Source organism: Streptomyces dryopteridis (genome assembly GCF_049606955.1).
Taxonomy (GTDB): Bacteria; Actinomycetota; Actinomycetes; order Streptomycetales; family Streptomycetaceae; genus Streptomyces.
In genome coordinates, this window is the sequence record NZ_CP187113.1 from 1 (window position 1) to 56,451 (window position 56,451).

Sequence of the window (56,451 nt, forward strand, 5' to 3'; positions counted from 1 at the left end):
CGGAGTCCCCTTCGGGGCCTCTGGTCGCGCCGCTTCGCTCTGCTCCCCCAGCCCTTCGGGCTGGTCCCGCTTCGCGGGGCCGGCAACGGCGGGAGCGGGGTGGCCGGTGACCTGTCGTCAAGCGGTCTCGGTTGGTGCCGGGTTGGGTCCGGCCGGTTCGTCACCCACACGAGGGGCTGTGTCCCGAACCGGCTGTGCATCACATGATGCACGTGTATTATCACGGATACAAGCCTCCCACCTCTGGAGCAGACGGCCGGCCGGGGAATCCGCATTCTGTGTCGTGTGGATTTTTTGCCGGTGTTCACCTCTTGCGTGTTTCGGATTCGGATCGGCTTTTCGGGGTGGGTGAATCCGTCTATTGATGCTTGCGTATTCTCACGGATTCGGCCTGCTGTCCTTTCTCGGGAAGGTGGAGTTCGTGGGGATGAGCTTGCGGCCGCATCAGGTCGAGGCGGTGGACGCGATTCTGCGGGGCATGGACGTGCCTCGGGGCGGGATCCCGTGGAACGGGGTGCGGGGGCAGGTGATCGCCGCGTGCGGGACGGGGAAGACCCTGATCGCGGCGGAGTCCGCGCGGCGCCTGGTGCCGCACGGGCGGGTCCTGGTCCTGGTGCCGACGCTGGAGTTGCTGACCCAGACCGCGGCCGCGTGGCGGGCGGCCGGGCACGAGGGCACGGCGGTCGCGGTGTGCTCGTTGGACGACGACCCGGTGCTCTGGGAGCTGGGGATCCGGTCGACGACCTCGCCGCCGCAGCTGGCGCTGTGGCACCGCACGGGCCCGGTGCTGATGTTCGCCACCTACAGCTCGATGGGGGTCGTCATCGAGGCGTGCGCCGGCACCTACGGGCAGCGGCTCGGTCGGTTCGACTTGGTGGTCGCGGACGAGGCGCACCGGACCTCGGGGAGCCTGGCGAAGTCGTGGGCGGACGTCCACGACCAGGAGCTGCTGCCCGCCGACCGCCGGCTCTACTTCACGGCGACGCCCCGGGTGTGGGTGGACCGGCCGCCGTCGGAGCGGGTGCGGGAGCAGCACGCCGAGAACGAGCGGAAGGCCGGGAAGGCCCTGCTGCCGCCGTGGTTGGCGGCGAGCATGGACGACGAGGCGGTCTACGGCCCGCGCATCTTCGAGCTCTCCCTGCCCTCAAGTGTCGCCAGAGGGCTCCTGGCCGAGTACCGCGTCATCGTGGTCGAGGTCACCGACCCGGTCCTCCCGCCCCGCCGGCTGTTCGGGCAGGAACGGCGCGAGGAGGACGTACGCGGCGACCGGCTCGCCGTGCTCCAGGCCGCCGTGCTCAAGACGATGACGGAGTACGGGCTGAAGACCTCGATCACGTTCCACCACCGCACCGTCGAGGCCCGCGCCTTCGCCGAGGGCCTGCCCGGGACGCTGAAGAAGCTGCGGAAGGCCGACCCGGAGGCCCACGGGGATCCGGTGTGGGTGGACTGGCTGTCCGGGGAGCACTCCGCCGAGCGGCGCCAGGAGGTGCTGCACGGGTTCTCCCACACCGCGCACCGCGCGATCATCGCCCAGTGCAAAGTCCTCGGGGAAGGCGTCGACATTCGCGCCGTGGACTCCGTGGTTTTTGCCGATCCGAAGGGTGCACCGCACGACATCGTCCAGGCCATCGGCCGGGCCCTGCGGCAGCACCCCGGGGAAAGGAAGACGGCCTCCCTGATCGTGCCGATCTTCCTGCCCGAGGGCGAGAAATCGGATCTCTCCTCGCGGGCGTACCGGCCGCTTGTCCAGGTGTTGCGTGGTCTGAGGAGCCACGACGAGGACGCCCTGGAACACCTCGCGATGCCGCAGGAGGGGCGCGGGTACGTGGCCCCGATCGAGCTCGGGGAGGCGCCGGAGGAGGGTGCGGAGGACGAGCGGTACCTGTTGCGGTTCTCCACCCGGCGGGACCCCGTGGAGATCGCGGAGTTCATTCGGTACGAGGTCATCGACACCGAGCGTCTCGACTGGCGGCGCGGGCACGCGGCCGCGCGCCTGTTCCGCATGCGCGAAGGGCACGTGCGGATCCCCTACCTCCACCGGGAGGGCACGTTCCCGCTGGGCAGGTGGTGGAGCGAGCAGCGAACGGCGTTCGCGGCCGGGCGCATGCGCGGCGACCGGGCGGCGAAGCTGGAGGAGCTCGGGATCGAGTGGGACCGGGCCCAGGCCGACATCGCCGAGCACCTCGACGCCGCGCGGGTGTACTACGCGGAGCACGGGACGCTGTGTGTCCCGCGGGATGCGGTGGTGGTGGAGAAGCCGCTCGGGCAGTGGATCTCCAACCACCGCCGGCCCCACATCGCGGCGCGGCGGCCCGAGGTCGTGGCCGCCCTGGCCGTCATCGACCCGGACTGGAACCCGAGCTGGAATCCGGACTGGCAGCGCCACTGGGCGGCCCTGACGCTCCTTGCCGAGAACAGGACCAGAGTCCTGGAAGACAACGATGCGGCATCGGACGGCAAGCCCGGACACGACAGACCCGAGACCACGGTGAACGGACTCGACATCCCACCCGGGACCACCGTCAACGGCCTCGACGTCGGCGCGTGGCTCGCCCGACAACGCCAGGCCGCCGTGTGGGCGCGGCTCGTCGAGGGGCAGCGCGAACGCCTCGGCCGGTACGGCGTCGCGCCCGAGGAGACGCCCGGCGAGGACGCGACGGGCCGCGGCGCGGCCGCGGCGGGCCCCGCGCGTGGGGGCGTTCGAGCGGGGCCTCGCGGCGTTGGACGCCTACCTCGCCCGCACCGGGGAGTTGCCGCAGCGCAAGGCCGTCGAGGTCATGCCCGACGGGGCCGAGGTGAAGGTCGGGGTGTGGACCATGAACCTCAAAAGCAGGCGGGAGCGGCTGGACGCGGTGCAGCTCGCCGCGCTCGCCGAACGCGGGGTGCCGTGGGCGGCCGAGCTCACCGAGACCGCCGGGGCCGGGGCGGGTGTGCGGTGAGCGGGTTCGGGCGGGGTCAGGACGTCGAGAAGGGCGAGTCGGCGGAGCGTGTGGAGGACGGCCGGGGTGGGTGCGCGGTGAGCGGCAGGGAGCGTTCCGGTGCTCGGCCGCCCCGCGGCCGTGGACCCTCGATCTCGGCACGGGGTGTGGTGGAATGCCGGGCCTGCTACATCGCGGAGGAACTCGGCCACCCCCGACCACGCCGGATCCCGGCACGCCCGGCTGCGGCATCGAGGAGCGATTGGGAGCGGCCGGTGCCGGCGCCTTCTACGACCCCGAGGTGGATCCGGTGGCGGTCGCGTGGGCGGCGAAGGTCGCCGCCCGGCGGGTCCCGGACTTGATTCCGCCGTTTTCGAACCGGGGTGCTGCGGATGGACGCGACGGTCCCCGAACCTGCCGCGAGCGCGGTGCGCGACGTCACATGTGAAAGAATCCGGATCATATTGATGATGCGTCACGATAGCCTGGGAGTTGGGTTCCTGATGGTTTATCACCTTGTGGTCAAGGCCAAGGTGCGCACGGCATTCGCAGAAATCAGCAAGGGGAACTGGGAATCCATGGTGGATTCCCTCGCCCCGCGCTTCAATTACCGGTTCTACGGTGAGCACGCCCTTTCCGGAGAACGCACCACGCACGCCGCGATGCGGCTGTGGTGGGAGCGGATAGACCGGATCATGCCCAACCCCCGCTTCGAGGTGCGGGACATCGTGGTGGCCGGCTGGCCGTGGAACACCACGGTCGCCACGAGCGTGCGGGTGCGCACTCCCCTCCCCGACGGGTCGTACTACGAGAACGTGGTGAACCAGTTCATGAAGATGCGCTGGGCCCGCATATACCAGGTGCGCACCCTGGAGGACACCGTGGTCCTCCAGCGCGCCCTCGACGTGGTCGCCGCCTCCGGGGTGGCGGAGGCGCACGCGGCTCCCATCACCGACGAGCAGGCGGCCGGGCACTGCGCGCGGCGCTGAACCCGGGACGCGGTGGGCGGGCCGGGGAGCGTTGCTCGGCCTGCCCACCGCTCCGTCCGCTGCCGCCGCCGGGGCCGGCCGTCGGGCCTGGGCTCAGCCGGACGCGCCGAGCTGTTTGGCGAGCTCGAAGGAGTCCATGGAGAACCAGCTCTCCACGATGACGCCGTCGGTGAACTCGTCACAGTGCAGCGAACGGCGTTCGCGGCCGGGCGGATGCGGGGGGATCGTGCGGCGAAGTTGGAGGAGCGCGGGATCGACCGGGACCGGGCCCAGGCGGACATCGACGAGCACCTGGACGCGGCGCGCCTGTACTTCGTCGAGCACGGGACGCTGTGCGTGCCGAGGGACGCGGTGGTCGTCGAGAAGCCGCTCGGACAGTGGATCTCCAACCACCGCCGGCCCGAGATCGCCGCCCGCCGGCCCGAGGTCGTGGCCGCCCTGACGGCGATCGACCCGGCCTGGAACCCGGAGTGGAACCCGGAGTGGCAACGCCACTGCGCGGCCCTGGCGCTCCTCGTCGGCGAACGAGGAGAGGCCCGTGGACGTCGCCCCTGGCGTCACCGTCAGTGGCCTGGACGTCGGAGCGTGGCCGGCCCGGCAACGCCAGGTGGGGGTCTGGGCGCGGCTGGTGGAGGGGCAGCGCGAGCAGTTGGTCCGGCTCGGCGTCGTCCCCGAGGCGCCGGCGGCCGAGGTGGCGGCGGAGCCGCGGCGGGCGCCTCGGGCGGGGGCGTTCGAGCGGGGCTTGGCCGCCCTCGACGCCCACCTCGCGCGCACCGGGGAGTTGCACAGCGCAAGGCCGTCGAGGTGCTGCCGGACGGGACGGAGGCTCGGGTCGGGGTGTGGGCCGTGAACTTGAAAAGCCGGCGAGAGAAGTTCGGAGTCGAGCAACTGGCCGCACTCGCCGAGCGGGGCCTGCCCTGGGCAGCCGAACTCGCCGAGACCGCCGGGGCCGGGGCGGGTGTGCGGTGAGCGGGGGCGAGGACAACGGGCTCGGGGGTGGTGATGAGCCGGCGGACGTACGAACACTCGGAGGCCGGGGCCGTAGCGCGGCGGCGCCTGCACGTACTCCTGGCCGACGCCGGCGTCGAGGCGGAGGAGGTCGGCGAGCTGGTGTCGGCGCTCGAGGCCGGGGCGGCGGCGGGGGCCACCTGTTCACCGAGGAGGGGCGCGGCGCCCTGAACTCCCCCACACCCGAGAACAAACCCCGCAGACCCAACGGTCCGAGCCGAAAGGCCCGCTCGTGACGCGGGGACGGCCAAGACCGAGCCGGGCCACGGCGCGCACAGCCACCCCGGGCCGGCCCCACAGGCCCGACCACGCCCGACACGCGCCCACCGAGACCACCGGACCGGCCGCCGAACGGGCCGTCGAACCCCTGTGAGGAGGGTGGGCAGTGAGGCCGGCGGACGTGTGGGAACTGACCGCGCGGATCGCGCACGGGGTCACCGTCGCGGCGGCCGGGCTCGACCGGGCGCGGGTGGTGGAGCGGTCGGTGGAAGCGGGGGAGGCGGCGTTGGCGGCCCGCCCGGCACCGGGGCGGGGGGGTCGGGTGCGGGAGCGGGAGGCGTTGATCACGCGGGTGCGGTGGGAGAAATGGCAGCGCATCGACGCGCTCCTGGTCGAGGCCGGGGAGGTGGCGGTGTACGAACCAGCCACGGACGCGGTGGCGGTCGGGTACGCGGCCGAGGCCGCGAACGCCGACACCCGACGCCACGCCCCCGACCTTGCTCCGCCCTACCGGACCGGGCCCCTACGGGGCGACGTGATGGTACCGGAACCCACCGCCAGCCCGGTCCGGACCGCCACCGAACACACCAGGCAACTGGAGGACAAACTCCTCCAAGACCCCACCGCCCGGATCGACATCAGCCCCGACAACGAGCTCGTGCTGGGACCGGACCAGCCTGAACCAGGGCCCCGGACGGCGCCGTCCCCGCATGCGCGGGGAGCAGAGCAGTCGACCTGCTGTTTTGCCCGCGCTGAGCGCTGTTTTGAGCAAAGATGAGAGAAACGGACATAGCGGGCAAGAGTCTGGGTGGGCGGTGGCCGTGGGGCATACCGCTCATCCTGGACCGTGACCAAGGCCCCGCACAACCGATCCTCCCAGACCCGGCACGGACCGGGGCGCGACGGCGGGGTTCGGGGGTTTTCAACCGACGGCGGGGACCGGAACACGGCGGGCCCACCAGGCTGGCGGGAGCGGCTGGGCCCGGTGCAGCAGGCGGCGCTCACCGAGCGAGGCGCGCCGTGGACGCTCGAAGCCGGAACAGCCACCGGGCCGGGGCGGGTGCGCGGTGAGCGGGGGCGAGGAGAACGGGCTCGGGGTGGTGATGAGCCGGCGGATGTACGAACACGTGCAGACCGGGGCTGACGCGCGGCGGCGTCTGCACGTGCTCTTGGCGGCCGCCGGGGTCGAGGCTGCGGAGGTCGACAAACTGGTGTCGGCGGTCGAGGCCGGGGCCGAGGTCGATCTGCGGCAGGGGGGCGTGTTGTCGTCCCGGAAAGACGTTTGCCACCTGCCGTCTAACCTCTCCTTTTGAGGGGTGAGATTGTGGAAAAGTCGATCTTGGTTGAGTCCATCGGGTACTCCGCTGTGTGCCAGGAATGCGGGGCCGAGACGGAGTGGTGTGGTGTTCAGGCCCTGGTGGGCGAGGCACTGCGGTGGGATGTCGAGTCGACGTGTCCGGCCTGCGGGTTTGCCGTGGCTGTGTGTGGCGGTGACCTGCCGGAGGAACTGCGTGGCCGACTGCTCTCCGTGGATGGGCGGGCACGGTTGCGGGTGGCCCCGCCGACGAGGAACGCCGCCATCATGCGGGTGCTGCGGGCGGAACTCGGCATCGGCCTGGACGGCGTCCGGGCCGTGCTGGAACAGATCTTGACCGGACAGTACTCAGGGACCCTGCCCGAGATGGAGCTCTTGGCGCGGAAGCTGCGGGCAACAGGCATCGAAGCCGTCGCGTCACAGACGGTGGATTGAGTGAACCTGCCGCCCGGAACGGCTGGGCTCGGCAAGGACGGCCCACCGCCCGAAGGGCGGCAGGCCGTCGAGGTAGACAGCAGCGGGGATCAGCCGGCCTTGGCTGCTCCCTCAACGCATGCGCGGGTGCTGGAGAGACGGTAGGAGTCGGTGCCGGTCTCGATCACCCCCGCATCACAGAAACCGCCATTCCGTGCACCACGGCCGAGGACGGGGCGGTGTACGAACCGAGCGCCGATCCGGTGACGGTCGGATACGCGGCCGAGGTCGCGAAGGCCGACGCCCGACGCTGCATCCTGGACGTCCACCGCGCACCCAAGCCCCCGACAACCGCCGATTGTCGGGGCGCGGTGCGTCCAGAACCGGCACCGGGCATACCGGTGAACGTTCATGGTCGGGGTGTGGGGCATGATCGTTGGCGTGAGCGGATCGGAACGGGAGCGGCTCTCCCGGATGTGGGAAGAACATGTGCGGGCGCCGTTTCCCCCACACATGCGGGGACTGGAGATCGACGGCGAGAACATGGTGCTGCTCGACGCGGACATCGCCGGTTGCGTCGTCTCGACGCTGTCGGGACCTCTCGAGGACAAACGGCGTGAGGTTCTGCTGCTCTGTCTGGCGGCCGTGGAGAAGGTCCTGCCCTCGATCGACGACGATGGCGCGTTCGACTACTACGCACACCTACGGAACATGGCCACATTGGCAGCCGAGCTGGACGGTACCGGCCCGCGGTAGCCGGGAGGAAGGAGTCCTCCCAGCGACTTCCCGTTCGTACATCGCCTACTCGTCCCATGCCCCGACTCCCACAGCCGATCGTGGAACACGCCCCGACGACTAGGCCGTTTCCTTCGGATCATCGTGCTGACCAGATGAAGATGGCGGCGAGGTGGAGTCCGGCGAGGTAGATGGTGGCGGTTTTGTCGTAGCGGGTGGCAAGGCCGCGCCACTGCTTGAGCTTGTTGATGCACCGCTCGACGGTGTTCCGCTGCTTGTATGCCTCCCGGTCGAAGGCCGGCGGGCGGCCGCCGAACCGGCCGCGACGTTTGCGGTTGGCGGCTTGGTCGGCCGGCTGCGGGATCACCGCCCTGATTCCACGTCGCCGCAGGTGTCGGCGGATCGCCCGGGACGAGTACGCCTTGTCGGCCAGGACCACGTCCGGCGTGACTTTGGGACGGCCGATCCGCCGGGGCACCCGCAAGCGGGCCATGACCTGCGTGAACGCGGGCGCGTCACCGGCCTGGCCCGGCGTGATGACGAAGGCGAGAGGCCTGCAGCGGCCGTCGGCGGCGAGGTGGATCTTCGTGGTCAGTCCGCGCGGGAGCGTCCGAGGGCATGATCGTGCGGCTCGCTGGCCGGGGCCCCTTTTGACGGGCCCCGGCGGCGTGCTGATGAGCACGCACGATCGTGGAGTCGACCGCGACGACCCAGTCCAGGTCGCCCTCGGCGTCGGCCTGGGCGAGGAGGGCGGTGAAGACCTTCTCCCAGGTCCCGTCCGCCGCCCAGACCCGCAGCCGATTGTGGGCGCCCTTCCACGAACCGAAGTGCTCGGGCAGGTCCATCCACGGCGTCCCGGTCCGGTACTTGAACGCGATCGCGTCGATCACCTGCCGGTGATCCCGCCACCGCCCACCCCGCCTCGGGGACCGATCCGGCAACAACGGCTCGATACGGGCCCACTGGGCATCAGTCAACGACACACATCAACCAACGATCAGATGATCCCAAGGAAACGGCCTAGGCCGGCGCCGGGAGTGTGGGGGCTACGTCGCCCCGGGCCGCCCCGAACCAGAACACACCGGCTCGGGGCGGCGGCGCTCGGACTGGTACGGGGCGGGCGCGGGCCGGGGCGGGCACGTGGGTGGTGTGCAGGGTGTACGCGGGCGTGCGTCGGCGAGGACGAAGAGCTCGTGCACGAGGCGGGACGTGGGCTTGGGAGGCGCGGGTACACAACCGGACTCAGGGCCGGCGATTCGAGGTCGAGGACAGGTCGCGCGGCCCGGGCACGGAGGCGGCCGTGCAGGCATGAGGCCGGGCCGGGTACGCGAGGGATGCCGCGGCCCGCGCCACGCTCGCGTGTATACACGGTGTATACACGCCGGGTTCCCCCCGGAATCCCGCCTTCGCCGTCCGGGATCGAAGCCGTCCTCCCCTGCGGGCCACGGCCCCGCAGGCTCACCCGTCCGCTGGGGTCAGAGGGATCTGTGGGGGCCGTGGTGCGGGCTTCCAGCGCGGTAAGGTCGAGGTCCCCGTCGGGGGTGCCGGTCATCCGCGCCGGGCACAGGGTGGGTGTGCGGGTCCGATGCTGGAGGCGGTGGTGCCGGGCGGCAGTCTCACAGACCGTGTCGGGGACCGGGCCGGTGGTGGGCAGCGGCCGCGAGCTGGGCCCGGCGCTGCCCGTTACTGCAGTCGCTCATGTGCGCGCACACGAGCGCCAGGAGCGCGTCGGCGGGGGGCGCGGTCAGGTCGTCGGGTCGAGTCGGACGGGATCCATGGTGGGGGCGTAGATGAAAGCGGCCATGCCACCCCGACGGCCCACCCGAGCAGACGGTCACGGGGCGCACGGCACCGGGACCAAGGGGGCGTCGAGGGGTGTCCTTGCCCGGGTCGGGTACTTGGCCCGGGCAAGGACCAGGGCAACAGGCCATCCGTCAACGCGAAGTCGAGGTCGGGTCCGAGGCCAAGGTTCGGGGTCGAGGCCGGCCCGAGGTCGAGGTGAAGGGCAGGGCCTGGGCGTGCACGGGAGCGAATGGGGCGCCAAGGGGTGGGATGGGGCCCGAGGCGGAGCCGGTCGAGGGGTCGGTCCGGTGGGCTGGGGCGCAGGCTGCGGACGTCGGGGCCGGGGCAGCGGCGGGCACCCGGGACGGGCACGGACCCACGCACGGCCGGCGCGCGCGGGCCGCGGTCGCGACTTTCACGAACACCCGGGCGGGACGCGGGCGCGCCCGGCCCGGGCACGCGGGCATCGGAGCGCCGGCGCGCGCTCCCGGACCGGTCAGGACGACCGCGAGGCCACCTCGCCCGAAACCCGAAACGAAACCCCGCGGGCACAACGCCCCGGGCCGACGTCCCGCAGGCGACGCTGAGAGCGCACGGGCCGCATCCGGACACGGCGCGCGCAGCCACCTCGCCCGCTGAGGCCGGGGTGTTGGCCGCGTCCCTCGTTGAACGGGGCATGGGCGACCGCCCGTGCCCCGCGCCCGATCCCGACCGACCGACCGAACCGATACGCAGGGGAGATCCTCGTGGCCCTCGTGCAGGCCGCAGCCGGCGGCGAGGTGACGAGCGACGCCCGTCACATGCTCACTGCCTCGTCCCGCCAACCCGGCGTAGGCTTCCGGGAGGTGCTGTAGGAACCGGACCTCGACGGGATCGTCGGACTCTCCCTCATTCAAGACGGCCCGACAACGAACCCGAACCGACACGGTGGGAAGCGCCGCGGGGCGCCTCGAGGCGCATCAAGGCGGCCTTCGAGACCCCGTCGGACACACAGGCCCGTCCCGAGCAGCCGCGCGTCAGGGCACGAGGCGGACACCCCGGACGCAGAGTGGGCTTCGGCATCGTGGTCTTCGCCTTGCCGGCCCTCGTCATCGTGACCTTTTTCGCCCGATGCGTTCTGCCCTGGAAACAGCAACCAGGCGGGACAAGAGGCCGCGATGACAGAACAACGGGGTCTACGGGGGCCTACCTGGGGCTCTTCCCGGGCGGGACGGTGTGGACCATCCACAGGGCCGTGCGCATCTTCGCCCCCGGCGACGTGAGCCTCGAGACCCTGGCCGGCCGGCTCCCGTTGAAAGCGGTCACAGGTAGTGGACGTCTGGCGGGGCGGGCAGGTGTTGTGTTCCCCGTGGCCGGTGAGCGCCGCCGTGTGTTCTCAGTGACGCTACGCGGTGCCGAGGGGTGTGAGCATCTCGCGGATTCGGGTGCTGGAGACGTGACCGGTGTAGGGGAGGTAGACGACGTCGACGCCGACGGTGGCGAAGTCGGTTTCCCACCGGGAGGCGAGGTCGGTGCCCTGCCAGTCGTCGCCCTTGAAGAGGCGGTGGAAGCCGACTTGCTGCCATGCCTGCATCTTGTCGAGGCTGTGGTCGACGACGACGGTGTCCGCGTATCTCATGGAGCGCACGATCTCGAGGCGTTCTTCGAGGGGGACGGCCGGCCGGTGGCCCTTGTGCTCGGCGGCGGTGTCGGTGAGGACCCCGACGACGAGGTGGTCGCACTGGGCGCGGGCGCTCTTGAGGAGGTTGAGGTGGCCGATGTGGAAGAGGTCGAAGACGCCGGGTGCGTAGCCGATGATGTGGGACATGGGGGGCTCCTGGGTTGTGCGGCCCCGGTGGACGAGGGCTGCCGTGGTGGGCGGTAGGTGATCTTGCAGCATTCCCATGGCCTGGTAAAAGCCCTGGTCCGAGGGTTGGGACGATCCGACGAACCGGGTGGTGGCCCGGGAGGGGAGGCCCTCCCGGGCGGTATGGGACGAACCGGTGGAATCGTTTCGGGCCGTGTTCAGAGGAGTGCGTGGCCGAAGGCGCCTCCGCCGGCTGCCAGGCCGTTCTGGCCCGGCACGTGGGCGGTCGCGGGGGCGGGGGTGCCGGTGCGACCGGCGGTGACGTTGCCCCAGGGCAGGATGTAGGCGGCTCCGTTCGGGGCGGTGTTCGGGACACCGACCCGCAGTCCGGAGGTGGCGGCGGCGAGCCGGGTACCGACGGCCTGCCCGGCGGTGGGGGTTCCGCCGAGGCCGGAGGCGTCGCCGGCCTGGACCCACTGGTCGCTGTCTCCGGGGGTGCCCAGGGGGTTGAACGTCTGGATCGCGCCCGCGTCGCCGGCGCCGGTGACGTCCTTGCCGGGGATGCCGACCGCGAGGACGAGGGTGGCGGGTGTGGCGGGGGCGTCGGGGGCGAGGTTGGTCAGGGCGAGGCTCTCGCCGAACCTGTCGCCGGTCTCGGCGACGCCCGCGACGCCCGCGGTGTCGGCGTTGACGGAGGTGGTGCGGGTGACCGTGCCTCCGGCGGCGATCCGGAAGGTGTGGACGTGGCCTGCCTGGTCGATGGCGGTGGAGCCCGCGGTGAGGCCCTCTCCGGGGGAGCCGACCGCAAGGAGGGTGTCGGTGGGGGCGGTGCCGCCGGTGGGGGTGTAGGCGACGGCGGCGAGGGAGCCGGCGAACCGGTCACCGGTCTCGGCGAGGCCGCTGACGACAGTGTCGTTCTGGTTGATGCCTTGGAGCGGGGTGGGCAGGCCCTGGGCGTTGGGTTCGTGGGAGAGGATCTGGAGGCTGCCGGCGTCGGCGGCGGCGCCGATGCCCTCGTGGGGTGAGCCGATCACGAGGTGGTGGGCGGAGCCGGTGAGGGTCGAGCCGAAGCGGTCGCCGTTCTCGTTGTCTCCGTCCATGCCGGGCTTGTTCTGGTCGGTGGCCACGATCGTGTTGCCGCGGAGGTAGTAGACCAGGCCCGCGTCCGTGACGGTGCCGAGGTCCTCGCCGGGCACGCCGATCGCCAGGTAGGGGTCGCCCTGGGCGGTGTGGCCTGCGGCGAGGGCGTGGCCGAGGCGGTCGCCGGTCTCGGGGACGGAGGACTTGATGGCGCCGTCGCCGGCGCCCTGCATCAGGTTGAGGGCGGGGGTGCCGGTGCCGAGTCCGCCGGGGGCTCCGTGGAGGACGTTGACGACGCCGGCGTCGACGGCGGTGCCGATGTCCTCGCCGGGGGTGCCGACGACGAGGTCGGCGCAGCCGTCCTTGTCGTGGTCGAAGACGGCGAGGGTCTCGCCGAAGCCGTCTCCCGTCTCGGAGTCGCCGGGGACGGAGGCGAGGTCCTGGTGGAGTTCGAGGGTGCCCTTGCCGCCGCCGTGGACGATCCGGACCGCACCGGCGTCGGTCTTGCCGTTGACGGTGGCCTTGGGGTCGCCGACGACGGTGTCCTCGATGCCGTCGCAGTTGAAGTCCGTCAGGCCGGTGGCGGGGCGGGTGACCTCGATACGCAGCCGGGGGGTGGTGGCGCCGGTGTAGGCGATGGGGGTGCCGGTGGTCTTGAGGAGGTTCTCCAGGTCCTCGATCGACTTGTCGGGGTTGGCCTGGCGCAGGATCGCCAGGGCGCCGGCGACGTGCGGGGCGGCCATGGAGGTGCCGTTCTTCGAGGCGTATCCCCCGCCGGGTATGGAGGAGACGATGGTGGTACCGGGGGCGAGGAGATCCAGGAGCGGGCCGCGGTTGGTGAACGAGGACAACTGGTCGTCGTCGGTGGTGGAGCCGACCGTGATCGCGGAGGGCACGCAGCCGGGGGCGCTGACGGCGTCGGCGTAGCCGTTGTTGCCGGCGGCGACGACGGTGGCCACCCCGGTGGCGCGCAGGGCGTCGACGATGGGCCGGCGCGCGTCGTTGGCGCATGCGGTGGTCCAGCGGCCGCCGCCCAGGCTGAGGTTGGCGGCGACGACGTTCGTGCCGGTCGCCCTCAGGGCGGACACCTTCTCCAGACCCTTGATCTGGGAACTGGTGAAGCTGAGGACGCACGGGCTGCCGCCGGGGCCGCAGTAGTCGTCGGTGGTGAACTTGGAGAACACCTGGATGGCGATGAGGTCCGCCCCGGGTGCGACGCCGCGGGCGGGCGCGCCGGTGATCCCGGTGCCGTTGCCGGCGGCGATGCCGGCGACGTGGGTGCCGTGGGAGCAGGCGGTGCCCAGGGTGGCGCAGGGTCCGGACTCCGCGTCGGCGCTGCCGGGTCCCTCCTGCTGAGGGCTGCCGTTGGGGCACAGGCTGCTCGCCCCGTAGGCGGTGTCGTTGACGGAGAAGCACGCCTCGGTCTTGACCCGGCCGGTGAGGAAGGGGTGTTTGGTGGCGACGCCGGTGTCGAGGACGGCCACGGCGGTGCCGGCTCCGGTCCTTCCGGCGGCGACCGCCCGGTCGCTGCCGATCTTGACGGTGGACTCGTCCAGGGTGGCGGGGACCGGCACGTCCTCGGTGACGCTGACGACGCCCGGCCGGGTGTTGAGGGCGGCGAGTCCGGCCCGGTCCACGCGCAGGGTGATGAGCGGCAGGGTGTCGTAGGAGACGAGGGTCTCGCCCGCCTCGGCGGCCGATGCCAGGTCGTCGCGCCCGTCGGTCAGGACGTTGACGCGGACGGTGCCGCCGTCCTGGGTGCTGTCGAACAAGGGGGCGTCCACGGGGCCGTCCTCGCCGCCGGCGGCGGTGGAGGAGGCGGGTGCGAACAGGGGGGCGGCGGTCGCGGGGACCGCGGCGAGCGTCAAGGCCGTCGCGGCGATGACCGAGGCCCACAAGGGTCTCTTCACGTACTGCTCCAAGGGGAAGGGCCGGGTGGGCCCACGAGGGGGGGGCGGGGCGGGGTGGGGGTGGGGCGAAGCCTGACGGGGTGAGGTGAGGCATGGGGGGGGTGAGGGGCCGCACGAGGGGCGGCATGAGGGGGGTGAGGGGCGGCGGGCGGGGGTGAGGGGCGGCGGGCGGCGCGGGGATCGCGGCGTCCGCCGCCTCCTTCTCACCGGGGCGCGTGCCGTGACGAAGGCCGGCTCATCGGGTGGTGCGGGCACCGCTCATCGGCGGATCCCGCGGCTCCCGGGGGCTGCGGCCGTGGCCTCAGGTCTCGTTCGCCCCGTTGCGCGGCGAGCCGAACTTGACCACGAACCGGTAGTACACGTACGCCGTGTTGCGGCAGGACACCATCTTGTTGCCGTACCTGGGGCAGGTGTACCAGTACAGCATCGAGTAGAAGGCGCTGTCGGCGGCCAGGCCCTTGTTGGAGTCCAGGTACCAGGTGTAGCGCTTGAGGGAGTTGCCGATCGTGCCGTAGGCGTAGTCGTGCGAGGCGCACGCGGGCTTGAAGTTCCAGCCGTTGGGCTCGTCCAGGGAGGACGTGCACCAGTCGTTGTAGATGCCGACGACCCGCTGGCCGGTGGGCGTCCAGAAGTAGTACGGGTAGCGCCAGCCGTAGTGGGCGACCTTCGTCGCGCAGTTGGAGTACCACAGGTACATCCAGGACTCGGGCGTGTTGCAGTAGGACGGGTTCGCGGAGGAGCCGTCCAACTCGGTGTCGGAGAAACCTGCCGCCGGCGGGGCCTGGCCGTTGTCCCCCTGCGCGATCGAGGGGGTCTGGCCCATCGGGGCCGCCGGGCCGGCGAGGTTGCCCGTCAGGTCCTCGGCGACCGGCGCCGCCCCGTCCCCGGAGAAGGTCAGCTTCCACGTGTCGCCGCCGTCGGTGGTGGCGGTGGCGAGGCGGTCCTGGTCGTCGTAGGTGTAGGAGTTGATCTGCTCGCCGGCGACCGGGTCGGTCACCTGGCGCAGCAGCTTGCCGTCGTCGTACCGGTAGCGCGCCAGGGTCTGCGTGGTCGACCCGACGGTCGCGGAGATCTCCTTGACCTGACCGGCGATGTCGCCCAGGGCGGAGCTCGTCGCGGTGGTCGTGGTGGCGTAGGAGACCGTGACGGTGGAGGCGGGTCGCTCGCCCAGGGCGGGCTCCTTCACCTGGGACACGCGGCCCACGCCGTCGTAGACGACCGTCGCGGACTGTGTCTCCTTGGACCCGGCGGTGACGATGCGCCAGTCGTCACCGCCGCCCGAGACCCGCTTCCACGTGTACGTGGGCTTGAGGTCGGCCGCCGAGACGGGGTTGCCCTGCGCGTCCTTGGGGGCGTCGTCGCCGGCGGGCGCGGTCGCGAGGTCCACGTTCGTGGTCTCGACGACGGTGCTCGTGAACTCGCCCGTCGCGTCGTTCCACACCGAGGAGTCGACGGCCTTCGAACCGTCCGCCGAGGTGTAGGTGGTGACGGTTCCCCCGTCCGGGGCGTCGAAGGTGTCGGTGAGCGAGTAGACGGTCTTCTCACCCGTGTCCAAGGCCGTCGTCGTCAGGGTGTTCCCGTTGATCGACAGGGAGCGTTGGAGTTGCCCGCCGAGGAAATCGGCCTCCCAGGACGGGCCGAACACGCCGAGGTCCGCACGCTGCGCCGGCGCGTCCTGGGCCTGCGCGGGGCCCTGCGCCCGGCCCGTCACCGAATGCACCCGGCCCATGAGTCCCAGGGCCACGTCGTTCTCCATGACGCGGTAGGTGTCGTCGGCCTCGGAGTACTGGCCGAGGCCGGGCTGGGAGAACACGCCGCTCTCTTGGACCGGCTCGGGCGCCTCCTGCGCGTTCGACTGCTGGGGAAGCAGCACGCTCAGGGACAGCGCCGCGACGAGGAGGGATGTCGTTCTTCGCATGGAATCGTCTTTCGTTCGTGGTCGGCCTTGGTCGACCGACACGTGATCTGTGGTTCTCCGCTCGCCTCCCAGCGCCGTGGCAAGGGAGGGAGAAGGAGGTTGTGGTGCGTTTCCGGGTGAGTACGCGTACTCATGGCGGCGCCGGACGCCGCTTGTACGGTGCGGGCATGCCACGACTCGCTCGCACCGTCATCGCACTCCTGGTGGGTGTCCTCGGCGTCTCCGCCTGTTCCGCGAACCCGCCCGCACCGGGGGCGCAACCCCGCGCCGCGGAGCTCGCCGGGGCCGACGACCCCACCGCGTTCGCGCGGTTCGCCGTGGAGGTCACCCGGGGGTGTCCGCCCCTGGACGGCGCGAAGACCGGCGATCCCCTCGGCCCGGAGACGGTTCCCGACCTGCCCCGACATCCCTCGGGCCGGCCGACCGCAGGGGCCGACGGCGCTCCCGTGCCGCTCCCCGCCGAGCCCCGGGTCACCGCCGGGAGCGGGACGGCGCGGGCGGTGGACCCGCTCGCACCGGTGTCGCTGGAGGGGCCGGAGCTGTGTCAGGCCGACAAGTTCACGGCCCACGCCGGCACGGCCCTGCGCGGCATCGCGGCGAACCCCGAAGCCGTCCGGGCCGCGCTCCGCCGCGCCGGTTACCCCGAGGAACGGATCGTGGCCATGAGCCCGGACGGGAAATCCCCGCGCGTCCGACTCGACCTCCGCCTCCATGACACCCGGATCGCGTTGGCCGTCACCCAAACCGACAACGGCCCGCTCGTCGAAGCGTTCGGCACGCCTCACGGAGTTCCCGTGGCCGAGGTCCGTCAGGGCCCGGGAGGCGCTCGGTGAGCCGGATCGCGCAGCCGACACCTCCGGGGGCGGTCCCGCCGGGGAGATCGGGAACATTGCCTCCGGGAACGGGACGAGCGGGAAGCGGACACGTGGGCGGCGTGGTTCTCACGACGCGGGCACGATCCCGCAGGGGGCGTGGATGAGAGGGAAGCGAGTCGAGGCATGCCCTCATCTTGATCATCCGGATCCCGCCCGAGAAGACGATCAGTCCGACTCGAACATGCCAGGACACGAAAGAGCCACCCCTCTGACCAGCCGATTTACCTTCCCTTGAAGTCCGTTTTCTATCGGTCTCAGAGCATCGGAACCCCCCGAACAGCAGGCGTTCGTCCGAGGGGTCGTTCCAGGGCCGCGTCGGCGCACGACGATCGCCGTGAGGAGGGCCGCGGCCGCCCAGAGCAACGCCGGGAACGCCGCCGCGGCTGGTGGTGACATCGAGTCGTCGGGGGTCGAGCCGGACCAGTGCGTGGCCAGGCGGTCGGGTAAGCGGTCCATGACGACGAGGGGAAGCGCCACGAGTGCCGCCGTCGCCCGCGTTATGCCTGCCGCCCACGCCGCCGTGCGCCTGGCTGTCCCGTGAGCCCCTCGTGTCGCGGTTCGTTCGGTCGTGAACGTCTCCCTGATCATGTCGAAGAGCCCGGCCCTGGCGGCCGGGCTGGTGGTCACGAGGGGGATGCCGCTTCGAGGCGGGCCTTGATTGCGGGGATGTTGTCCTTGACCCGGGTGTGGGCCGCTTGGCCGGCAGGGGTGATGCGCAGCCGGCCGTCGGGCGTGCGCGTGATCAGGGCACGGGTCATGAGGTCGGTGGCGTCCGAGAGGAGGTCGTCGCCGGGTAGGAGGTACTCCTCCAGCGCGTCGGTGAGTTCGTCGAGCCGGCGGGCGGAGGTGTTCGATCCCAGGTCGTTCGGGGCGAGGTGGCGCAGGATCCAGTACTGGGGCTGGGTCAGTCCCAGGGCCGTGAGTTCCGTGCGGATGAGGGCGATTCGGGCGAACGGATCCGTGGTCATGGGGACCAGCCTTCACCCTTGAGCACGGTCGAGGTCAAGGCCGTTGCCGGTGCGGGGTGGGACTACGGATGGCGGTGGAGGCTTCTCCACGCGCCTACGTTCCGGGGGTTCGCGCGGGGTTCGGGGGCGGTTGCGTGCACAGGCGGAGGCGGTTGGTGTCCGGGTCCGTGAGTTCGATCTGGCGGCCCCACGGGAGGTCCTCGACGGGGAGGTCGAAATCGACCGCGATCTCGTCCACGTCGCGGACCGCCAGGTGGAGGAGGGTTCCCGGGCGGGCGTCGCCCGTGTGCTCCGACAGGAACAGTCGGACGCCGCCCCGTGCCACCTCCACGAAGGCCGGGAGATCGGGCTCGAATCGGTGTTCCCAGGTCTTGGCGAAGCCCAGCCGGTCGTACCAGGCCACGGCCCGGGCGGCGTCGGCCACCCGCAGGATCGGGACGGCCTCCTCGGCCGGAACGTGCTCGTCGAGGGCGAGGTACTGGTCGAGATCGAGGCCCGCACTGGCCCGGCCGAGCCAGCCGATCAACTCCGGGGAGAGGAAGATCCCCTGCTCGCGCGCGTCCTCCGGATCGGAGATCCGCCGCACCAGGACGAGGGAGACGCGGCTGCCGCACTCGGCGACCAGCCGGCCGAGCGCGTCGGCGAAGGCGGCGCCCCAGGCCAGGATCGCGGGCTCGAAGTCCTCCGGACGGGTCACGGCCGTGTCCGTGTCCGGCGCGCCGGCGCGGGTGGGCGTCGCCTCGCGGATCCAGGTGGTGTGGGAGGCGAGGGGTCCGCCGGGACGTCCTCGGGTGCCTCGGGCGCGGACCGAGTCGGGCTCGACGCCCAGGCGGTCCGTGATCTCCTCGGGCGTGAGGGCGTCGTCGACGACCCGGAGGTGGGCACGGAAGACGGTCTGGGGCGCGGGGTTCGCGTGGCGGGCCTGTCGGGGGTGGATGGTCATGGTGACGATCATCCCCTGCCCTGAGGTGGTCCCTTGCGACGCGTGCGGGCCCCGACACGGGTACTCGTGTCGGGGCCCGCACGGTGTGCCGGGGAGGTGGGTCAGCCGCGGACGATGTTCTCCGCCTGCGGGCCCTTCTGGCCCTGGGTGACGTCGAAGGTCACCTTCTCGCCCTCGACGAGCTCGCGGTAGCCGCCGCCGGAGATGTTGGAGTAGTGGGCGAAGACGTCGGGGCCGCCGCCGTCCTGCTCGATGAACCCGAAGCCCTTCTCCGAGTTGAACCACTTCACGATGCCACTGGCCATGCTCATGTCCTTCAACGTCACGATGGGCCCCGGTCGGGGCCCGGCAGGAAAGAGGAGCGGCGGCCTCTCACCAAGAGGTGCCCCGTACTCCGGTCGACACTCTCGCACGATGACCCGGCGGTACGAAAGTGTGAGCCCGAAACAGGATCAACGGATCCTCGTGAGGAGTGGTCCGGGGAGGTGGGCAGGGCCTTGGGGGCGGTGCCGGCGATCTTCGGCGGGAGTGGGGCCCGAGCCTGGTGTCACGCGGGCCTCGGTGTCGGTTTCGGCGCCGGTTTCGGCAGGGGGTGGGGTGTGTCGGTGGGTTGTCGGTGGGGTGTCGGTGGGGGCGCGCACTGTAGCGGGTACGGACCTGGGAGGGCTTGTGACGATCAGTTTGCGATCCGGGGACACGGTCGTGTTCGCCGGTGACTCCATCACCGACTGCCGACGGCGGGTCAGCGAGGACGGGCTCGGGTTCGGGTATCCGTCGCGCGTCGCGGGCGAGTGGGGGCTGCGGCATCCGGACCGGGACGTGACCTGGGTGAACACCGGCGTCTCCGGGAACAGGGTCGCGGAGTTGGAGGCGCGTTGGCAGGCCGACGTGCTCGACCTGCGGCCCGATGTGGTGTCACTCCTCGTCGGCGTCAACGACACCGCTCTGCCCACCCTGGACCCGAGGGTGCGTCCGGTCTCCACGTCGGAGTTCGCGGAGGGCTACGACCGGCTGTTGGCGCCGCTGGCGGCGGCCGGGACGGCGCTGATCCTCGTCGAACCGTTCCTGCTGCCGGTCGGCGGTGTGATCGAGGCCGGGGAGGGGGTGCTCGTCGACGAGGCGGCGCGGGTGCGGTGGCGCGCCGATCTGGACCCGAGGATTCGTGTCGTGCGCGAGCTCGCGCGCCGGTACGACGCCCGGTTGGTCGAGGCCGACCGGCTGTTCGCCGGGTTGGTGGCGCGGACCGGGGATCCCGGGCACTGGGCGGCGGACGGGGTGCACCCCACGTCGGCGGGTCACGCCGCGCTGACCGCGGCGTGGCTTGAGCAGGTCGCCTGACGGGCCGCCTTCGGGCGCGGCCGTTCGACGGCGAGCGTCCGTTCTCGGGCGGGAGTGGCCGCCGTGGGTGGGGCGCCGTCGGCGTGAGGGCCGCGAACGCGGATGCGCCGGGGGCATCGGGGCGGGCAGGGTGGGGGGATGAACCGTGAACGGATCTCCGCGATCGCCCATGCCGACCATCCGATCAAGGCGCCTTTGGACGACGTGTCCGTGCGCCTGTTGTTGGACCACGTGATCCGGCGTGGGGACGAACGGGTCCTCGACCTGGGGTGCGGCACCGGCGAGTGGTTGCTGCGCGCCCTGGTCGCGCACCCGGGGGTGTGGGCGGAGGGCGTCGACGTCTCGGGGGTCTCGCTGGAGCGGGCCCGACAGGCGGCGGAGCGGCTCGGCGTCGGGGAGCGGCTCGTGCTGCACGAGCGGGAGGCCGCCGGGTACGTGTCCGACGGGCCGTTCGACGTGGTGTTGTGCGTGGGTTCCACCCATGCGTTCGGTGGGCTGCTGCCGGCTCTGGGGGCGATGCGGGAGCACGTGGCGCCGGGTGGCCGCGTGCTGGTGGGGGACGTGTTCTGGGACGGGGTGCCCTCGCAGGAGGCGGTCGGGCTCTTCGGTGAGGTGCAGGATCTCGCGGGCACCGTGGAGCGGGTCGTGGCCGACGGGTGGGTTCCGCTGCGGGGGCACGTCAGCGACCGGCGGGAACTCGACGCGTACGAATGGGCGCTGTGGGGATCGTTGGGGGCTTGGGCGTTGGAGCGTCCCGGTGATCCCGACAGCGCCTCCGCGCTCGAAACGGCCGCCTCCCGGCTGTCCGAGTGGCTGCGTGTGTATCGCGACGGTTTCGGCTTCCTCAGCCTCGTCCTGGGGCGGGTTCCGGGTCAGGAGCGGGAGTAGGAGCCGATTCCGACGAGGCAGTACACGTATTCGTTGATGACGGTGCCGCCCATGGTGTAGCGGCTGGAGAAGCCGTATTCCGTGCGCGGGTACTCGTCGCAGCGGTCCATGTCGGAGGTCATCGGGATGGAGCCGATGACCCGGTAGTGGGCCTCGGACGAGGAGCAGGACACCTCCTTGACGTCGTCGTCCACGCGTTGCGCCGTCGTGGAGTTCGGCAGTTCGCCGCTGAGGCAGGTGTCGCGGGTGAAGGGCCTGACCGCGGGGGTCTCGGGAGTCGCGGACGGGGTGGGGGGCTGGGCTTCCGTGGTCTGCGGTTCCGAGGTCTGGGGCTCCGTGGTTTCCGGGGTTGCGGAGGAGGGGGGTGTGGGGGCGGGGGTGGGTGCGTCGTAGGTGGGTGGGAGGTAGGGGGCGGACGGGGTCGTCGTGGTGGAGGCGGATGCCTTGTCGTCGCTGTCGTCGCCGGTGCCGAGGGTGAGGAAGGCGACGAGGGCGGCGACGCAGATGCCGACGCCGATCAGGCATCCGACGCCCTTGGACCCGCCGGTCGTGGGGGGTGGGGGCGGCGGGGTCGGTCCCGGGGTTCGCGTGGGGATGGGGCGGGTGGCGAAGGGGTTGCCGTGGCCCGGCGGTTGGGGGGTGGGGGGCCGGGGGTGCGCGGCCGCGGTCGGCGTCGGTGCGGGTGCGGGTGTCGGCGGGCGCTGGGTCGGGGGGCGGTCGGTGATGGGCTGCGGGGTCGCGGATATCCGGACGTGCGCGACCACCTCGGTGTCCCCCACGCGGAGGTGGACCGCCTCGCCGTCCTCGGTGTTGGAGGGGATGCGCACGCGGGCGGGCCCGTGCGCCAGGGTGACCGTGAGGATGACTCCGCGAGCGGCCTGCTCCGGGGTGATCGTGACGTCGATTTCCTGTGCGGGCATCAACTGCTCCTGGGGGCGCGGTAGATGGGCCGCCGTGCGGCCCCCTCCGCATTGTGGCCCGGATGCCGCGTCCACGCAGCAGTTCGGTCGAAGCCTCTCGGGTCACCCTGTCGACGAGCTCGGGGCTCGTTCGTCGGGGTGGCCGGGGTAGACGTGCCGCGGGGTGACGATGGTGGTGATGGCCTGGCCGAAGAGGGTGCTGGGTTCCTGGTTGTCGGTGCGGATGTCGGTGTTGAGGAGGACGACCATGGTGGCGTCCGCTTCGGGGAGGTACACGGGGAGGACCTCGTAGCCGGGCAGGGATCCGTTGTGGCCGATCCAGCCCTGGACGTTGAAGATGCCGAGGCCGTAGCCGTCGCCGGGGAGGTCCATGGGGGTGGTCTTGAGGCGTTCGGCCTGGGTGGCGGGGGTGAGGAGGGTGCCGGTGGCCAGGGTGCGGGCCCAGCTCTTGAGGTCGTCGAGGTCGGAGATCATGGCGCCGGCGGCCCAGCCCCAGGAGGGGTTCCAGTCGGTGGCGTCCTCGACCTTGCCCGAGGCGGTCTGGTCGGTGTAGCCGTGGGCGTGGGGGTCGGGGAACTCGGCGCCGGTGGGGAACAGGGTGTGGCGCAGCCCGGCGGGGGCGACGACGTCGTGCGCGATGACCTCGTGCAGGGGTCGGCCGGTGACCTTCTCGACGACGAGGCCGAGGAGGACGAGGTTGGTGTTGCTGTAGAAGAACTTGGCGCCGGGTTCGAACATCACCGGGTGGGCGAAGGCGTAGTCGAGGAGTTGGCGGGGGGTGAAGGGGTGGGTGGGGTCGGCTTCGAGGGCCTTGATGAACTTCGGGTCGAAGCTGTAGCTGTAGAGGCCGCTGCGCATGCCGGCGAGTTGCCGCAGGGTGATGCGGTCGCCGTTGGGGACGCCCGCGATGTAGGTGCCGATGGGGTCGTCGAGTCGGACCTTGCCCTGGTCGACGAGTTGGAGGAGGGCGGTGACGGTGAAGGTCTTGGTCTCGCTGCCGATCCGGAAGAGCAGGTCGGTGGTCATGGGGGCGCCGGTGGCGCGGTCGGCGGTGCCGAAGGTGCGGACGTAGCTGCCCTTGCCGGCCGCCCAGAGGCCGACGACGGCGCCGGGGACCTTGGTGACGCGCATGACCTCGCGGATGGCCGTGTCCAGGCGGGCCGCGACGGCGGGGGTGAGGCGGGGGAAGTCGTCGCCCGGTGAGGGGGTGGCCGTGGGTACGGGGGACGGCGGGTCGGCCGCGTGGGTGGTGGCCGTCGCCGCCGGGATCAGGAGCACGGCGGTGGCGGCGGCGGTCGCGCAGAGGCGACGCAGCCGGGTGGGGGTGGGTGTCACGGCGCGGCCTCCTGTGGTCGGGCACGAGGATCCGGGCAGCATCCTCAGGTTAGGCGGCCGGTGGGGGCGCCGCCATGTGGGCCGTGGGGTCGGTGGGGCGACCGGGAGGGTGCTCCGGGTCGCCCCGCCGGGTGGGCGCGTCGTGTGCCGGGGGGTCAGAGGGTGTGGACGTAGCGGGCCAGGGGGAGGGCCTGGGCGCCGGTGAAGGTGCGGTCGGGGGTGATGGGGGTGATGGTGACCCAGCCTTGGTCGAGGCGTTTGTGGTCGGCGTCGGGTTTGGTCTCGGGGCGGCAGGTGGGGGCGCCTGGGGTGCACAGGGAGCCGGCGATGGTGAAGGTGGCGCCGTCGTCGGAGGTGTAGGCGTTGCGGATGAGTTTGCGGGTGCCCACGGAGGTCCAGGCGGTGCCTCGGGGGCGCTGGTCCTCGGCGAGGTGGGGGTAGTTGACGTTGACGACGAAGGCGGGGGTGAGCAGGGCCCTGCGGTGGAGGCGGGCGATGAGGTCGGCGCCGTATTCGGCGGTGCGCCGGTAGGTGGTGTCGGTGACGGCCGGTCGGTCGAGGTCGGGGCCGTAGGAGCTGTTGAGGGCGACGGCGGGGATCCCTTCGTCGATGGCGGCGAGGGCGGCGCCGACGGTGCCGGACTCGTTGACGACGGAGGCGATGTTGGGGCCGAAGTTGGCGCCGGTGACGACGAGGTCGGGGCCGTCCTTCCAGCCGGCCTTGGCCGCGAGGGCGCCGCCGAGGGCGAGGCGGACGGTGTCGGCGGGGGTGGCGCCGGGGCCGGCGGGGGTGCAGGGGGCCACGCCTTTGCAGACCCCGTAGACCGCGCCGCGGGCGGGGGCGCGGGAGCAGTCGTTCTCGTAGCCGGCGGGCAGGGTGGTGCGGTGTTCGAGGCTGAGGCGGCCGCTGCCGGTGGCGCTGGTGCCGGCGCCGCTCTGGCCGGAGGCGGGTGCCATGACGACGACGTCGGCGCCGGCGGCGCAGAGGGCTCGACGGACCTCGTACAGGCCCTTGCCGTCGGAGGCGTCGGGGCGGGCCATGCGCATGGAGTCGTCGTTGCCGAGCAGGACGCGCAGGCCGGCGAGGGGGGCGCGGGAGGTGGTGGGGAGGGTGGGGGTGGAGGCGTGCGCGGTGCCGAGGGTGGTGGCGAGGAGGGCGGCGGTGGTGAGGGTGGTGAGGGTTCTGGGTCTGGAGGGGTTCACGGCTGGGCTCCGGGTGGGTGGGAGGGGTGGAGCGGGTCAGCGGACGCCGCGGACGCGGAGGGCGCCGAGGGCGCCGATGAGGGAGATGGCCGCGGCGGTGGGGAAGAGGGCTCCGTAGCCGCCGGCGCCGACGATCCAGCCGGCGACGGCGGGGGCCAGGATCTGGGGGCCGGCGTTGGCGATGTTGATCAGGCCCATGTCCTTGCCGGCGTCGGCGGCCTTGGGCAGGACGGCGGTGATGAGGGCCATGTCGACGGCCATGTACACGCCGAAGGCGAGGCCGCCGACGATGTTGTAGGCGATCATGCCGCTCTCGGTGGGCGCGACCATGGGGATGACGAGGGCGAGGGCCGCGACGATCCCGGAGCCGAGGACGAAGGGTTTGATCCGCCCGACGCGGTCGACGAGGGGGCCGATGAGCACGGAGGCGAGGACCGTGCAGAGGGCGTTGACGATCATCAGGAAGCCGACGGTGGGCAGGAGGTCGTCGGCGGGGATCTTGATGTGGTCGTCGAGCAGGAACATGTTGTACGTGACGACGATGAAGTAGCCCAGCAGGACGCCGAGGCGGGAGACGAAGGCCCAGCCGAAGTCGGGGTGGGCGCGCAGGTCCACGCGGAAGCCGGCGAGGAAGCGGGCGGGGCTGAAGGGCTCGCGGGGCAGGTCGCGGCTGTCGCGGTCGGGTGAGGCCAGGGTGAAGAGCAGGGCCGCGGCCACGACGACGGCCGCGATGAGGTAGTAGCCGGCGGCACCGGTGAAGCGGCCTCCGAAGCCGCCGATGACCCCGTCGGTGCCGAACTTCGCGCCGGGCACCCCGCCGATGACGAGGGCGCCGGCGATGGTGCCCAGGGGTATGCCGAGTCCGACGAGGGCGGAGAAGGTGCCGTATTTGCGGGTGGGCACGCGGTCGGGCATGACGGCGGTGAGGGCGGCCTGGTAGCCGTTCATGATGAATTGGACGACGCCCCAGCTCAGGCCGAGGGTGGCGATGGTCGCGGCGTGGGCCTGGGCGATCAGGGCCAGGGCGCCGAGGACGGCGCACAGCAGGATCCAGGGGCCGCGGCGACCGAAGCGGGAGCGGGTGCGGTCGGAGAGCTGGCCGAAGACCGGGTTGCCGATGGTGGCGAGGACGGCGCCGATGGCGCCGGCGACGGCGAGGGCCCCGGCGTCGTTGGTGCCGGTGATCCGGGCGACCTGGATCGGGAGGAGGAAGCCTCCGATGCCCATCCACAGCAGGTAGAGGGCGATGTTGGCCACGGGCAGGGTGAGGTGGAGGAGGGCGAGTCCGCGCCCTTCGGGGGGTGCGGGGGCGGGCGTGGCGGGTCTGAGGGCGGAGGCGGTGCCTTCGGGAAGTGAACGGCTCATGTGGGTTCCTCGCCGTGCGGTGCCGGAACGGGTGGGGGCGCGGGGATCGGGGACGACGTGTGGGGGGGGTCGCCGTGACCGGGGGTTCTGGGTCCGCGTTGACGGGGAGCCTAGGCTTACACGTGTCAGCGCGGGAAGAGCGGTGCACGGGCGCTATCAATTCGTGATGTGAACGGACGCCGGGGCGGTTCGAGGCGGTGTCACGGGTGGGGTGACGCGCGGGGCGGGGCCCGGAGGGGGGTCGGGCGGGGGTGACGGTGGGTCATCGGGGCTGCCGGGGAGGGGCGTTGTCAGTGGCGCTGCGTAGCGTCGGGGGTGTTCGAAAGGCTTCTTCCGACAGGAGTGGATCGTGGCGATCAACCATGCCCAGAACCGGCTGCGGGTGGTACTGACCGATGTGAACGAGGACGTGGTGCGGGCGTGGCGCTCGGCGTTCGCGGACACGCCGGGGGTCGAGATACGGCGCGGTTCCCTGCTCGACGTGGACGTGGACGCGTGGGTGACGCCGACCAACGCGCGGGGGCGGATGGACGGCGGGGTGGACGCGCTGATCAAGCGGCGGCTCGGGGCGGGCATCCAGGTGCGGGTGCAACGGGCGATCCGTGAGCGGTTCGGCGGGTCGCTGCCGGTGGGGGCGGCGGTGTGCGTGCCCTCGGGCGCCGAGGTGCCGAGGTTCCTGATCTCGACGCCGACGATGGTGGGCTCGGCCCAGGACATCAGCGAGACGGGGAACGTGGCCCTGGCGTGCGCGGCGGCGTTCCAGGCCGTGCACGAGCGCAATCGGCTGCGGCCGGGGTCGATCCGGTCGGTGGCCCTGGTCGGGATGGGGGCACGGACGGGCGGGGTGCCGGCGGCGGTGTGCGCGAACCTGATGTGGACCGGGCACGCCCTGTTCCGGGACCACGCGTTCGCGGACCACGAGGATCTGCGGGCCACCGTCTTGGCGCAGTTGGCGGACATCGAGGACGCCGCGTCCACCGCCCGTCGGGTTCGTCTCACCGTGCCGCAGCGGCCTGCCTTTCGTCACTGACCCGGAAGCCGGCACGGCCTCGGCGCCGTCGTCCGGTCACGTCGCCGGGGTGGTTCCCGGCAGCACGTCCCAGGGCCCCTCGGGGGCCGACACCGTCAAGGATTCGGGGAGTACGTCCACCGTGAGCACGAACAGCGTCTCGTCCCAGCCCGGGCCCGGTCCCGATCCGGTGGATCCCGGGGACCCGTTGAAGCTCGCCGAGTTGTTCGCGGGCGGGGGCGAGCCGTGGGCGGAGGTGCTGCGGCCGGTGATCGAGGGGCGGCCCGGGGCGGCCGAGTTCATCGGGCCGGAGCGCGGCGCGGAGGTGGTCCCGGTACGGGAGTTGACCTTCCAGGCCCTCAAGCCGTTGCCGGCGCACAAGTGGCGAGTGGTCGTGTTCGGGCAGAACCCGTATCCGCGGCCCGAGAGCGCCACGGGCATCGCCATGTTCGACAACACGTTCACCGACTGGAAGGACAGCCGGTTCGGCCGAGTCGTGAGCATCCGCTGCCTCATCAAGGCGGCGGCGATGTGGAAGTACGGGATACCGAAGAAGACGCCGGTGGGCGAGGTACGGGCGCTGTTGGCGAAGGAGGACACGGTCCGGCCGCCGGAGTGGTTCCAGGCGATGTTGACCCAGGGCGTGCTGCTGTTGAACGCGTCGCTGACCGCGGGCACGGGCGGAACCTCGGACATCGACCGGCACACCGCGTTCTGGCGTCCGGTGGCGGAGCGGGTCGTGGAGGAGATCCTGCGGGCCAAGCGGGACGGGCCGGCGGAGGACCGGGGGGTGGTGTTCGCCTGGTGGGGTGCGCACGCGCGGGGACTGAAGAGCGTCGTGACGCGGTTGCAGCGCGCGTATCCCGAGGTGGAGGTGCGGCACGTCGACCACGCGAACCCGGCGGCCCAGGGCGACCTGTTCTGCGAGGGGGATCCGCTGGGGTCCCTGAACGAGGCCCTGGTCTCCGTGGGCGGCGATCCGATCGACTGGCTGCCGAGCGTCGGGTGGGACGCGTCGACCCCGGGTGCCGGGGCGGGTGGCAACGGGGTCTCCGACCGGATGGGAGCGTTCATCGCGTCGACGATGGAATTGCACCAGCTGTACCTGGAGCGCCTGGGCGGGGTCAAGGACGAGGGCCTGGTCCTGCCGGCCATCACCGGGGTCTTCGACACGCCGTTGGTGGACTTCCGCGCCGCGCTGGAGCCGGTGTCCCGGGTGTTGCCGGGATTGGAGCGGTACGTGGAGCGTTCGCACGCGTTCGGGGTGGCCCGGGCGCGGGAGGAGCCGTCGGGGCCGGACGCCGAGTCGGTGGCCGCGCTGTACCTGTACACCTGCGAGTCGGCGTTCTACCGGGAGATCAACGCGGTGCTGCGGTCCCCGGACCGGGAGCGGGTCGTGCCGTACCTGCCCTATCTGCGGCTGTTGTTCGGGGCGGTCTCGGGGCTGCCGGCCCGGACGCGACCGTTGTGGCGAGGGGTGGCGCTGGACTTGCGGTCGCAGTATCCGGTGGGTTCGACGGTGACCTGGTGGGGGGTGTCCTCGTGTACCTCGGAGCCGGGCGTGGCCCGGGCGTTCCTCGGGGGTCGGGGCAGGCGGACGTTGTTCGAGGTGACTCCGGCGCGGGCGGTGGGGATCCGGCGGTTCTCCGCGTTCACCGGGGAGGAGGAGTACATCCTGGCGCCCGGGACCCGGTTGCGGGTGACGGGGGTGACGAACGCGCGGGGCGGGCTCTGCACGGTGCGGTTGACGGAGGTGGAGGAGGGCGAGCCGATGGTTTCGTGAGGTCGGCGGGGGCGGGGGCGGGGGCGGGCGACGATCGGGGGTGAACGGGCCCCGGGTGTCGGTGGTCGGCGGTACCGTGGTGGCCGGTGTTCGGGCGACGTTTTCGGGGGCGGCGGGATGCGTGAGCGACGGGCCTCGCCGGCCTGGGGGCGGGCGTGCGGTCGGGTGGCCGGGGTGCGGGATGGTCGCTGAGCCCGGGGCCCGGCCGGGGGCGGGGTCCGGTCGGATCGTGCTGGTGGAGCCGGCGGTGCGGCAGGTCGGGGCGTTGGACGCGGCCGAGACGCGGCGGGTGGACGCGGTGCTCGGGGCGATCGCGGCGGACCCGGGGTTGGGGCGGCCGATTCCCGAGACCTTGTTGTGCGATCACGTGGACCCGGGGACGGGTGTGCGGGTCGTGTACTACGCGACGGCCCTGCGGTCGCTCGTGCTCGTGGTGTACGTGGAGGTGTGAGGTGGGGGTCGTGAGAGGGACGGCGGGCGACGCGGGGTGGATCGTGGTGCGGCGGGACGACCACGGGAACCGGTATCGGGTGGGCCGGTACGGCACGTGGGAGGAGGCGCGGGAGGTGGCCGACGGGTTGGAGGCCCGGGGGCACAAGCAGATGTACTGGGTGGAGTCGTTGGGGGAGGATCCGGCCCTCGGGAAGCCCGGGGTGTGAGGGGGTGGGTCGCCCGCCGCGCCCTTCGGGCCGTCCCGTGCGCGGGTGGGCGCTCGGGACGGCCCCGGGTGCGGGTCAGGTGAGGCGTTGGGGGCGGTCGGTCAGGCAGTAGGTGCCGCCGGCGGGGTCGCGCATGACGGTCCACGCGCGGTGCTCGGTGACGAAGTCGGCGCCGAGTTTCTCGTGGGCGGCCCGGGTCGCGTCGCGGTCGACGCAGGCGAGGTCGAGGTGGGCGGTGAGAGGGCCGGGGGTGTCGAGGCGGCGCAGCAGCAGGCGGACGGGGAGGCGGGCGGGCGGGTTCAGGGCGCGGTATTCGGGGCGGGTGCCGGCCGTGAGGCGCCAGCCGGTGAGGGCGCGCCAGAACGCGGTCTCGCGCTGGTGGTCGGCGGCGGGCACGTCCACGCAGATCTGGTCGGCGAGGGTGCCGTCGAAGGGGTCGGGGGCGCGCGTCTCGCCGTTCCAGGGGACGAGGCAGAACGCCTGGCCGGCGGGTGAGCCGAGGACGATGAGGTCCTCTTCCTCGTGGAGGGTGCGGGCGCCGAGGCCGTGGGCGCGGTCGGCGGTGGATTCGATGTCCTCGACGGCGAGGTCGAGATGGGCGCCGCCGGGGCCGCCGGCGACTCCTTGGATCTTGAGACAGGGGTCGTGCTCGGGGGCGGGTGGCAGCAGGGTGGCGAATTCGGCGTCCGGTCCGCGTCGTGGGGAGAGGCGGGTGCCGGTGACGGCGGTCCAGAAGCGGGCCGCCGGGTCGAAGCGTTCGTGGGGGCGGTCGATGAATGCGTGCGTCCATCGGATGGTGCCGCCGGGGTCCGTGGGGGTCATCCCGTTCCTCCGTGCGTCGCCGTGGGCGGTCGGTGAGATGGCGACGATACGACATCGGGGCGGGGGGTTCGGCGGGCGGGGGCGGCACGTTCGGGTGACGATTGACGGTTCGTCACGCGGGCCAGGTCGACGCTCCGGGCGCGGTGTTGACGTTCCGTCAGTCCGAGGGGGCGTCGTTTCGGCGGGAGCGTGACGTGAGGGCGACGCGGACCGCGGTGCCGGCGGCGAGGGTGGCGCGGGCGACGGCCGTGGTCCAGCGGGGGCCGCCGTGTTCGGCCCACAGGACACAGCCGAGGCCGACGAGGGCGAGCGCGACGAGGGCGACGAGGATCGCTGTGGTCATGGGCTTCTCCCCCGGGTTCCGCGGCTCCGACGGACGGGGCCGGGCCGTGATGGGTGTGGGTGGGTGTCGGGGTCTGGCCCCGATGGTGTGCGGGCGTCTACCGTCACAGCATTGGCTACCGAAGGGTAACAGGGGGCTGTGATGCCGACGCGTGCGGAGCGGGACGGGCTGCGGGTGGACTCGCCGGATCGGTCCGAGGGGCCGGCGGCGCAGGCGCGGGCCCTGGGCGAGGGGTCGGTGACCTCCGTGGCGCTCGTGGAGTGGGCCTTGGCGCGCATCTCGGCGGCCGGGGAACGAGTGAACGCGTTCCGGGTGGTGCGGGCCGAGGCCGCGTTGGCGGAGGCGGCGATCGCGGACGCGCGCTTGGCCCGGGGTGAGCGGGCGCCGCTGCTCGGGGTGCCCGTGGCGGTGAAGGACGACATGGACGTGGCCGGGGAGACCACGGCGTTCGGGTGCGGGGGGTCGTTCGCTCCGAAGGGGCGGGACGCGGAGGCGGTGCGGCGGCTGCGGGCGGCGGGGGCCGTGATCGTCGGGAAGACCACCACGCCCGAGCTGGGCCAGTGGCCGTTCACGGAGGGCCCGGCCTTCGGGGTGACCCGCAACCCGTGGGATCCGCGGCACACGCCGGGCGGCTCCTCGGGCGGTTCGGCGGCGGCGGTGGCGGCGGGGCTGGTGGGCGGGGCGCTGGGTTCGGACGGGGCCGGATCGGTGCGGATTCCGGCGGCCTGGACGCATCTGGTGGGGGTCAAACCACAGCGGGGGCGGATCTCGACGGGGCCGGACCCGGAGTCCTTCCGCGGGTTGACGGTGAACGGGGTGCTGGCCCGGACCGTGGCCGACGCCGCGTTGTTGCTGGACGCCGCTGCCGGTCCCGGCCCGCGGGACCGGGACCGGCCGGTGCCGGTGCGGGCGTACGAGGCCGCCATGGCGGGTCCGGGGCGGCGGTTGCGGATCGCGTTGTCCTGGCGGCCGCCGTTCACGGCGACGGCGGCCCCGCTGGATCCGGGGGTGCGGACGGCGGTGGAGGAGATCGCCGCGGCGCTGGAGGGCTTGGGGCACGAGGTGGTGCCGGAGGAGCCGCGGTACGGGCCGATCGGGTTGACGTTCGTGCCCCGGGCCACGGCCGGGATCCGGGACTGGGGCGCGCGGGTTCCCGATCCGTCCGTGCTCGACCCGCGGACCCACGAGGCGATGCGGACCGGACGGCGGCTCGGCGGACTTCCCCTGCGGTGGGCGCGGCGGGCGGAGGCCGGGCTGCGGCACCGGGTCGGGGAGGTGTTCGGACGGCACGATCTCGTGCTGACTCCGACGACGGCCGTCGGGCCGTTGCGGATCGGGGAGATGGCCGGCCTGGGGGCGTGGGAGACGGACCGGGCGATGATCGCGGCGTGCCCCTACGCGTGGGCGTGGAACGTGCTGGGGTGGCCGGCGATGAACGTGCCGGCCGGGTTCACTGCGGCGGGTCTGCCGGTGGGCGCGCAGTTGCTGGGGCCGGAGTCCTCGGAGCCGCTGTTGTTCGCGGTGGCTGCGGCGCTGGAGGGGGCACGGGGGTGGGCGGGGGTGTGGCCGCCGGGGTGGTGACGGCGGGGACACCGGAAGCCGGCAGGGTGCGCGCGAGGCGCGCGAGCTCGGGGAGGGCACCGGGCAGGCCGGTGTGGGCGTGGCGCGGTGAAGGCCGCGCGGGTCTCGGCGAGGGGCGGATCGGGGTGGGCGCGCGAGGCCCGCGGGGTGGTGATGGTGGGAGTGCTCGGCGCGACGGCGAGTCGGGCCGGTGCGGGGGGCTTCTCGGGTGGTTCGTCGCTCCGTGGGGTGGGGGCCGGTCCGGTTAGATTGGAGTGTACGTTCGATCGAGGAGTCGCCCCGTGTCCAGCCGCCCCCGCCTGCTGTTCGTCACCGACCTGGGTTACGCGGCCCGGGGTCGTCGTTATGGCGACGAGGACGTGTTCCTGACCTCCCGGCTGCGCGAGTGGTTCACCCTCGCCCTGTGCCATCCTCTGGACGCGGCGGAGCTGATGGGCGACCACGACGCGGTCGTGGTCCGCAACAGCGGGCCGGTGCTGCACTACGCGCGGGAGTACGCGCGGTTCCGGGAGCGGGCGCTGCGCGAGGGGGTGCGGGTCTACAACCCGTTGACCGGGCGCGGGGACATGGCGGGCAAGGGGTACCTGACGGAGCTGACGGCCTCCGGGCACGCCGTGATCCCGACGGTGGAACGCCGGGCGGACCTCGGGCGGCTGCCGGAGGTGGCCGAGTACGTGGTGAAGCCGAAGGCCGGGGCGGACTCCATCGGGTTGGAGTTCGTGGGCCGGGAGGAGCTGTCGGCGCGGGCGTGGGAGGAGGTGCTGGTGCAGCCTCGGATCGACTTCCGCTACGAGGTGTCGTTCTACTTCGTGGACGAGGACTTCCACTACGCGCTGTACGCGCCGGACCCGGAGCGCCGGTGGGAGCTGGCCCCGTACCCGGCGAGCGAGGCGGACGTGGCCTTCGCGCGGACCTTCGTGCGGTGGAACACGCTCGGCTCGGGGATCCAGCGGGTGGACGCGTGCCGGACCCGGGAGGGCGAGCTGTTGTTGGTGGAGTTGGAGGACTTGAACCCGTACCTGTCCTTGGAGCTGGTTCCGGAGGGGACGCGGGAGGCGTTCGTGCGGGGGATGGCGCGGTCCCTGCGGCGGTTCCTGGCGGGGTGAGCGCCGGCCGGGCGCGGAGGGCGCGGGCCGGGCCGGGTCGCTGACCGGCGCGGAGGGTGGGCGCGGGCGGGTGAGGGGGCCGGGGGGCCTTTGGTACGGTGCCGGCTTCGGTGCCCGGGTTGTCCCGGAGCGTGTCGGAGTCGGGCGCCGCAGAGGGGGTCGGGATGTCGTCGGAGACGAGGGCGGGCGAGGCGGCGGGCGGGGGCGCGGACGCGCTGCGGTTCGAGGTGCTGGGCGCGGTGCGCGCGTGGCGCGGCGCGGCAGCGGTGGAATTGGGTACTCCGCAGCAGCGGGCGGTGCTGGTGATGCTGTTGGCGCGTCGGGGTGACGTGGTGACGGTGGAGGAACTGGTCGACGGGGTGTGGGGGGAACGTGCTCCCCGGTCGGCGGTGGCGACGGTGCGGTCGTACGTGTACCGGCTGCGGCGTGCGCTGGGCGAGGTGATCGCCTCGGAGGGCGGCGGGTACGTGGCGCGGGTCGGGGCGGGGGCGGTGGACCTGTCGGTGTTCGAGGGGCTCGTGACGGCCGCGCGGGTGCGGTCGGGGGGCGGGCAGGACGCGGGGGCGGCCCGGTGCTGGGCACGGGCGGCACGGTTGTGGCGGGGACCGGAGGCCCTGGTCGGGGTGCCCGGTCCGTTCGCGGCGGTGGAGCGGGGGCGGTTGGCGGAGGTGTGGTTGGGCGCGTTGGTGGAGCGCTGGGAGTGCGAGCTGCGGTTGGGGCTGCACGACCGGGTGGCACCGGAGGCGGCGCGGTGGTGTGCCCGGTTCCCCGGCAACGAGCGTTTGCGCGGGCTGTGGGGGCGGGCCCGCGAGGGGGCCGTGGTGGGGGGTCTCGGGCCGGGTGCGGGCACGCCGGGTGTCGGGGAGGGCGGGGAGGGGGCACGGGCCGAGTCCGGCGAGGGCGCGCACGCGCCGCGCCCCGCGCAGTTGCCGTACGCGCCGGCGGATTTCACCGGGCGGGCCTCGGCGGTGGAGGAGTTGGTGGCGGCCTTGGCGCCGGGGGCGGTGTCGGCCTCGGCGGTGGTGGTCACGGCGGTGGGCGGGATGGGCGGGGTGGGAAAGACCACCTTGGCGGTTCACGCGGGTCACCGGGTGAGCGCCTGGTACCCCGACGGGCAGCTGTACGTGAACCTGCGAGGGGTGCGGGAGGATCCGGCCGCTCCCGAAGGGGTGTTGGCGGGGTTCCTGCGGTCCTTGGGCGTGATGGAGTCGGGGATTCCGGAGAGTTTGGAGGAGCGGGCCGCGCTGTTCCGGAGTCGGGTGGCGGGGCGGCGGCTGTTGGTGGTCCTGGACGACGCGCGGGACGCGGCGCAGGTGGAGCCGCTGTTGCCGGGGACGGCCGGGTGCGCGGTGATCGTGACCTCGCGGGGTGGGCTGCCGGAGTTGGCGGGGGCCCGGCGGCTGCGGTTGGAGGTGTTACCGGCGCCCGAGGCGATGGAGTTGCTGCGCGGGATCGTCGGGGCGCGCCGGTTGGACGCGGAGCCGGTGGCGGCGCGCCGCTTGGTGCGGGCCTGCGGGGGTCTGCCCTTGGCGCTGCGGGTGGCGGGGGCCCGGTTGGCGAGTCGGCCGGCCTGGTCCGTGGCCGATTTCGTGGCCATGTTGCGGGAGCGCGGTGAGGGCACGGGCGGTTCGGGGGTGGGGTCGGTGGGCGGGGAGGACGGGGTCGACGCCTGTTTCCGGTTGAGCTACGAGCTCTTGGACCGCGTGCAGGCACGACTGTTCCGCTTGTTGTCGGTGGTGCGGGTGGGGGTGGTGGAGGAGTCGGGGGCCGTCGCGGTGGGCGGGGCGGGACGGACGGAGTCGGTGGCGGCGCTGGAGCGGCTGGTGGAGTTGGGCCTGCTGGAGTCCCCGGCGCCCAGGGTGTACCGGTTCCACGATCTGGTGCGCGCGTTCGCCCGGGCGCGGTGCGCGCGGGAGGACGGGGACGAGCAGCGCGCGGCGGCCGTGTCGCGGTTGGTGGACCACCTGTTGGCCTCGGCGCGCAACGCGTACCGGGTGGAACGCCCGGGGCACCCGGTGGCGGACGCTTTGGCGCCGACCGTCTCCCCGGGGGCGCCGTGGTCGGGGGCGGGGGTGGGCGGGCGTCGGGTGGTGACCCGGCACGAGGCGGTGCTGGCGGTGGCCGGGCAGGCCGTGGAGTGCGCGCCGGGGTCGGTGGACCTGGTCGCGGACCTGCTGCTCGCGTTGGATCCGTTGTTGGACGGGGCCTTCCTGTGGGCCGATCTGGTGCCGCCGGCACGTCGGGTGATGCGGGTCGCGGCGCAGGCGGGACGGACCCGCGCGGTGGGGCGGGTGGGGTACATGCTCGGGGGTGCGTTGATGCAGTTGCGGATGTTGGACGAGGCGGACGCGGTGTTGGCGGTGGCGGAGCGGTCGGCCCGGGAGTGCGGGGACGAGGCGGTGTGGGTGGAGACCGTCAACTGCCAGGGGTTGTCGGCCGCCGCGCGCGGGGACCTGGAGGGCGCGCTGGGGTGTTTCGACCGGGCCGTGGCGGTCGGTGAGCGGTGCGGCAGCGAGTGGGGGGTGGCGAACCTGCGGGCGAACCGGGCCGGGGTCCTGTTGCGGGCGGGGCGGGTGGCGGAGGCCGCGGACGAGGCCCGCGCGAGCCTGGCCTCGTCCCGGGCTCGGGGGGATCGGTACGGGGAGGTGCACGCCTTGTACAAGTGGGGGCAGGCCCTGCGCGAGTGGGGCCGGTTCACGGAGGCGGTGCGGGTGCACGAGGAGGGGCTGCGGCGGGCGGTCGCGTGCGGGAACCCGATGTTCGAGGTCCTGCACGGGTTGGCCGGGGTGGAGACGTGGGTGGCGGCCGGTCTGGACAGCGAGGCGGTGGGTCGTGCGGAGACGACCTTGGTCGCGGCGCGACGCCTGGGGTGGCAGGTGGCTGAGGTGCGCGTGTTGTGGATCCTCGCGAAAACGTACACACGAACGGGTGAAGCGGAGCGGGCTCGGGAGTTTCTGCGCGAGGCGTGGGAGTTGTCACGGTCGTGGGGTTCGGCGGAATCGGAGCAGGTGCGCGGGGCATGGGAGGAGTTGAGCGGGGCCCTCGGGGAGCGGGGGGTGGCGGCCGGCTGAGGCCGTCGGGCCGGGGTGTGAGGGGTGGGGCGGTTCCTCCGGGGTGGCACGGGGGCTCGGGGTGTGGAGGGCGGTGGGAGCGGGAGGTGTTCGGGCCGGTGGGGCGGGACGTCCATCGGGCGTCCACGGGCTGTTGATCGGCGCTTCGCACGGTGAGGCCCTGATCGACCGGGGTTTCCCCGGGGAAGAGGGGTGGCTGGTGCTGCTGTCGGAACGTCGGATCGTGGTGTCGGTGTACGCGGGGGATCCCTTGAGCCGTGCCGGGGTGATGGCCCAGATCGGGGCGGGGGGTCCCGGGTGGCAGGTGGGTTCGGCCGAGGGGTTCGGTGGGGAGCCGGACGGGCAGGGGGCCGTGTCCGAGGGGGCCACGGAGGTGGCGGTGGTCGCGTGCGACCGGCTCGACGGGGAGGGGGAGGCGGTGTTGCGGGAGGCCGTGGGCTCCCGGGGGCGGCCGGTGGTCCTGGTGGTCGGGGCCCTGCGGGAGTCGGATCTCGTGACCTTGGTGGAGGCGGGCATCGGCGCGGTGGTGTGGCGGCACGAGGCGACGGCGGACGCGTTGAGGCGGGCGGTGGAGCGTGCCGGACGGGGCGAGGGGGATCTGCCGCCGGATCTGATCACCCGGCTGTTGACCCGGCTCGGGCGGCCCCGGCTCGGTGACACGGGGGTCGGCGGATCGCGGGAGGCCGCGCCGGAGAAGGGCGCGGGCGGTGTTCGCGGGCGGGGGCGGGCCGCCTTGGCCCCGGTGCTGGGACTGGCCGGCCGGGAGGCCGACGTACTGCGGTTGATCGCGGACGGTCTGGACACCCGGCAGGTCGCGGAGCGGCTGGCGTACTCCGAACGGACGGTGAAGAACGTGCTGCACCAGGTGATGACGCGGCTGCGCCTGCGCAATCGGGCGCACGCGGTGGCCTACGCGGTACGGGAGGGCTGGATCTGAGGGCTGGATCCGAGGGCCGGGGCCGAGGGCCGGGTGGCGTCGCGGGGTGGGTCAGGACGCGCCGGGGCAGGCGGGTCGGTGGGGGTCGGGTCGGGGGGTGTCCGGGTGTTCGGGGCGGGCCCAGTGGGTGCGGGCGTGGGCCCGCAGCAGGGGGTGGTAGCGGTGCCGGTCCGGGCCCTCGCTGTCGAGGAGTCCGGCGTCGACGAGGAGGTCGAGCAGGGGGCCGGGGTCAGAGAGGCCGGTGAGGGCGGCGGCCCCGGCCCGGTCGAACAGCGCCGGTCCGCGGGCCGCCGTCACCCGCAGCACCCTCGCGGGCGGGCCCGGGAGCCGGTCGTGGGCCTCGGTGAGACGACGGCCGAGGTCGTGTTCGGGGGTGGCCAGGGTCTCGACGAGACGGTCGGAGGCCGCGGCCCGCAGCAGGAGCGCCAGCAGTCGCGCCGGGGTGGGGCCGCCGGGTGCGGTCAGCCGGTCGGCGACGGCCCGCAGGGCCTCCGGGTGGCCCGCGCAGAGTCGGGCCAGGGCGCGTGCGACGGGCGGGAGGGAGGTGTCCGGAGGGAACCGGTCGGGCGCGGAGCGGGAGAGCAGGGCGAGGGCTTCGGGGATGGGCAGGGGCCCCAGGTGGAGGGTGTCGGCGCCGGGGATCAGCAGGTCGCGGGCGCGGCTGGTGACGAGGACCGCGCACGCGGCGCCGGCCGGCAGGAGCGGCAGGAGGTCGGTGGTGGTGATCGCGTCGTCGAGCAGGAGCAGGGTGGGGCGGGCCGCGGTGAGGGTGCGGTGCAGGGCGGCCCGCTGGTCCGTGCAGCCCGGATGACGTGACGGGGGCACGCCCTGGGCGCTCAACAGTTCGGCGAGGACCTCGGCGGCCGGACGGGCCCTGCCCTCGGGGGTGCTGAGGCGGGCGTGCAGGAGCGCGGGCGGCGGGTCCTCGCGCGGCCGGCCGTCCGCTCGCCCTCCCGGTCCCGTGCCGGGGCGCAGCAGGGAGGCGGCCGCGGGGGTGGGGGCCGCGCGGGAGCCGGTGATCCGGTGTGCCGCGTGCAGGGCCAGGGTGGTCTTGCCGATGCCGGGCAGACCGGTCAGGACCACGAGGGACGGGGTGCGGCGCGGCGGGTCCGGGCGCAGCAGGGACCACAGGTGGGCCTCCTCGCGGTCGCGGCCGACCGGGAGGGCGGGGGGTCCGGGGGCCGTGGTCGGGTGCGGGCGGGGCAGGGCCCGGGCGGCGGCGGTGAGTTCCGCGCCCGGGGCCGTGCCGAGTTCCTCGGCGAGGACGCGGGTGAACGCGGCGTGCGCGGCGCGGGCCTCGTCGGCGCGGCCGGTGCGGCCGAGGGCGCGCACCAGCAGGGCGCCGGCCCGTTCGCGCAGGGGGTGGGCGGCGACGAAGGCCCGCAGCTCGGGCAGCAGCCGGTCGGCGGCGTCGGGGTCGGCGTCGAGGGCGTGCGCGAGCCGGTCCTCGGCGGCGAGGAGTCGGGCGTGTTCCAGGCGCTGTCGGTGGTGTTCGGCGGCGGGTCCGGGCAGTCCGGGCAGGGCGGGGCCGCGCCAGAGGGCGAGGGCCGCGTCGAGCGTGTCGTGGGCGGCGGCGTGCCGGCCCGCCCTGGCGTGTCGGTCGGCGGCGACGCGGGCCGCGCTGAACTCCTCCGCGTCGACGGTGGTGGCGGGCGCGGCCGGCAGGCGGAGGGCGTAGCCGTCCCGGTGCGCGACCAGGACGTGGGCGGGGGCGCGCGCGGGCCGGTCGGGTTCCAGGACGGCGCGCAGCCGGCTGACGTAGGTGCGGACGGTGCCGGCGGCGCGGGCCGGGGGGTGTTCGCCCCACAGGGCGGCGACGAGTTCGGCGAGCGGGGCGGTGCGGTCCCGGCGCAGCAGCAGGGTGACGAGGAGGGCCTGCTGTTGGGGGGAGCCCAGGGCGAGCGGCTGTCCGTCGACGTCGGCGGCGAGGGGGCCGAGCAGACGGAACGCGAAGCGTGGGCCCGTGGACGTCACCTGGCTTCTCCCCCGTCGTCGGCCGCCGTGGGGGGACACGCTACTGAGGGCCGTCGGGCGGACACGGGGCGGGGTCGGCGTCGGGATGCGGGGCGGGGCGCGGGCTGCTTGGCTGAGGCGTGGGCGTGGGACCGGGTGACGTCCGCCGTGGGTGTCGGTCCGCGCCGTGAGCCAGGAGGTCGACTGCGATGGGCGTGGTGGAGGGTTCCTTCGAGCGGGCGCGGGAGATGCGGGACAAGGCGGAGCAACTGGAGCAGGCGGCCGGTCGGGCCACCGATCCGTCGGAGCGGACCCGGCTGGCCGCGAAGGCGCTGCGGATCCGGGCGAAGAGCGAGGAGATGAACGGGAGGGGCGCGGCCACGATGGACCCCATGTGAGGCTGCCGCCGGCTCGGCGTGTCGGACCTTCGGGTCACGGCGCGCCGAACACCGGGACCACTCCCCCACCGCGTCGCGCCCCGTCGGGCGCGGCGCGGTGGGGCGGGGAGGGCGGTGGGCCGGGGAGGGGTGGGTTCCGTTCGGCCGGCTTGACGGACGGCGGTTCGGTCACCCGCAGTGACCGTCAGGGGTGGGGGCGGGGGTAGCGGGGGGCGGAGTGGGGGCCGTGGGGTTCGGGGGGCGCGTCGGCACGTCCGCATGGTGACCGTGTGTGGTCGAAAGACTGCGGCGGTTTCCCGCCGAATGGTCTCGGGTCTCCCCACACACCCCGATTCACCAGTAGCTTTCCCCTCGACCGTATCTGACGGCATATGACTTTCGCATAACCGAGACCAAGCTGATCGAGTTGGAGTGTTCGCCATGGCGAGTGTGGAGACGTCCCTGAAGGAGTGCATGACGATCGAGGGCAGCCTCGGCGTCGCCCTGGTCGACTACCACAGCGGGATGGCCCTCGGCGTGCTCGGCGGCGGGAGCGACCTCGACCTCAACGTGGCGGCCGCCGGCAACACCGATGTGATCCGGGCCAAGTTGCGCACGATGGAGATGCTCGGCCTCCAGGACGACATAGAGGACATCCTGATCACCCTGGGCGGCCAGTACCACCTGATCCGCATCCTCACGGGCCATCGCCACCAGGGCCTGTTCCTGTACCTCGTGTTGGACAAGGGCCGGTCCAACCTCGCCATGGCCCGCCATCAGCTCAAGCGGATCGACGCCGACCTGGAGGTCTGACCCGCGATTCGCCGCCGGCCGAAGGACGCTGAGGGTGCGTCACGGACGGCCGCGAAGTTTTTTCGGGGAGGACCGTTTGGGGTCGCGGACCCGGGACACAAGCGTGTTCAGCGGGTGGCGCCGACCGGTGCCGGCGGCACCACCCGCGGGCGGTCGCCGTACGTGCCTCGTCCCCCCGGGTTCACGTACGGCGCTCCCGCCGCCCCGTTCCCCCGCCCCCGCCATGCCTCCGGCGGGCGTTCGCCCTGCGGCGTCCCCCGGATCGACACGCGGGGGCCCGGGACGCGCGGACGGCGTAGGCTGAGCCCGCCCGCACGCCGGACCGGCCCCGGCGCATGATCTTCGCTCCCCCGGGCATCCGCGCGGGCGCGGGGACCCGAAGGGGTCCCGGTGGTCCGCGACGGTCGGCGGGCCGCCCGTGCCCGTGCGCAGTCCGTGTGGAGGAAGCCGCCGTGAACCCCGACGAGGTCCGTGTGCGTCCCGTGGACCCGGACCGACTGCTGGTGGTGGAGGACTCCGCCGAGGACACCGAGGCCATCGCCCGGGCCCTGGCCGCCACCCACCCCCGGCTGGAGGTCGAGTTCGCCGACCGGACCGACGGGCTGCTGGAGCGGCTGACGGCGGCGGAGCGGCTGCCGGGGATGATGCTCCTGGACCTGAACATGCCGGGGACCGGCGGACACCGGCTGCTGCGCGGGCTGCGGGCCGTGCCCGCGCTACGGGAGCTGATCGTGGTCGTGTTCACCTCGTCGACCTCGGCCGCCGAGGTCGACGCCAGTTACGCGGCCGGGGCGGACAGCCACATCTACAAGCCGATCAACTTCGACCTGTTCCGCACCGTGCTCCAGGGCGCCGTGGACTACTGGCAGCCCCGGATCGGCGAGTCCTCCGAGGGCAGGAGCAGGTAGAAGGCCGCGCCCTCCCCCGGGGCGCTCTCCAGCCACAATCGGCCCCCGTGCCGCTCGATCACGCGCTTGACGACGGCGAGGCCGACCCCCGTGCCGCCGCCCCGCTCCTCCGGGCCGTGCAGGCGCCGGAACAGGGCGAAGACCTCCTCGTGCTGCTCGGCGGGGATGCCGATCCCGTTGTCCCGGACCCGGACCACCGGGTGTTCGCCGGAGCCGTCGGGCGGCGTGGCCCGGCAGGCCGCGACCTCGACCCGTCGGTCCGGCCGGTCCGCCGCGTACTTGGCCGCGTTGACCAGCAGGTTCACGAAGACCTCGGCGAGCAGGTGCGGGTCGACCGCGGCGCTCGGCAGCGGGCCCGGGCGCACCACCTCGACCCCGGCCGCCGCCAGTCGGGGTCCGGCCACCTCCAGGGCCGCGTCCAGGGCGCGGTCCAGGGAGACCGGGGCGGGGCGCACGGCGCCGCGGCCGAGCCGGTCGAAGGCGAGGAGGGAGTTCAGCAGGTCGTCCATGCGGCCGGCGAGGCGGCGCATGGTGGTGAGCCGGCGGACGGTGACGGGGTCGAGGCCCTCGGCGTCCTCCAGGACGAAGGTGGCCGCGTTGGAGATGCCGCGCAGGGGCTCCTTGAGGTCGTGGGCGGCGGCGTGCGCGAAGGAGTCGAGGTCCTCGTTGCTCAGCCGCAGCTCCTCGTTGACCCGGCGCAGCACGGCGGAGTGCCGCAGTACCAGCCCGGTCAGCAGGCGGCGCAGTTCGCGGGCGATCGCGAGGTCCGTGGTGGTCCAGGGCAGGCTGCGGCCCCGGACGGTCTCGCGGAAGACGGCGCCGGAGCCGCGCGGGGTGAGGCGTTCGCCGCGCGGGCCGACCCGGACGGGGCGGTCGGGGTCGGCCGCCCAGCTGCGCGGCACGGGACGTTCGGCGCGCAGCCAGGCCAGCAGCTCGCCGTGCGGCCCGAGCGGGATGACCAGGGCGCCGGCGGGGCCGCCGGGCGGTCCGCCGGCCGCCTCGGCGAGCCGGTCGGTGGCGCGGGGCTCCCCGTCCCGGGCCTCGGCCGCGTGCCGGGTGAGGGCGGCGAGCACCTCGGGGGGCACGGGCGCCCCGTGCACGGTGCCGGCGCCGCCGTGGACCAGGACGAGGGACTCGGCGTTCAGGAGCGACCGCAGGGGCTCCAGCTGTTCCAGGAGGACCGCCTGTCCGCTGGTGTCGGTGACCTCGGCGGTGAGCGCGATGGCGAGGTCGGCGACCCGGGTGCGGGCCTCGTCCAGGGCCCGGGCCTCACCGCGTTCGGCGAGGGCGGCCAGTTGCAGGGAGAAGGCGCAGGCGAACAGCTCGCACGCGGCGCGCAGCTCGGGACCGATCGGCAGCGGGGCCCGGCCGTGACAGGCGATCAGGCCCCACAGGCGGTCGTCGCGCAGGACGGAGACCGACATCGAGGCGCGTACGTCGATGTTGCGCAGGTACTCCAGGTGGAATTCGGAGACGGTGCGCAGGGCCGAGCCGGAGAGGTCCAGCGGACGGCCGGTCGCCGGCAGGGTCGACGGGTGCAGGGGCACGCTCTCGTCGTCCACGTCGTGGATGGCGCGGATCCAGTTGCTCAGGTAGAGCCGGCGGGCCTGGGGCGGGATGTCGGTGGCGGGGAACCAGAGGCCGAGCCAGGGTTCGAGGTCCTCGGCGCGCTCCTCGGCGACGACCTCTCCGGGCCCGTCCTCGCCCTCGAAGCGGTAGGCGACGACCCGGTCGTAGCCGGTGAGGGCCCGGATCTCGGCGACGGCGCGCCGGCACGCCTCGGCGACGGTGTCGGCCGACCGCAGCCGGACCAGGGCGCGGCGGATGCCCTGGTGGAAGCGGGCGGGATCGCCGGGGCCGGCGGGCTCGGCGGGGGGTTCGAGTTCGAGGACGAGGAGTCCGTCGCGGCGGTGTGCGCTCAGGTCGAGGGGGCGGGTGGTGCCGTCGGGTCGGGTGACGGTGGTGCGCAGGACGGCGGCGGGGGCCCCGTCGAGCTGGGGGCCCTCGGTCAGCGCGAGGGCCTCGGCGTGGTCCTCGGCGGGCAGCAGGTCGGTGACGGGGCGGCCGAGGAGGGTCTCGGCGGGGGCGCCGAGGTGTTCCTCGGTGTTGCGGGCGGCGAGGACCACGCGGCCGTCGACGGGGTCCACGGCGAGCAGGGTGCCGTGGGACTGGATGCCGCCCAGGAGGTGGATCTCCTCGCGGACGCAGGCCGTGAGGTCGAAGGGGGCGGGGACGGCGGCCTCGGCGCGGCGGACACCGGGCGAGAGCCAGGGGTCCGCGGCGGGCTCGGGCGGGTGGGGTGCCGTCATCGCGCGGGCCTCTCCGAGGGGGCCGGAGGACCCGGCCGGGGGTCCCGATCCTGGCACACGGGGCGCGGACCGGTCGAAATCGTGTTGCCGTGCGCGGGGGTCGTCGCGGACGATGGCGCGTTGTGAGCACGTCCCGAATCGCATCCCTCTTGCCCGATCTGTCCCCCTGGCGGTCCAGCCGTGATTTCCGGCTGTTGTTCTTCCAGGGCATCGTGACCTATTTCGGCAGCTTCATGGCGATGATCGCCCTGCCCCTCCAGATCAAGGAGCTGACCGACTCGCCGCTCGCGGTGGGTGCGATGGGCGCGGTGGAGCTGGTGCCCCTGATCGTGTTCGGCCTGTACGGCGGGGCGCTCGCGGACGCGGTGGACCGGCGTCGGGTGATCTTGTGGACGGAGGCCGGGCTCGGCGTCCTGGCGCTGTTGTTGCTGGTCAACGCGCTGCTGCCGAATCCCCTGCTGTGGCCCTTGTACGTGGTGGCGGCCGGGGTGTCGGCGCTGGCGGGCCTCCAGCGGCCGGCGATGGACTCGTTGATGGCGCGGATCGTGCCGCACGACCAGTTGACGGCGGCGGCCGCGTTGAACTCCCTGCGCTATCAGATCGGGTCGATCGCGGGTCCGGCCGCGGCGGGCCTGGTGGTGGCGTACGCGGGGCACGCGACGGCCTACGGGATCACGGTGGTCGGGTTCGGGGTGTCGGTGCTGTTCTGTCTGCGGCTGACCCCGGCGCCGCCGGCGGAGGGCGCGGAGCGGCCCTCGTTGCGCGGGATAGCCGAGGGCGCGCGGTACGCGTGGAGCCGGCCGGTGTTGCTGGGGACGTACGCGATCGACATGGCCGCGATGTTCTTCGCCTTCCCAAACACGATCTTCCCCTTCCTCGCCGACGACCTGGACGCGCCGTGGGCGCTGGGGCTGATGTACGCGGCGGGTTCGGTCGGCTCGCTGGTGCTGGGGTTGACCAGTGGGTGGACCTCGCGGGTGCACCGGCACGGGCTGTTCGTGGTCTTCGGGGCGGCGGTGTGGGGCGGGGCCATCGCGGCGGCCGGTTGGTTGTCGAACGTGTGGCTGGTGCTGGTGTGCCTGGCGGTGGCCGGGGCCGGGGACATGTTGAGCGGGCTGGGCCGGTCGACGATCTGGAACCAGACGATCCCGGAGGAGCTGCGGGGCCGGCTGGCGGGGATCGAGGTGCTGTCGTACAGCGTCGGGCCGCAGTTGGGGCAGGTCCGGGCGGGGGCAGTGGCCGGTTGGTCGGGCACCCGGTCGGCGTTCGTCAGCGGTGGTCTGGCGTGCGTGGCCTCGGTGGCGGCGCTGACCGTGGCGCTGCCCCGGCTGTTCTCGTACGACGCGCGCACCGACGCGGACGCGGTGCGGCGGCGGACGGAGAAGGAGGCGGCCGGCGTGACCGGCTGAGGCGCGAGCTCCGGGACCCGAGGACGGCCGGTGCGCGGACCCCGCGGGGTTCGCGCGCCGGCCGTCCCTCGTGTGGGGTCAGGCGGTGGGGGCGGGGGCGGTCAGCCTGCTCCACAGGAAGCTGTGGACGAGGGCTTCGTTGAAGGCGGTCTGGGCGTGGTCGGTGGCGCCCGCGTGGCCGCCGCCGAGGTGTTCGTGGAAGAGCACGCGGTGGCCGAATTCGCGGAGCCGGGCGGCGGTCTTGCGGGCGTGGCCCGGGTGGACCCGGTCGTCGCGGGTGGAGGTGGTCAGGAGCAGCGGCGGGCCGGGGCGGTCGGCGCGCAGGTTGTGGTACGGGGAGATGCGCTCCAGGTGGGGGCGGTCGCGGGGGTCGTCGGGGTCCCCGTACTCGGCGATCCAGCTGGCGCCGGCGAGCAGCAGGTGGAAGCGGAGCATGTCCAGGAGGGGGACGTGGGCGACGATCGCGCCGAAGAGTTCGGGGGTGCGGGTGAGCATGGCGCCCATCAGCAGGCCGCCGTTGCTGCCGCCCTCGATGCCGAGGCGTTCGGGGGTGGTGACCCCGCGGGCCTGGAGGTCTCGGGCGACGGCCTCGAAGTCCTCGAAGGCGCGGACCCGGTCGGCGCCGAGGGCCGCCTGGTGCCAGGCCGGTCCGTACTCGCGTCCGCCCCGGATGCCGGCGACCACGTACCTGCCGCCCCGGGCGAGCCAGGCGCGGCCGGTGACGGCGCTGTAGTAGGGCACCTGGGAGACCTCGAAGCCGCCGTAGCCGTAGAGCAGGGTGGGGACGGGCCCGGGGTCCTCGGCGCGGCCGACCTCGAAGTAGGGCACGCGGGTGCCGTCGGCGGAGGTGGCGAAGTGGCGGCTGACGTGCAGGCCGGTGGTGTCGAAGAGAGCCGGGGCCTGCTTGACGATCTCCATGGGGGCGCCGCCGGCCTCGCCCCGGTAGAGGGTGGAGGGCTGCAGGTAGCCGGTGACGTTGAGGAAGTACTCGTCGTCGGTGTCGGGGTCGGTGTCGATGACGGAGGCGGTGGAGAGGTCGGGGACCGCGCCGAGCGGACGGCGGGTCCAGCCGTCGGGGCCGGGGGTGAGGAGTTCGACGCGGGCGCTGACGTCGACGCGGGTGGTCAGCAGGAGGTGGTTGCGGGTCCAGGCGTGCCCGGCCAGGGCGGTGCGCTCGTCGGGGGTGAAGAGCACGGCCTCGGGGGTGCGGGAGCCGGCGCGGAAGGCGTCGAGACCGAAGACGAGGAGGGCGCCCGCGGGCTGGTCCAGCCAGGGGGTCTTGGGGGTGACCACGAGCCAGTCCCGGTGGACGTAGGCGGCCGCGTCGTCGGGGACGTCGATCTTCTCGGCCGTCCCGTCGGGGTGCAGCAGGAGCAGTTCGCCGTTCCAGAAGTCGATCTGGCGGGAGAGGAAGTCGCGGGCGAACCCGGGGGTGTGGTCGCGCCAACCACCGACGGAGAGGTCGCCGGGGGCGCCGGTGAGGACGGGTTCGGCCTCGGTGTGGGGGGTGCCGCGGTGCCAACGGCGGACCTGGAGGGGGTAACCGGAGTCGGAGAGGGTGCCGGGGCCGAAGTCGGTGCCGAGCCAGACGGTGTCCTGGTCGATCCACCCGATCGAGGTCTTGGCCTCGGCGAGGGTGAACCCGTCGGGCACGAAGGCCCCGCTGTCGAGGTCGAGCTCGCGGACGACGACGGCGTCGGCCCCGTCACGGGAGAGCAGGACGAGGGCGTGCCGGTGGTCGGGGGGCAGCAGCCGGACCCCGGCCCAGGCCCAGGGCTCCCCCTCGGCCGCCGCGAGGGCGTCGAGGTCGAGGAGGGTCTCCCAGGCGGGGTCGGGGGTCCGGTACTCCTCCAGGGTGGTGCGCCGCCACAGGCCGCGGACGTGGTCGGCGTCCTGCCAGAAGTTGTAGAGGTGGGGGCCGCGCCGGGTCACGTAGGGGATCCGGTCGGGGGCGTCGAGCACCTCGCGGACCTCGCGGCGGACCTCCTCGAAGAGGGGGTGGGTGCCGAGGTCGGCGACCGTCTCGGTGTTGCGCTCCCTGACCCAGTCGAGGGCGCGTTCGCCGGTCAGGTCTTCCAGCCACAGGTACGGGTCGTCATCGCTCACCGGACGATTGTGCCGTGTCGGGGCGGGCGCGTGTCCGGTCGGACGCTCACGGGGCCAGGTCGGCGAGGAGTTCGCGGGCGGCCCGGGTGCCGGAGGCGAGGGCGCCCTGCACGGAGCCGGTGGCCCGGTGGTCGCCGCACACGTAGCGGCCGGGGGCGTGCCGGGTGGTGCGGCTGAGCGGCCAGGGCGGCGGCATCGCGGGGAGGGCGGCGGGGACGGTGACGGTGTTGACGAGGTCCCAGCGGTCGGTGTCGGCGCCGTGGACCTCGGCGAGGACGGCGCGCAGGGCGCGTTCGCGGCCGGGGCGGTCGGGGCCGAGGACGGAGGTGGCGATCAGGGACCGGCCGGGCGGGGCGTGGCCGGGGGCGACCTCCGTGATCACGCAGGTGTTGAGCAGGCGCAGCTCGCTGTCGAGCAGCAGGGTGGGCTCGCGCAGCGGGGGCCGGTGGGCGGCGGCGTGGTGGTAGGTGGTCGTGGTGCGGGTGGGGACGGGCGGGAGTTCGGGCAGGAGGACGTGGGCGGCGGCGGGGTCGGTGGCCACGACCACGGCGGCGGCCGGCAGTTCGGTGCCGTCGGCGAGGCGGAGCCCGTCGGGGGTGAGGGCGGCCACGGGGGTGTCGCGGCGCAGCACCCCGTCCGGCAGGTCGTCCGCGAGTTGGCGGGGGACGGCGCCGATGCCGGCGGCGGGCAGGGTGAGGGAGCCGCGCAGGAAGGAGCGCCACACGAGGTGGAAGACGCGGCTGGAGGTCTCCAGGCTGTCGTCGAGGAAGACGCCGGCGAGGAAGGGTCGCAGGAAGGTGTCCACGAGTCGGTCAGGGACGCGGGCGCGGCGCAGGGCCTCGCGGGTGGTGGTCTCGGGGGTGCGGGCGCGCAGGCGGGGTGGGGCGAGCAGGTCGAGGGCGCTGAGCAGGCCGAGGGCGGCCAGTCCGGTGGTCGGGAGGGTCGGGTCGGTGAGCAGGCGCAGGGCGGGACCGGGCAGTCGGGTGGGGTCGGTCAGGCGCAGCGGTCCGGTGGGGGTGTGGACCAGGGCGCCGGGGGTGAACGGGCGGGGGCGGAGCGGGGCGAGCCGGATCCGGCGTTTGACCTGCGGGTACGAGGTGTTGAGGACCTGGAATCCGCGGTCGAGGGTGTAGCCGTCGCGGTGGTCCGCGCGCATGCGTCCGCCGACCTCGTCGGAGGCTTCGAGGAGCCGGACGGGCAGGCCGGCGCGGAGCAGGTCCAGGGTGCAGGCGAGTCCGGCGAGACCGGCGCCGACGACGAGCACCGGGCGGTCCGGGGTGGGCGGGGCGGGGGCGGGGTGGGGGGTGCCGGGCATGGCGGGACCGCCTTTCGTGTGCTGTGGCGGTCTTCGGCGTGAGCCCGGGATTCGGATGCGCCGGACGGGCCGAGCGGGGGTGGGAGGTTTCGGACCTGTGGGGCGCCGGCGGACGGGGGGTGGGATGTTACCGACCGGTGGGGATCCCGGCGCTTCCGCTTCCCGGCGCGACACGCGCGGCGACCCCGGTGATCAGGCGGGGGCGGGGCGATCGAATTTTTCTCGTCGCATGTAGTGACTTCCCACGCTCGTAACAGTAGAACCTGTTCCGATTCCGCCAAGAGTGAGGGACCTCACATGCGCGCAAACTCCCCCCGCGAAAACGGTTCGAACGGAATGTCACGCCGCCGGTTCCTGGCAGGAACAGGTTCCATTCTGGGTGCGGTGGTGCTGTCGGCCCAGGCCATTCCCGCCCACGCCGGGCAGCGGGTGGCCAACGCCCTGCCCAACGCCCCCGTCCCCGACGGCGCCCGGCTTCCGGTCCTGATCATCGGCACCGGCTACGGCGGCTCGGTGGCCGCGCTGCGCCTGGCCCAGGCCGGCGTGGACGTGCAGATGGTGGAGATGGGCATGGCCTGGGACACCCCCGGGTCGGACGGCAAGATCTTCGCCCACACCACCAACCCCGACTACCGCTCCTACTGGCTGCGCACGAAGACCAAGGCGCCGCTGAGCAACTTCCTCGGCTTCCCCATCGACAAGGACGTGCCGCGCTACACGGGCATCCTCGATGCCGAGGACATGGGCGGGATCCTCGTCTACCAGGGCCGCGGCGTCGGCGGCGGTTCGCTCGTCAACGGCGGCATGGCCGTCACCCCGAAGCGGGCCAACTTCGCCTCCGTGCTGCCCTCGGTGAACGCCGACGAGATGTACGACACGTACTACCCGCGGGCCAACGCGGGCCTGGGCGTCGGCCTGATCGACCCGGCCTGGTTCGACACCGTGGACTGCTACCAGTACGCGCGGGTGGGCCGCAAGCACGCGCAGCGGTCCGGGTTCCCGTTCGTGTTCGTCCCGGACGTGTACGACTGGGACTACATGAAGCAGGAGGCCGCGGGCACCGTCCCGAAGTCCGCGGTGGGCGGCGAGATCCTGTACGGCAACAACGCCGGCAAGAAGTCCCTCCAGCTGACGTACCTGAAGCAGGCCGCCGCGACCGGCAAGGTGAGCATCGCCCCGCTGCACCGGGTCACCTCCGTGGCCCCGGCCTCGGGCGGGGGCTACACGGTGACGCTGGAGCAGTTGGCCACCGACGGCAGCGTGACCGCCACCAAGAACGTGACGGCCGCCAAGGTGTTCTTCGCGGCGGGCAGCGTCGGCACCAGCAAGCTGCTGGTGCGCCTGAAGGCCACCGGGGTGCTGCCCAACCTGAACGACGAGGTCGGCAAGGGCTGGGGCGAGAACGGCAACGTCATGTGCGGTCGGGCGAACCACATGTGGGACGCGACCGGCAGCGTGCAGGCGTCGATCCCCTGCGGCGGCATCGACAACTGGGACGCGGGCGGCGCGTTCGCCGAGGTCGCCCCGTTGCCGACCGGCATCGAGACCTACGCCTCGTTCTACCTGTCCATCACCCGCAACCCGCACCGCGCGGAGTTCAGCTGGAACGCCGCCGCGAACAAGGTGGACCTGAACTGGCAGACGGCCTGGAAACAGGACTCCATCAACATGGCCAAGACCATCTTCGACAAGATCAACTCGAAGGAGGGGACGATCTACCGCACCGACCTGTTCGGCACCTACAAGATCTGGGGCGACCACCTCACGTACCACCCGCTGGGCGGCGCGGTCCTGAACAAGGCCACCGACAACCACGGGCGGCTGCACGGCTACCAGGGCCTGTACGTGATCGACGGGGCGCTCATCCCCGGCAACACCACGGTCAACCCGTTCGTGACCATCACGGCGCTGGCGGAGCGGAACATCGAGAAGATCATCGCCACCGACCTGTGACCCTCCGGGGCACAAGCGTGAGCGGCGGCGGGGTCGGCCCGGAGGGTTCGGGGGCCGGCCCCGCCGCCGCGTCCGGGGCCGGGGGCGGCGGTGCGGGCGCCGCCCCGGTGGGACCCGGTCAGCCGGTGGGGAGCATGCAGACGGAGTCGATGCCCAGGACGTGGTTGAGCCGTCCGAAGGCCAACCAGGAGCCGATGCTCATGGTCAGCTCCACGATCTCGGCCTGGGTGAAGTGGGCCGCCATGCGGGTCCAGAACTCGTCGTCGAGGTTGTGGTGGTCCAGGCAGTAGCGCTCCGCGTACTCGGCGGCGAGCCGGGTGCGGTCGTCGAAGACCTCGGTGTCGCGCCAGTCGGCGACGGCCTCGTCGAAGCCCTCCTCGACCTTCTCGCCGTCCCGGTCGGTGCGCCAGTCCAGGCAGAACACGCAACCGTTGATCTGCGCCACGCGCAGCCGGGCGGCCTCGAACTCGCGCAGCCCGAGGGTGGTGTGGGCGTAGACGGAGAGGGAGAACTGGGAGGCGGCGGTGCCGATCTCGGGCACCATGTCCCCCCACACGTGCTCGATGGGGTGCTTGCCTGCGGGGATGTCCACGCGGAGGGTCACGGGCGTGCCTTTCTGGGTCCGAGTCGCCCGGCGGCGGGCCGCAGGGGGACGTCGAGGGCGTCGTAGAGTCCGGGTTCGGCGTCGACAAGCCAGTCGATGGCGGAGACGAGTCGGCCCACGGCCGTGGCGTTGCCGCCGGCCGCGCGGTTGTCGCCCTCGTCGGTGGCCTCGACGGTCACCTCGATGCGGGGCCGGCCTTCGATGATCACGCGGTGGGCGCCGGCTCCGCCGTCGGGCGGGCTGGGCCAGTCGGGGGCGCAGTCGGCGTGGATGCGGGTGACGTGCTCGATGACGATGCGGGGTTCGCCGTCGACGATGCCCTGCACCTCGAAGCGGACCCCGCCCTGGGTGCCGGCCTCGAACACGCCCATGGCGGGGGTGGTGACGCTCGTCTGGAGCGGGCGGCGTTCGAGGGTCTCGCGGATCTCCTCGACCTCCACCTCCAGGGCGCGGGCCATCATGCGGATCTGCCCGCCCCAGACCATGGTGGGGACGCCGGGGAAGAGCATCATCGGCTCGTAGTCCATGGGGTGGCCCATGCCGATCAGCTCGCGCACGGAATAGGGCTGGTCATAGGTGGTGTAGTCGAATATCTCCTGGCAGCGCACGGCCTCTATCTCGGTGCCGAGCCCGGAGACGAGCAGCGGCAGCACGTCGTTGCCCCAGCCCGGGTCGACGCCGGAGGCGAAGAGGACGCCGCCGCCCTCGGCGATGGCGGCGGCCACCGGGTCGCGGAACTCGGGCGGCGCCGAGCGGTGGTCGTAGAGGGGGTAGAGGGCGGGGCTGACCACGACGAGTCCGGCCCGCAGGGCGCGGGAGACGTCGTCGAGGGCATCGTCGGGGCGAATGTCGCCGGAGGCCGCGTAGACCAGGGCGCGGGGGCCGTCGGCGAGGACGGCGTCGATGTCGTCGGTGGCGAGGACCCCCAGGTTTCGGTCGAGCCCGGCCAGGTCGCCGGCGTCGCGGCCGACCTTCCCGGGGTCGTGGACGATTACTGCCGCGAGTCGGAGTGCCGGGTGGGCGTCGACGGCACGGATGGCCGCGCGTCCCACGTTGCCGGTGCCCCAGACAACCGTGGAAATCATGCGCGGAGGGTAACGCCGGGAAGCGGAGGTTCCCAGACCCGGGAGCGGGGAGTTTGGCCGGTGCGGCGCGGGCCCGGTGGGGTGCGCGGAGAGCGCCCTCCGGCGGGGTCGGACGGGCGGGATGCGGACCGGCGGCGCAGGATGGGACGGCGGACCCTTCGCCCGCCCGTACGTCGTACACCAGTGCGTGAACGGGCGGCGGCCGGGCATGCGCGGGACCGGACTCATCTCCAGGGGAGGCGTCGGTGTCGGACGGGCGGCGGGAGCGGGCTGCGAGCTCGACGGGGCGGGACGAGACGGCCCTGGAGCGGGCCGACCGGCAGTGGCAGGAGCTGATCCAGGAGATCAGGGTGGCCCAGACCGGGGTGCAGATCATGTTCGGGTTCCTGCTGACGGTGGTGTTCACCCCGCGCTTCACCGAGCTGTCGAACACCGACCGGACCATCTACATCGTGACCGTGGTGCTGGGTTCGCTGGCCGCCGGGGCGCTGATCGGTCCGGTGTCCCTGCACCGGCTGGTGTCGGGGCGCCGGGTGAAGCCGCAGGCCGTGGCCTGGGCCTCGCGGCTGACCTTCCTGGGGCTGGTGCTGCTGCTGGCGACGCTGGTCTCGGCGCTCTTCCTGATCCTGCGGGTGGCCACCCACGACGCGTACGTGCCGTGGCTGGTGGCCGGGGTGCTGTGCTGGTACCTGGTGTGCTGGTACCTGCTGCCGGCCTGGATCCGGATCCGCCACACCTCCGGGGAGGCCGAGGAGGCCGGCCCACGCGGGTGAATCGCGGGCCGGGCTCGCGGGCCCGGCGGCGAGGCGCGGGCGGGGGCGGGGCGGGCGTTCGGTGAGGTGTGCGGATGTCCGAAGAGTGGTGGACCCGGAACGTGTTCGAGCCGGGCAAGTTCCCCCTGTTGCTGGCCTTGGCCGCGTTCGTGCTGACCTTCGCCGTGACCCGGCTGATCACGCGGATGATCCGCGCGGGCAAGGGCCCCTTCCGTGACGTGACCCCGGGCGGGTTGCACGTGCACCACGCGGTGCCGGGGGTGGTGCTGATGACGGTGGGCGGGTTCACCGCGATCGGCGGCGGGCGGCACGGCTGGGGCGCGGGGATCGCGGCGGTGCTGTTCGGGGCCGGGACGGCGCTGGTGTTGGACGAGTTCGCGCTGATCCTGCACCTGAGCGACGTGTACTGGACCAAGGAGGGCACGCTCAGCGTGGAGGTGGTGATCCTGACCACCGCGATGGCCGGATTGCTGCTGGCCGGGTTCTCGCCGTTCGGGGTCGACGGGATGAGCGAGGACGAGCTGCGCGACCGGTGGGGGCTGGTGGTGTCGGTCCTGATCGACCTGGGCCTCGCGGTGGTGACCCTGTTCAAGGGCAAGCCCCGGTTGGCGGTGCTCGGGCTCGCGCTGCCCCCGCTGGCCCTGCTGGGGGCGGTGCGGCTGGCCCGGCCCACCTCGTGGTGGGCGCGCCGCCTCTACCGCCGGCGGCACCGGGCCCGGGCCCGGTCGATGCGGCGGGCCTACCGTCACGACCGGCGCTGGAACGGGCTGCGGCGACGGGTGGACGGGGTGATCGGAGGCGCCCCGAACCCTTGAGCGAGGGGCTTCGCCGCGGGGTGTCGCGAGCGCCCGCGTCACCGTGGGGGCGACGGGTCGTTAGCCCGTGGGGGCCGACCCGGGGGCGAAAGGGACAACGGTAATGCGGCAGTTTCCTCTGGAGATGCTCGAAGTCACGCCCGGCCGGGTGATCGAGTGGCGGTTGCGTTCGGCGGAGCGCCCGGCCACACGGTCCGGCGGGGACCGGCAGGTCCCGCCCGCGCGGGTCGAGGCGGGCGCCGGGGTCCCGGCGGCGCGGGACCGCAGGGCCTCGTACAACCAGGACAAGCACTTCACGGTGGCGGAGGAGAGCCAGGGCGCGGCCGACCCGGTGGCCTCGTGGCTGGCGGTGACCTTCGAGGTCAACGAGCCGCTGGACCGGGGGATGATGGAGCGGGCGCTGCTGTCGTTCGTGGACCGGCACGAGGTGTTGCGGTGCGCGTTCCAGCGGCTCGCGGGCGAGGTGTCCTGCGCCCCGGTGGCGAGTGATTCGCTGTCCCTGGACTGTGTGGAGATCGGGGCCTTCGCCTCGACGGAGGCGGTGCGCACCTTCCTGGTGGCCCGTTTCAAGGACACCATCGACACGCTGTCGTGGCCGCTGTTCACGATGGGCGCGATCGAGCGGCCCGATTCGGCGACGGTGTACCTGGCCCTGGACCACATCGTGTGCGACGGGCTGTCGATGCCGATCATCGTGGACGAGGTGATGACCACCTACGAGGCGTACCGGCGCGGCCGGCAGCCGGTGCTGCCGCCGGCGGCCGGGTACCTGGACTTCGCGGAGGAGCAGCGCCGGCGGCACCTGTCGATCGGGATGGACGACGAACGCCTGGGCTACTGGCGGGAGTTCACCGAGCGCGGCGGGGGCGAGTTCTTCCCCCGGTTCCCCTTGGACCTGGGGGTGGCCCCGGGCCGGATGTACCCGATCGTGAACGACGCCTCGCGGCTGTTGGACCCCGCGGAGGCGGACGCGCTGGAGGAGGCGTGCGCCGCGGTGGGCGGCAAGGCGTTCATGGGGGTGCTGGCGGCGGTGGCCATCGGGTTGCGGGAGGCGGGCGGCCCCTCGGTGTACCGGGGGTTCATGCCGGTGAGCGAGCGCGGTCTGGGGCCGTGGCGGCATTCGGTGGGCTGGTTCGTGAACACCCTGCCGATCGAGTTCGACGTCTCGCCCGAGCTGGACTTCGCGGGGGTGATGGACAGTGCCCGGCGGGGGTTCAAGGAGATGATCGGGCAGGTGGAGCTGCCGTTCGTGCGGGCCTGGGAGTTGTTGGCGCCGCGCGAGTACGCGTTGAAGGCGTGGCCGTACCCGGTCAACTTCTTCTCGTACATCGACACCCGCAAGTGCCCGGGGGCGCTGCACCACGACGAGTGGCGGCCGACGACGCACGTGTGGTCGGCGCGGGCCAACGGGGCGTGTTCGTGGTTCCAGCGGGACAACGAGGGCCTGCACATGAACACGATCCACGTGGACACCCCGCAGGCGCGGCGCACGATGGCCGCGTTGAACGAGGCGCTGCGGGAGACGGTGCGGACCATCGGGCGGACCGGCGGACTCGGGTCGCGGGTGCCGGCGGTGTCGGGGGCGCGCGAGGGTCGGTTGCCGGTGCGGGTGGTGGGCGCGCGGGCCGGTGGCGACGCGGTGAGCGCGGCGGCGGCCGCGACCTCCTCGGGCCCGGTCCCGGTGCCGGGTCCGGCGGCGGGTTCGCAGGGGCGGCCGGCGCTGCCGGCGCGGGTGCCCGGTCCGGGGCGGGCGGGGCTGGCGGGGCCCCGGCGGCCGGTGGACGGGGTGGTGCCGGCGGCGGGGCCGAAGCCCGCGCCGCCGGGTCGTGGGGGTGCGGGGGTCGATCTCAGCCGGTGACGTGGAAGGCGCGCTGCGCCTTCTTGCCGCCGATGAGGACCTCGCAGGCCATCAGGGCGACGGTGGCGGGGTCCTTGACGGTGAAGTTGAGGGCGAAGCTGCCGTCGAGTCCGATGACGCGGGTGACGTAGTGGTCCTTGGTCTGGCGGCCGTCGGCGGCCCGGCCGGTGACGGAGACGGTGGCCACGGGCGCGAAGCCGGTGCCGGTGACCTGGACGGTGGTGCCGAGCGGCCCCTCGGCGGGCGAGAGGGTGAAGGCCGGACCGCTCGGGGCGCCGGCGCCGTCCTGCACGGTGAAGGCGGCGGTGGCGACGCGCGGGTTGACGAGGACCTCCTTGACGCGCAGGGCCACGGTGTCGGCGGCCTGCACGGTGAAGGTCTGGGAGAAGGCCCCGTCGAGGCCGACGACCTTGGTCTTGACGGCGTCGGAGGTCTTGTCGCCGTTGGCCCGCAGCCCGGCGATGGAGACGGTGGCCACGGGTGCGAAGCCCTGGCCGACCACGGTGACCTTGGTGCCGGTGGGGCCCCGGTCGGTGGACAGGGTGATGAAGGTGCGGGCCACGGTGACCGGGGTGTCGGCGACGGCGCCGCCCGCCTCGACCCGGACCCGCCAGGAGCCCTCGGCGAGGGAGGAGCCGGTCGTGACGGTGCCCGCGAGGGTGCCGTCGGCGCCGATCCGCAGGGTGGAGCCGGCGAGCCGGCCGCTCTGGCAGTCGGTGCCGTCGGGGGCGCACAGGCTCGCGGTGGGGTTCGCGCCGGCGGGCCAACCGGTGCCGGAGAGGGTGAACGCGCCGCCGGGCTTGGTCTTGCCGGCCCCGGCCGAGAGGACGGCGGCGGCCTCGGTGACGGTGAAGTCGGCGGCCAGGAGGGTGTCGGGGTCGTTGCCCTCGTCGACCTGGATGGCGGCGATGGCGGGGTCGGAGACGACGAACTCGGCCCGGAAGGTGCCGTCGG

49 protein-coding genes and 3 pseudogenes (1 of these 52 only partly in view) are annotated in these 56,451 nt (G+C 73.4%); 29 read left to right on the forward strand and 23 right to left on the reverse strand.

The genetic code is table 11. The annotated features are described in order from the left end of the window. Window positions 1-364: 364 nt before the first annotated feature. Both ACN20G_RS00005 and ACN20G_RS00010 read left to right on the forward strand, forming a co-directional pair. Window positions 365-3,280, forward strand: coding sequence for a Helicase associated domain protein (locus ACN20G_RS00005; RefSeq protein ID WP_424210594.1), 2,916 nt, complete (start codon window positions 365-367; stop codon window positions 3,278-3,280). A 141-nt stretch (window positions 3,281-3,421) separates the two neighbouring features. Next, the gene (locus ACN20G_RS00010) at window positions 3,422-3,907 is read left to right on the forward strand and encodes a nuclear transport factor 2 family protein (protein ID WP_424210595.1); all 486 of its coding nucleotides are present in this window, start codon (window positions 3,422-3,424) and stop codon (window positions 3,905-3,907) included. A 93-nt stretch (window positions 3,908-4,000) separates the two neighbouring features. Here ACN20G_RS00010 and ACN20G_RS00015 read toward each other — a convergent pair whose 3' ends face one another. After that, window positions 4,001-4,231: a hypothetical protein gene (locus ACN20G_RS00015; protein ID WP_424210596.1), complete on the reverse strand. Its 231-nt coding sequence runs from the start codon at window positions 4,229-4,231 to the stop codon at window positions 4,001-4,003. Window positions 4,232-4,243: 12 nt separating this feature from the next. Here ACN20G_RS00015 and ACN20G_RS00020 point away from each other — a divergent pair. From ACN20G_RS00020 to ACN20G_RS00055, 8 genes and pseudogenes are all read left to right on the forward strand, one after another. Then, window positions 4,244-4,300 (forward strand): annotated as a pseudogene (locus tag ACN20G_RS00020) (hypothetical protein); the annotation flags it as partial. Between the two features lie 145 nt (window positions 4,301-4,445). Next, entirely contained in the window at window positions 4,446-4,757 is a 312-nt protein-coding gene (locus ACN20G_RS00025; RefSeq protein WP_424215692.1) for a hypothetical protein, read from the forward strand. Beyond that, complete coding sequence (locus ACN20G_RS00030) at window positions 4,754-4,876, forward strand: hypothetical protein (protein ID WP_424215693.1); 123 nt, start codon at window positions 4,754-4,756, stop codon at window positions 4,874-4,876. Before ACN20G_RS00025 ends, ACN20G_RS00030 begins: the two co-directional genes overlap by 4 nt. Before the next feature lie 33 nt (window positions 4,877-4,909). Next, on the forward strand, window positions 4,910-5,086 hold the full coding sequence (locus ACN20G_RS00035) for a hypothetical protein (protein ID WP_424210597.1): 177 nt from the start codon (window positions 4,910-4,912) through the stop codon (window positions 5,084-5,086). 214 nt (window positions 5,087-5,300) lie between these two features. Beyond that, window positions 5,301-5,912: a hypothetical protein gene (locus ACN20G_RS00040; RefSeq protein WP_424210598.1), complete on the forward strand. Its 612-nt coding sequence runs from the start codon at window positions 5,301-5,303 to the stop codon at window positions 5,910-5,912. Window positions 5,913-6,249: 337 nt separating this feature from the next. After that, a complete protein-coding gene (locus ACN20G_RS00045) occupies window positions 6,250-6,447 on the forward strand; it encodes a hypothetical protein (RefSeq protein ID WP_424210599.1) in 198 nt (65 codons plus the stop codon). A gap of 11 nt (window positions 6,448-6,458) precedes the next feature. Then, window positions 6,459-6,884, forward strand: coding sequence for a hypothetical protein (locus ACN20G_RS00050; protein ID WP_424210600.1), 426 nt, complete (start codon window positions 6,459-6,461; stop codon window positions 6,882-6,884). Window positions 6,885-7,304: 420 nt separating this feature from the next. Beyond that, window positions 7,305-7,619 carry a hypothetical protein gene (locus ACN20G_RS00055; protein ID WP_424210601.1) on the forward strand — a complete coding sequence of 105 codons (315 nt, stop codon included), beginning with the start codon at window positions 7,305-7,307 and terminating at the stop codon, window positions 7,617-7,619. A 118-nt stretch (window positions 7,620-7,737) separates the two neighbouring features. Here ACN20G_RS00055 and ACN20G_RS00060 read toward each other — a convergent pair. The 4 genes and pseudogenes from ACN20G_RS00060 to ACN20G_RS00075 all read right to left on the reverse strand — a co-directional run bounded on the left by ACN20G_RS00060 (window position 7,738) and on the right by ACN20G_RS00075 (window position 16,074). Further along, a pseudogene (locus ACN20G_RS00060) lies at window positions 7,738-8,581 on the reverse strand (IS5 family transposase). 2,183 nt (window positions 8,582-10,764) lie between these two features. Beyond that, window positions 10,765-11,187: an adenylyltransferase/cytidyltransferase family protein gene (locus ACN20G_RS00065; RefSeq protein ID WP_424210602.1), complete on the reverse strand. Its 423-nt coding sequence runs from the start codon at window positions 11,185-11,187 to the stop codon at window positions 10,765-10,767. Window positions 11,188-11,384: 197 nt separating this feature from the next. Next, the gene (locus tag ACN20G_RS00070) at window positions 11,385-14,156 is read right to left on the reverse strand and encodes a S8 family peptidase (RefSeq protein WP_424210603.1); all 2,772 of its coding nucleotides are present in this window, start codon (window positions 14,154-14,156) and stop codon (window positions 11,385-11,387) included. Window positions 14,157-14,457: 301 nt separating this feature from the next. Further along, window positions 14,458-16,074, reverse strand: a complete 1,617-nt coding sequence (locus tag ACN20G_RS00075) for a phospholipase A2 (RefSeq protein WP_424210604.1) — start codon at window positions 16,072-16,074, stop codon at window positions 14,458-14,460. A 167-nt stretch (window positions 16,075-16,241) separates the two neighbouring features. On the opposite strand from ACN20G_RS00075, the gene ACN20G_RS00080 reads away from it, so the two are divergent. After that, window positions 16,242-16,907 carry a hypothetical protein gene (locus ACN20G_RS00080; protein WP_424210605.1) on the forward strand — a complete coding sequence of 222 codons (666 nt, stop codon included), beginning with the start codon at window positions 16,242-16,244 and terminating at the stop codon, window positions 16,905-16,907. 207 nt (window positions 16,908-17,114) lie between these two features. Here ACN20G_RS00080 and ACN20G_RS00085 read toward each other — a convergent pair whose 3' ends face one another. The 5 genes and pseudogenes from ACN20G_RS00085 to ACN20G_RS00105 form a co-directional block, all read right to left on the reverse strand. Beyond that, complete coding sequence (locus tag ACN20G_RS00085) at window positions 17,115-17,537, reverse strand: DUF1648 domain-containing protein (RefSeq protein ID WP_424215303.1); 423 nt, start codon at window positions 17,535-17,537, stop codon at window positions 17,115-17,117. 35 nt (window positions 17,538-17,572) lie between these two features. Further along, a complete protein-coding gene (locus ACN20G_RS00090; protein ID WP_424210606.1) occupies window positions 17,573-17,917 on the reverse strand; it encodes a hypothetical protein in 345 nt (114 codons plus the stop codon). Window positions 17,918-18,011: 94 nt separating this feature from the next. Next, entirely contained in the window at window positions 18,012-18,440 is a 429-nt protein-coding gene (locus tag ACN20G_RS00095; RefSeq protein WP_424215304.1) for a glyoxalase superfamily protein, read from the reverse strand. After that, a pseudogene (locus ACN20G_RS00100) lies at window positions 18,417-18,872 on the reverse strand (DUF4279 domain-containing protein); the annotation flags it as partial. The gene ACN20G_RS00095 and the pseudogene ACN20G_RS00100, both read right to left, overlap by 24 nt. Window positions 18,873-18,961: 89 nt before the next feature. Continuing rightward, the gene (locus ACN20G_RS00105) at window positions 18,962-19,165 is read right to left on the reverse strand and encodes a cold-shock protein (protein WP_424215305.1); all 204 of its coding nucleotides are present in this window, start codon (window positions 19,163-19,165) and stop codon (window positions 18,962-18,964) included. Window positions 19,166-19,529: 364 nt separating this feature from the next. Between ACN20G_RS00105 and ACN20G_RS00110 the strand changes: the two genes are divergently transcribed. Continuing rightward, window positions 19,530-20,198, forward strand: a complete 669-nt coding sequence (locus ACN20G_RS00110) for an SGNH/GDSL hydrolase family protein (RefSeq protein ID WP_424210607.1) — start codon at window positions 19,530-19,532, stop codon at window positions 20,196-20,198. Between the two features lie 138 nt (window positions 20,199-20,336). Beyond that, a complete protein-coding gene (locus tag ACN20G_RS00115; protein ID WP_424210608.1) occupies window positions 20,337-21,086 on the forward strand; it encodes an SAM-dependent methyltransferase in 750 nt (249 codons plus the stop codon). On the opposite strand, the gene ACN20G_RS00120 is transcribed toward ACN20G_RS00115, so the two are convergent. The 4 genes from ACN20G_RS00120 to ACN20G_RS00135 all read right to left on the reverse strand — a co-directional run bounded on the left by ACN20G_RS00120 (window position 21,071) and on the right by ACN20G_RS00135 (window position 25,908). Further along, window positions 21,071-22,006: an LppU/SCO3897 family protein gene (locus ACN20G_RS00120; protein ID WP_424210609.1), complete on the reverse strand. Its 936-nt coding sequence runs from the start codon at window positions 22,004-22,006 to the stop codon at window positions 21,071-21,073. The two genes, ACN20G_RS00115 and ACN20G_RS00120, sit on opposite strands and share 16 nt — an antisense overlap. A gap of 102 nt (window positions 22,007-22,108) precedes the next feature. Beyond that, window positions 22,109-23,341, reverse strand: coding sequence for a serine hydrolase domain-containing protein (locus tag ACN20G_RS00125; RefSeq protein ID WP_424210610.1), 1,233 nt, complete (start codon window positions 23,339-23,341; stop codon window positions 22,109-22,111). Between the two features lie 155 nt (window positions 23,342-23,496). Beyond that, entirely contained in the window at window positions 23,497-24,543 is a 1,047-nt protein-coding gene (locus tag ACN20G_RS00130) for a 5'/3'-nucleotidase SurE (protein WP_424210611.1), read from the reverse strand. Between the two features lie 36 nt (window positions 24,544-24,579). Beyond that, complete coding sequence (locus ACN20G_RS00135; RefSeq protein WP_424210612.1) at window positions 24,580-25,908, reverse strand: MFS transporter; 1,329 nt, start codon at window positions 25,906-25,908, stop codon at window positions 24,580-24,582. Window positions 25,909-26,257: 349 nt separating this feature from the next. On the opposite strand from ACN20G_RS00135, the gene ACN20G_RS00140 reads away from it, so the two are divergent. The 4 genes from ACN20G_RS00140 to ACN20G_RS00155 all read left to right on the forward strand — a co-directional run bounded on the left by ACN20G_RS00140 (window position 26,258) and on the right by ACN20G_RS00155 (window position 29,359). Further along, window positions 26,258-26,938: a macro domain-containing protein gene (locus ACN20G_RS00140; RefSeq protein WP_424210613.1), complete on the forward strand. Its 681-nt coding sequence runs from the start codon at window positions 26,258-26,260 to the stop codon at window positions 26,936-26,938. Window positions 26,939-27,059: 121 nt separating this feature from the next. Beyond that, complete coding sequence (locus tag ACN20G_RS00145; RefSeq protein WP_424210614.1) at window positions 27,060-28,700, forward strand: ADP-ribosyltransferase domain-containing protein; 1,641 nt, start codon at window positions 27,060-27,062, stop codon at window positions 28,698-28,700. 181 nt (window positions 28,701-28,881) lie between these two features. Further along, complete coding sequence (locus tag ACN20G_RS00150; protein WP_424210615.1) at window positions 28,882-29,151, forward strand: hypothetical protein; 270 nt, start codon at window positions 28,882-28,884, stop codon at window positions 29,149-29,151. Between the two features lie 10 nt (window positions 29,152-29,161). After that, entirely contained in the window at window positions 29,162-29,359 is a 198-nt protein-coding gene (locus tag ACN20G_RS00155; protein WP_424210616.1) for an SPOR domain-containing protein, read from the forward strand. Between the two features lie 75 nt (window positions 29,360-29,434). Here ACN20G_RS00155 and ACN20G_RS00160 read toward each other — a convergent pair whose 3' ends face one another. Together ACN20G_RS00160 and ACN20G_RS00165 are read right to left on the reverse strand one after the other, a co-directional pair. Continuing rightward, window positions 29,435-30,181: a VOC family protein gene (locus tag ACN20G_RS00160; RefSeq protein ID WP_424210617.1), complete on the reverse strand. Its 747-nt coding sequence runs from the start codon at window positions 30,179-30,181 to the stop codon at window positions 29,435-29,437. 157 nt (window positions 30,182-30,338) lie between these two features. Then, a complete protein-coding gene (locus tag ACN20G_RS00165; protein ID WP_424210618.1) occupies window positions 30,339-30,524 on the reverse strand; it encodes a hypothetical protein in 186 nt (61 codons plus the stop codon). Between the two features lie 141 nt (window positions 30,525-30,665). Between ACN20G_RS00165 and ACN20G_RS00170 the strand changes: the two genes are divergently transcribed. The 4 genes from ACN20G_RS00170 to ACN20G_RS00185 all read left to right on the forward strand — a co-directional run bounded on the left by ACN20G_RS00170 (window position 30,666) and on the right by ACN20G_RS00185 (window position 37,219). After that, window positions 30,666-32,105, forward strand: coding sequence for an amidase (locus tag ACN20G_RS00170; protein WP_424210619.1), 1,440 nt, complete (start codon window positions 30,666-30,668; stop codon window positions 32,103-32,105). Between the two features lie 281 nt (window positions 32,106-32,386). Beyond that, a complete protein-coding gene (locus tag ACN20G_RS00175) occupies window positions 32,387-33,211 on the forward strand; it encodes a hypothetical protein (protein WP_424210620.1) in 825 nt (274 codons plus the stop codon). Between the two features lie 164 nt (window positions 33,212-33,375). Continuing rightward, on the forward strand, window positions 33,376-36,282 hold the full coding sequence (locus tag ACN20G_RS00180; protein ID WP_424210621.1) for an AfsR/SARP family transcriptional regulator: 2,907 nt from the start codon (window positions 33,376-33,378) through the stop codon (window positions 36,280-36,282). Window positions 36,283-36,481: 199 nt separating this feature from the next. Beyond that, entirely contained in the window at window positions 36,482-37,219 is a 738-nt protein-coding gene (locus ACN20G_RS00185; protein WP_424210622.1) for a helix-turn-helix transcriptional regulator, read from the forward strand. 51 nt (window positions 37,220-37,270) lie between these two features. On the opposite strand, the gene ACN20G_RS00190 is transcribed toward ACN20G_RS00185, so the two are convergent. Beyond that, a complete protein-coding gene (locus ACN20G_RS00190) occupies window positions 37,271-39,193 on the reverse strand; it encodes a BTAD domain-containing putative transcriptional regulator (RefSeq protein ID WP_424210623.1) in 1,923 nt (640 codons plus the stop codon). Between the two features lie 188 nt (window positions 39,194-39,381). Here ACN20G_RS00190 and ACN20G_RS00195 point away from each other — a divergent pair, with 188 nt between their 5' ends. The 3 genes from ACN20G_RS00195 (at window position 39,382) to ACN20G_RS00205 (ending at window position 41,270) form a co-directional block, all read left to right on the forward strand. After that, window positions 39,382-39,570: a DUF6381 family protein gene (locus ACN20G_RS00195; protein WP_424210624.1), complete on the forward strand. Its 189-nt coding sequence runs from the start codon at window positions 39,382-39,384 to the stop codon at window positions 39,568-39,570. A gap of 420 nt (window positions 39,571-39,990) precedes the next feature. Further along, the gene (locus ACN20G_RS00200) at window positions 39,991-40,362 is read left to right on the forward strand and encodes a hypothetical protein (protein ID WP_424210625.1); all 372 of its coding nucleotides are present in this window, start codon (window positions 39,991-39,993) and stop codon (window positions 40,360-40,362) included. 452 nt (window positions 40,363-40,814) lie between these two features. Beyond that, a complete protein-coding gene (locus tag ACN20G_RS00205; RefSeq protein ID WP_424210626.1) occupies window positions 40,815-41,270 on the forward strand; it encodes a response regulator in 456 nt (151 codons plus the stop codon). On the opposite strand, the gene ACN20G_RS00210 is transcribed toward ACN20G_RS00205, so the two are convergent. Further along, on the reverse strand, window positions 41,222-43,579 hold the full coding sequence (locus tag ACN20G_RS00210; RefSeq protein ID WP_424210627.1) for an ATP-binding protein: 2,358 nt from the start codon (window positions 43,577-43,579) through the stop codon (window positions 41,222-41,224). The two genes, ACN20G_RS00205 and ACN20G_RS00210, sit on opposite strands and share 49 nt — an antisense overlap. Before the next feature lie 149 nt (window positions 43,580-43,728). Here ACN20G_RS00210 and ACN20G_RS00215 point away from each other — a divergent pair, with 149 nt between their 5' ends. Then, entirely contained in the window at window positions 43,729-44,988 is a 1,260-nt protein-coding gene (locus tag ACN20G_RS00215; RefSeq protein WP_424210628.1) for an MFS transporter, read from the forward strand. Between the two features lie 78 nt (window positions 44,989-45,066). Here the strand turns inward: ACN20G_RS00215 and ACN20G_RS00220 are convergent, their stop codons facing one another. Next, on the reverse strand, window positions 45,067-47,094 hold the full coding sequence (locus tag ACN20G_RS00220; RefSeq protein ID WP_424210629.1) for a prolyl oligopeptidase family serine peptidase: 2,028 nt from the start codon (window positions 47,092-47,094) through the stop codon (window positions 45,067-45,069). Window positions 47,095-47,140: 46 nt separating this feature from the next. After that, window positions 47,141-48,409: an NAD(P)/FAD-dependent oxidoreductase gene (locus ACN20G_RS00225; protein WP_424210630.1), complete on the reverse strand. Its 1,269-nt coding sequence runs from the start codon at window positions 48,407-48,409 to the stop codon at window positions 47,141-47,143. A gap of 297 nt (window positions 48,410-48,706) precedes the next feature. Between ACN20G_RS00225 and ACN20G_RS00230 the strand changes: the two genes are divergently transcribed. Next, window positions 48,707-50,362, forward strand: a complete 1,656-nt coding sequence (locus ACN20G_RS00230; RefSeq protein ID WP_424210631.1) for a GMC oxidoreductase — start codon at window positions 48,707-48,709, stop codon at window positions 50,360-50,362. A 118-nt stretch (window positions 50,363-50,480) separates the two neighbouring features. On the opposite strand, the gene ACN20G_RS00235 is transcribed toward ACN20G_RS00230, so the two are convergent. Further along, window positions 50,481-50,906 carry a carboxymuconolactone decarboxylase family protein gene (locus ACN20G_RS00235; RefSeq protein WP_424215306.1) on the reverse strand — a complete coding sequence of 142 codons (426 nt, stop codon included), beginning with the start codon at window positions 50,904-50,906 and terminating at the stop codon, window positions 50,481-50,483. A 56-nt stretch (window positions 50,907-50,962) separates the two neighbouring features. Continuing rightward, on the reverse strand, window positions 50,963-52,051 hold the full coding sequence (locus ACN20G_RS00240; RefSeq protein ID WP_424210632.1) for a dihydrodipicolinate reductase: 1,089 nt from the start codon (window positions 52,049-52,051) through the stop codon (window positions 50,963-50,965). Window positions 52,052-52,296: 245 nt separating this feature from the next. On the opposite strand from ACN20G_RS00240, the gene ACN20G_RS00245 reads away from it, so the two are divergent. The 3 genes from ACN20G_RS00245 (at window position 52,297) to ACN20G_RS00255 (ending at window position 55,497) form a co-directional block, all read left to right on the forward strand. Continuing rightward, a complete protein-coding gene (locus ACN20G_RS00245) occupies window positions 52,297-52,824 on the forward strand; it encodes a DUF6328 family protein (protein WP_424210633.1) in 528 nt (175 codons plus the stop codon). Window positions 52,825-52,898: 74 nt separating this feature from the next. Next, window positions 52,899-53,639 carry a hypothetical protein gene (locus tag ACN20G_RS00250; RefSeq protein WP_424210634.1) on the forward strand — a complete coding sequence of 247 codons (741 nt, stop codon included), beginning with the start codon at window positions 52,899-52,901 and terminating at the stop codon, window positions 53,637-53,639. A 103-nt stretch (window positions 53,640-53,742) separates the two neighbouring features. Next, window positions 53,743-55,497, forward strand: a complete 1,755-nt coding sequence (locus tag ACN20G_RS00255) for a condensation domain-containing protein (protein ID WP_424210635.1) — start codon at window positions 53,743-53,745, stop codon at window positions 55,495-55,497. On the opposite strand, the gene ACN20G_RS00260 is transcribed toward ACN20G_RS00255, so the two are convergent. Beyond that, window positions 55,487-56,451, reverse strand: partial view of a hypothetical protein gene (locus ACN20G_RS00260; protein ID WP_424210636.1) — the 3' end only. It continues 1,027 nt past the right edge of the window; 965 of the gene's 1,992 nt are visible here — the last part of the coding sequence; its start codon lies off the right edge, out of view; the stop codon is at window positions 55,487-55,489. The two genes, ACN20G_RS00255 and ACN20G_RS00260, sit on opposite strands and share 11 nt — an antisense overlap.

What these genes read in the sequence shown, in the direction of transcription:
- ACN20G_RS00230 (WP_424210631.1), top strand. Translation starts at nt 48,707, where the DNA reads ATGCGCGCAAACTCCCCCCGCGAAAACGGTTCGAACGGAATGTCACGC.
- ACN20G_RS00115 (WP_424210608.1), top strand. Translation starts at nt 20,337, where the DNA reads ATGAACCGTGAACGGATCTCCGCGATCGCCCATGCCGACCATCCGATC.
- ACN20G_RS00090 (WP_424210606.1), bottom strand. Translation starts at nt 17,917, where the DNA reads ATGACCACGGATCCGTTCGCCCGAATCGCCCTCATCCGCACGGAACTC.
- ACN20G_RS00150 (WP_424210615.1), top strand. Translation starts at nt 28,882, where the DNA reads ATGGTCGCTGAGCCCGGGGCCCGGCCGGGGGCGGGGTCCGGTCGGATC.
- ACN20G_RS00045 (WP_424210599.1), top strand. Translation starts at nt 6,250, where the DNA reads ATGTACGAACACGTGCAGACCGGGGCTGACGCGCGGCGGCGTCTGCAC.
- ACN20G_RS00085 (WP_424215303.1), bottom strand. Translation starts at nt 17,537, where the DNA reads ATGATCAGGGAGACGTTCACGACCGAACGAACCGCGACACGAGGGGCT.
- ACN20G_RS00250 (WP_424210634.1), top strand. Translation starts at nt 52,899, where the DNA reads ATGTCCGAAGAGTGGTGGACCCGGAACGTGTTCGAGCCGGGCAAGTTC.
- ACN20G_RS00005 (WP_424210594.1), top strand. Translation starts at nt 365, where the DNA reads ATGCTTGCGTATTCTCACGGATTCGGCCTGCTGTCCTTTCTCGGGAAG.
- ACN20G_RS00075 (WP_424210604.1), bottom strand. Translation starts at nt 16,074, where the DNA reads ATGCGAAGAACGACATCCCTCCTCGTCGCGGCGCTGTCCCTGAGCGTG.
- ACN20G_RS00165 (WP_424210618.1), bottom strand. Translation starts at nt 30,524, where the DNA reads ATGACCACAGCGATCCTCGTCGCCCTCGTCGCGCTCGCCCTCGTCGGC.
- ACN20G_RS00225 (WP_424210630.1), bottom strand. Translation starts at nt 48,409, where the DNA reads ATGCCCGGCACCCCCCACCCCGCCCCCGCCCCGCCCACCCCGGACCGC.
- ACN20G_RS00120 (WP_424210609.1), bottom strand. Translation starts at nt 22,006, where the DNA reads ATGCCCGCACAGGAAATCGACGTCACGATCACCCCGGAGCAGGCCGCT.
- ACN20G_RS00240 (WP_424210632.1), bottom strand. Translation starts at nt 52,051, where the DNA reads ATGATTTCCACGGTTGTCTGGGGCACCGGCAACGTGGGACGCGCGGCC.
- ACN20G_RS00255 (WP_424210635.1), top strand. Translation starts at nt 53,743, where the DNA reads ATGCGGCAGTTTCCTCTGGAGATGCTCGAAGTCACGCCCGGCCGGGTG.
- ACN20G_RS00065 (WP_424210602.1), bottom strand. Translation starts at nt 11,187, where the DNA reads ATGTCCCACATCATCGGCTACGCACCCGGCGTCTTCGACCTCTTCCAC.
- ACN20G_RS00105 (WP_424215305.1), bottom strand. Translation starts at nt 19,165, where the DNA reads ATGGCCAGTGGCATCGTGAAGTGGTTCAACTCGGAGAAGGGCTTCGGG.
- ACN20G_RS00235 (WP_424215306.1), bottom strand. Translation starts at nt 50,906, where the DNA reads ATGGTGCCCGAGATCGGCACCGCCGCCTCCCAGTTCTCCCTCTCCGTC.
- ACN20G_RS00010 (WP_424210595.1), top strand. Translation starts at nt 3,422, where the DNA reads ATGGTTTATCACCTTGTGGTCAAGGCCAAGGTGCGCACGGCATTCGCA.
- ACN20G_RS00210 (WP_424210627.1), bottom strand. Translation starts at nt 43,579, where the DNA reads ATGACGGCACCCCACCCGCCCGAGCCCGCCGCGGACCCCTGGCTCTCG.
- ACN20G_RS00080 (WP_424210605.1), top strand. Translation starts at nt 16,242, where the DNA reads ATGCCACGACTCGCTCGCACCGTCATCGCACTCCTGGTGGGTGTCCTC.
- ACN20G_RS00160 (WP_424210617.1), bottom strand. Translation starts at nt 30,181, where the DNA reads ATGACCCCCACGGACCCCGGCGGCACCATCCGATGGACGCACGCATTC.
- ACN20G_RS00200 (WP_424210625.1), top strand. Translation starts at nt 39,991, where the DNA reads ATGGCGAGTGTGGAGACGTCCCTGAAGGAGTGCATGACGATCGAGGGC.
- ACN20G_RS00180 (WP_424210621.1), top strand. Translation starts at nt 33,376, where the DNA reads ATGTCGTCGGAGACGAGGGCGGGCGAGGCGGCGGGCGGGGGCGCGGAC.
- ACN20G_RS00195 (WP_424210624.1), top strand. Translation starts at nt 39,382, where the DNA reads ATGGGCGTGGTGGAGGGTTCCTTCGAGCGGGCGCGGGAGATGCGGGAC.
- ACN20G_RS00170 (WP_424210619.1), top strand. Translation starts at nt 30,666, where the DNA reads ATGCCGACGCGTGCGGAGCGGGACGGGCTGCGGGTGGACTCGCCGGAT.
- ACN20G_RS00135 (WP_424210612.1), bottom strand. Translation starts at nt 25,908, where the DNA reads ATGAGCCGTTCACTTCCCGAAGGCACCGCCTCCGCCCTCAGACCCGCC.
- ACN20G_RS00035 (WP_424210597.1), top strand. Translation starts at nt 4,910, where the DNA reads ATGAGCCGGCGGACGTACGAACACTCGGAGGCCGGGGCCGTAGCGCGG.